We start from the raw sequence: 50135 nt of genomic DNA on the forward strand, positions 1-50135 counted from the left end.
CAGTCCGATCACAGCGAGCATGGCGGTCTCCTTGGTAGGTGGATGGGACCTCCATCGTGACCGAAAAAGACTCAGGAGGCGTCCATGCCATCCTCTGAAAATCTCGACCTCTTCATTGCTTCTCCTTGCGCCCCTTCGGGCTTGCCGGAAATCAACCTTACCTCTAGTTTTGAAAAATCCGGCATTCGGGGGAGACGTCAAGATATGGAGCACGAGAGATGAGCAAGCAAGAAGACAAGCGCCGCAGGGCAAAGTACACGCCGGAGTTCAAGCTGGAGGCCGTCAGACTGGTCAAGGACGGGCAATTGGGGCCAAGTTGCGCAAGTCGGCCACGTGCCTCTTTCGCTGATACGCCGCGCTGCGCGTCGTTGCGACTCGTGCGACAACGGTCGGAGCATCCAGGGCGTGCCAAATGGACGTCGTGGACACGTTCGCTTCAGTCATGTAGGGGCTCCGAACAAGAGAAGCAAAGTATTGAACCGGCAGCCTGTGACCGCAGCAGGCACATGACGCTGCTGCGGCCCACCATTTTCAGTGCGATCATCGGTGGACCGAACCGCTCAAGCACGCCGTGCTGACCCGCAGCGAATCATATTGTGCGGATCGGGCGAAGACGGTATCCAGCCGACGGCCCTGTACCCGAGCAGCTGCGCGGGTCTCTACTTCTCCCGCACCAGCAGCAGCGCGGTCTGACAACGCGACGCCACGCGGGTCGCGACCGAGCCCATGAGGGCTTGCCGGGCTGCTCCGAAGCCGAGCGACCCCATCGCCAGCAGGTCCAGCCTGCTCTTCGTGACATGCATAGCGATCGCATCGCCGGGCACCTGCCCGACCAAGCGAACTTCGGCGGCCGTGATGCCGGCTCTGGCAAGAAGCTCATGGGCCGGCTTAAACACGTTCTCGAACGCCGCATTCTGCATGGCCTCGACCTGCTCTGGCTTGATGCCGGTCGACACCTCGCGTTCAATCCAGCCCGGCACAACGATCTTCGTCAGGTCGGGAACGACGTGAATAAGGCTCACCGAAGGCGACGCGCCGAACAGGTCCCGGTTCCTGGCCACGAAGCGCGCGACGGCTAGGCCGTAGGGGCTGCCGTCCAGCGCAATGCCGACTTTCAGCGAATCCCGCTTGGGGATCTGAGCCCCGCGCAGGATGAGCAGTGGCTTGGTGCATGAGACGGCCACAGCGCTTGCCACCGAGCCGAGTAGCAGCTTCTTAAGCCCCGTGTCGCCGTGCGAACCCATAACGATCAGATCGGCCCGGTCGTTGGCAACGATCGACGCCAGTTCGTGCGCCACGGTACCAACAACGTACCGTCCAGCGGCGTTCGCACCAGCGCGCTTCAGCGCCGCCGCCGAAGTCTTTAGCGCCTTCGCCGCTTCTGATTCGTGGTATGAATGCACCATTTCGCGCCCCAATGCACGCGCGGCGCGTGATGGCACCGGATACTGGATGTTGAGCAGTTCAACTTCGGTGGGGTTCTTCAACAGGGTGGTGCGCGTCGCGACGAACGCGACGGCTGCCTTGCTGTACTCACTGCTATCGACGGGCATTAGGATACGCATCCGGACTCCTTTGGTTACTTTGATGAAATAGAGCGCTTAGAACTTCTCGGGCCGCAGCACCTCGACGTCGGCCACTAGCCGGATTATCGATTCGTTGTCTTAGTGCGCTCGCGCAGCGCAAATGGCGAGCGCCGTCTCGGCAGTGCCAAGCACCTCCACGCGGATGTTGGCGTGCGGGCCCCAGGTGGCGTCACGCCGGCCCCGACTGCCCTTGCCGCGCGCGTCGGTCACCGTGTAGCCACGCGCATCCAGCGACTCGAGGTCGCGCAGAAGCGTGGTCTCAAGCGCGGCCTCGCATACAACGGTCAGCAGTTTGATCATGCCTGCCTCTGGTAGTTGCATTACGTGCTCAATTTATTGCTTGCTGCGCGAGCCGGTGATAAAGCGGAATGCCGACCAGCAGGTTGAACGGAAACGTGACGCCCAGCGCCGCGCCGATGGACAGGGCCGGATTGAGGGCAGGCAGGGACTCATGTAAAAACCCGCAGAAACGAGCGTGTGGAAGGTCTTACATGGACGTTTCCAGAAGAGCAAGATTCGGCGGCGTGAAGGTCTGAAGGGTTTGCCGTCTTACATTCGGCCTGTCGGTGCAGGTCTGCACCGAACTTGAGTTCACCCCGGCTGGGCCGCGACTGCGTAGGCCAACAGCCCCAGGGCCGCAGGCATAGGCCGATGGACCGGGTCTCGGGACAAAACGTTGCATGGGGCTCCTCGGGTGGGCTTCGATCCGGATCCCGTGCGCATGGCCCATGCCACGTGTACCGTCCGCGGGTCGAGTTTGCGGGTGTTCTGCATTTCTTTCGTTGCTCTGGTGCAATCGAGCCCGCATTCCGATGCGAGGATCATCGAGCGGGGCCGTACGGATAGTGCGACAACGAAAGCGCGGGCTGCGCAGGTGGCGAGCCGCAGCCCGCCGACAGACGACCATGCCGCGGCTTCAGAACGACCCGAAGTTGGTGCCCAGCACGACGACCGCGGCCAGCGCGAGCAGCGGGATCAGCACCGCCACCACGAAGATGTCGAAATAGGACTGGCGGTGCGTCAGCTTGCAGATGGCCAGCAGCGTGATGACGGCGCCGTTGTGCGGCAGGGAGTCGAGGCCGCCGGTGGCGATCGACGTGACACGGTGCAGCAACTCGGGCGAGATGCCGGCGGCGCGCCCCATCTCGAGGTAGGTGCTGCCGAGCGTCTGCAACGCGATGCTCATGCCGCCGGAGGCCGAGCCGGTGATGCCGGCCAGCAGATTGACGGCGACCGACAGCGACACCAGCGGATTGCCGGGCGCGATGCCCAGCATCGCGTCGCGGATCAGCGCAAAACCGGCCAGCGAGGCGATCACCGCGCCGTAGCCGACCTGCGACGCCGTGTTGAAAATCGGCAGCACCGAGGCGCTGGCCCCGGCGTCCAGCGTGGCCTTGAGCGTGGGCAGGCTGCGCCGCGCCAGCACGATCAGCAGCAGGTTGGCCAGTGCGAGCGCCGCGATGATGGCCCAGGTGCCCAGCACCGCGTCCAGGCGCGTGGCGCCGTACAGGGCCGTGGCCAGGTAGCTGCTGTCCAGGCCCGGCAGGATGTGGGCGCTGAACACCCAGTTCAGCGCCACCACGGCCACGATGGGTGCGATGGCCACGCCGAAGCTCGGCGGCGGCGCCGGTGGCGTGGCCCCGCCCTGCGGCCCCAGTTCGGCCACGTCGTAACCCTCGCCCTGGGCGTGCGGGCGCACGCTGCGCGCCAGCAGGGCCCGGCCATCGGGGTCCGCGCCATAGCCCTCCCCGGCGGCCGCCGCCTGGCGCGCACGCCGCAGCAGCCACAGCGCCCCGAGCACCCCCATCACCGCGCCGCCAATGAGCCCGAGCCCGGGCGCAGCGAACGGCGTGGTGCCGAAGTACGGCATCGGAATCGCGTTCTGGATCGCCGGGGTGCCGGGCAGTGCCGTCATGGTGAAGGTGAACGCGCCCAACGCGATGGTGGCAGGGATCAGCCGTTTGGGTACGTCCACGGCGCGGAACAGTTCGACCGCGATCGGGTACACCGCGAAGGCCACCACGAACAGCGACACGCCGCCATAGGTGAGCACCGCGCAGGCGAGCACGATGGCCAGCACGGCGCGGCCTGCGCCCAGCCAGTCGACGATGCGCGAGGCGATCACGCGCGCCGCGCCCGAGTCTTCCATCAGTTTGCCGAACACCGCGCCCAGCAGGAACAGCGGAAAGAACAGCGCGATGAAGCTACCGAGCGCCTTCATGAAGACCTGCGTGTAACTGGCCAGCAGCGGCGCGTCGGGGCTGAACAGTACCGCCAGCAGGGCCATCAACGGGGCCAGGATGAGCACGCCGATGCCGCGATAGGCCAGCCACATCAACAGCGCCAGCGACAGCAGGATGCCCGCAATGCTCAGCATGGCGAGACTCCCGCGGGCACAGTGCAACAAGTGAGAAGTGTCATGTCAGGAAGGGTTCCAGCGCCAGGGTGGAGCGGCGCCCTAAGTGGGTGAAGTTGGTTTCGAGCCAGGCCTGCGCAGCGCGATGGCCGATGCGGTGCAGCCGCGTCAGGAACGGCCACCCCGCATTGAGCTTGCTCGCAGTACCGAGGCCGCCCAGTTCGGCCTCGGCCTCGATGCGGTGCATGCGAAGTGCAGCGACCTGCGTGAACAGCGACGCTCGGCCCGCACCGGGCGGCACGCCTTCCAGGCGCAACAGTTGCTGCAGCAACGCCACCGAGCGCAGTTCCTTGACCAGGCTGCTGTTGAAGGTGATCTCATTCAGACGGTCGAGAATGTCCGCGGCAGTGGTCGGCAGCGCCTCGCGCCGTGACGGGTTGATCTGCACCAGCACCAGGTCGTGGGCCGGGCTCTCTGAAATCAGCGGCAGCAGCGACGGGTTGCCGAGGTAGCCGCCGTCCCAATAGGCCTCGCCGTCGATCTCGACGGCGCGGAACAGCAGCGGCAGGCAGGCCGACGCCATCACGGCGTTGGCCGACAACTCGGACTGCCGGAATTCCTTCAGCGCGCCGGTACGCACGTTGGTGGCGGAAACGAACAGGCGCACCTTGCTGCAGCCGCGCACGCGCTCGAAATCGACCTCGGCCGCCAGGATGTCGCGCAATGGGTTGATGTCGAGCGGGTTCATCTGGTGCGGCGACAGCGAGCGGCCGACCCAGTCCAGGTACATGCCCAGCGGTGAGCCCTCGAGCGACCAGTTGCCGAAAAACGCACCCAGCGCCTGGGGCACCATCGGGCCGCGCCCGGACGCATTGCTGACCCGGCTCCAGAAGCGCCGCAGAGCCTCGCGCGCGCCCTCGCGTCCCCCGGTCATCAGCCCGTCGGCCAGCACCACCGCATTCATCGCCCCGGCGCTGGTGCCGCTGATGGCGTCGATCTCGATGCGCTCGTCCTCGAGCAGGCGATCCAGCACGCCCCACGTGAACGCGCCGTGGGCGCCGCCGCCCTGCAGCGCGAGGTCGATGTGCCTGATACGGCGCGATGTCATGTGGCAATGCTACTGCACGCGGCGACGCAGCCCGCTTGCGGATTCCGGGTCAGCCTGGATCTCCTGACTTGCGAACCTACGTCAGACCGTCAATCACCGACGAAATCAGGTCGATGGGCAAGAGGGAGACGAACGTCGAGGTTTTTCCCCGGCCATCGCGGTCAGCGTGTTGAGGTAGCGCAACAAAATCCCCTGCTTGGCGTGCACCAACCTCTGTACCGCTTCCAGCAGCTTGTCGGAAGTCCGCCCCCCCCTTTTTGGCGCAGGCCCATGAAGCCGAGGTCCCGGCCGCGAACGCAGGTTGCGCGCACCTCATCGCACCACCAGCACATCGCTAAGCGCAGCGTAGATCACTTTCGGAGTCATGCTGCCGAGGCCTTGGTCGGCAGCTGTGCACTGGCCATGGTGGCCCGCGACCACACGATCCGCGCTTATTTTCGCGGCAGCGACCAGGATCGCCCGCGCCGGCAGCGAGTGGACAGGCGCTGCGCGAACCGCTGCAACCCGCCTTCCGCCTGGGTATGTAGCGATTCCGGCGTCAGGCGCATAGGTTCGCCGCAGAGACCGCCCCATCCAGCGCTGCCCGATGCCGCGTCCAGCGAATACAGCAGGTGAAGGTGCGTGGCCGGCAGCAGATTGACGGCAAGGGAAGCGGTCCAAACGAAATTTTCGCACAGGTTGACGACCGACAGCATCTCGTCGCAAGGCCGGTCATCGGCCACACGCACGATCAGGATCGCGCATGGCGGCCTGCGTACAAACATCAAAGCGGTGGTGCTCCGGCCCGAAAGTGCGGGTTCGACACGCGAGCCGATCACGACGAGGGCGCCTGCATGCGAGTCGACATACGCGTTGATCACCTTTGGCGGTGGTCCGAAGCCGCAGAGGACGCCCTTCAGGATTTGCCAGGAACCGATGTCGAAGGCAAGCAGCAGGCGCAGCGAAACGCGATGCGTCGCCGCCAGTTGCGCCGCGCGGTGTACGACAGCGTCCGAGGCCGGCGAGAAGTCGGTCGCCGCCACAATGCTGCGAAGTGTCGTCATGGTGCAACGTCTCCCGGTGACAGTCCCGGTCATGCCGCAGCATGCGAACCAGCACCAGCGATGTTCAGGCATTCCATCTCGACACCGTTGGCAGGCATCAATCGATGCCCCAGCTGTGGACTGAACACAGGTCCCTCCGCGAGCGCGCGAGCGATAGTGAACGGCAGGTCGATTCCCAACGCCGCTCCGGTCAAGAACCGGCCGGCGCGATCGAGGCACTGGTCTCGGCCGTCCGGACTGGTCGCGGCAGCGCCTGGAGGAAATGTTCACCCAACTCACATGAATTGACGCAGCGCAACGGTACCCACCCGGATGCGCCTATATTCAGGCCTGCGGTAGCGGCGTCGCGATGCCTCTGCAGCGAACCTACTTTCAGCCAGGAGATCCGACTATGCCAGCACAACTCAGCGAAACCGCGTGCACCCGTGCCGGGCCCGAGCCGAGTTCTGCACAGCAAGAAGCCGTCGATGCGACGCAGGTTGCTCCAGACGATCCGCGTCAACAGGCGATTCGCCAGGCTGCCTACGCGCAACTCGAAGCGCGCGGCTGTGTCTACGGGCACGAACTCGAAGGCTGGTTGAAAGCCGAGGCGGAGGTCGACGCGCGGTTGCAGCAGGTACCTGCCGATTCACTTTCAGGCAAGGCGCTCACGCAGACCAGCGCTTGATCGAGCCACTGCATGGCGGTACCGACCGATCGGCCCGGTCACGCCTGCCATGCGCTGCACACCAGCACCACGGCGACGGGCAAGCGTACGGTTTAGCGCGCGCTCCGTGCCAGAACTTGCCCAGACTCAGGCTGGCGCGTATACGCGACCAGCCCTGGCGGTATAGCGCAAAGGCAGCGGGCGCCTCCTACAGCGACTCCGCCGACAGTCAGTGCGGCAATGACCAACAGCGTGAAGAGCGCGGTCCCGAGCCAGACACACCCGATATCGACGCGAACACTTCGGGCAGCACCATGAAGGCCTTGGGCAGGGCCCTCGGGTCGCATCAACGCAGACCAGTCGGGCGATGGTGAGAGCCCGTGTTCCAAGCAGGTGGCCAACGGCACCGGCCCGATGTGGCGAGGGTGCAGGCCGAGCTTGGGGCCGACTACAAACAGCAGTACCACGAATTCGATCTGCGACAGCACATCGATCTGGTCATGCACCTGCACCACGCCGACGCCGACCCCGGCCAGCCCGGCGACCAGAGGCAGCAACGCGATTTGGGTGCAAGGCCTTTTCTTCGATGGCACTCAGGTCGCACGAGCCGTGTGCAGGGCGACGGGAGAGTGGTTCTGAGGATTCAAGGTGACCAGCTACCATCCCACATAATAGAGACGGACGCTCCGAGCGGCGTCAGCCTATCGCTTCAACATGATGATCCAGATTCAGATTTTCTTCGGCGGGCTGGCGGCGCTGGTGGCCGGCGCCGACCTTCTGGTGCGCGGTTTGTCGCGACTGGTGCTCTCGTTCGGAATCTCGCAGCTGGTGGTGGTGGGCCTGACCATCGTCGCCCTGGACACCAGCGGGCCAAGACTCCCAGTGTCGTTCGGCACTGCGATGGAGGGGCGCACCGACATCGCCACCGGCAATGTGATCGGCAGCAACCCCCTCGACAGCTGGGTCATGCTGAGTTTCATGCTGCCGCTCGCCGCAGTGACCTTGGTCCTGGAGATGCTGCAGCCGGCCCCGCGTGCGGTCACTTGTAGCCCATGAGCAGCGGCGCGCTGCTGCCCTGGCTGGCGCTGACACCCTTTGCGGGCGCCGCGCTGATCGCCGGCGTCGACAACCGCCAGCGGCGAACGGCCGCGTGGCTGGCGGGCGCCGTGACCTTGCTCGTGTTCATTGCGATGCTCGCGGCCGCGCCGGCCGTGTTCGGCGGCGAGGTGCTGCGCTGGTCCGTCGACTGGCTGCCGACGCTGGGCCTTAAGTTCGGCTTTCGCATGGACGGGCTGGCGTGGCTGTTCACGCTGTTGATCACCGGCATCGGTGCGCTGGTGGTGCTGTACGCCGCCTACTACCTCGCCGCGGAAGATCCCCCGGCCCGATTCTTTCTGTTCCTGATGTTGTTCATGGGCTCCATGCTGGGCGTGGTGCTGGCCGACAACCTGATCCTGCTGGTGGTGTTCTGGGAACTGACGAGCCTGTCGTCGTTCCTGCTGATCGGCTACTGGCAGCATCGCGCCGACGCCCGCGAAGGCGCGCGCATGGCGCTGACCGTGACCGGTGCAGGTGGGCTGTGCCTGCTGGCCGGCGTGCTGCTGATCGGGCACATCGTCGGCTCGACCGATCTCGACGTGGTACTGAAGTCCGGCGACCTGCTGCGCGCGCACCCGATGTACCTGCCAGCGCTGGTGCTGGTGCTGCTGGGCTGCTTCACGAAGAGCGCGCAGTTCCCGTTCCATTTCTGGCTGCCGCATGCGATGGCCGCACCGACGCCGGTGTCGGCCTACCTGCATTCGGCCACGATGGTAAAGGCCGGCGTGTTCCTGCTGGCTCGCCTGTACCCGGCACTGGGCGACAGCGAGCCGTGGTTCTGGATCGTTTCGCTGACGGGCCTGGCCACGCTGCTGCTGGGCGCCTACCTGGCACTGTTCCAGCACGACCTGAAGGGGCTGCTAGCCTATTCCACGATAAGTCACCTCGGCCTGATCACGTTGCTGTTCGGACTGGACGAGCCGCTGGCCGTTGTGGCGGGTGTGTTCCACATCCTCAACCACGCCACCTTCAAGGCCTCGCTGTTCATGGCCGCTGGCATCATCGACCACGAGACCGGCACCCGCGACATGCGTCGGCTCAACGGCCTGTGGAAGAGCATGCCGTGGACCGGCGCGCTGGCCATGGTCGCTGCGGGGGCGATGGCCGGCGTGCCGCTGCTCAACGGCTTCCTGAGCAAGGAGATGTTCTTCGCCGAAGCGGCGGCCAAACAGAGCACACCGCTCATGCAATGGCTGCTGCCGGCTGGCGCGACGCTGGCGGCGATGTTCAGCGTGGCCTACAGCCTGCGTTTCATCCATGACGTGTTCTTCAACGGCGATCCGGTGGGCTTGCCGAAGACGCCGCACGAGCCGCCGCGTTTCATGCGCGTGCCCGTCGAGGTATTGGTCGTGCTGTGCCTGGTGGTCGGCCTGATGCCCGCGCTGTCGATCGGCCCGCTGCTGGCCGTCGGCGCCAAGGCCACCCTGTTCGGCGGCTTCGAGGGCACGCTGCCGGCCTACACGCTGGCGATCTGGCATGGCCTGAATCTCGCGCTGGGCATGAGCGCGCTGGCGCTGGTGGGCGGTGTGGCGCTGTACTTCGTGCTGCAGCGGCGCGTCAACCTGCACACGCTGGAGCGAGCGCCCGCGACTCCGAAGACCGGCGGGCGCGATCTGTTTGCGCTGGCGCTGGACCGCGGCCGGGCGCTGGCACGGCGCGTCACCGGCGAGCTGCAGAACGACGCATTGCAGCGCTACCTGCTGGTGCTGGTCGTTTTTGCACTCATCGCGGGCGCGCTTCCCTTCGCGCTGGGCGGCACGCAGACGGCCGTGGACATGCCCGACGGCCCACCGGTGAGCTTCGGCTTCATCGTCGCCTGGGTCATCGGCCTGGCGACAACGTTGGCCACGGTGCGGTTCCACCGCCAGCGGCTGCTGGCGCTGTTGCTGCTGGGCGCGGTGGGGCTGGTGGTGAGCCTGGCCTTCGTGTATTTCTCGGCGCCCGATCTGGCGCTGACGCAGTTGCTGGTGGAGGTGGCGACCATCATTCTGATGATGCTGGCGCTGCACTGGCTGCCGGCCGAGTCGCCTGCGGCGCCGCGCGGCCAAGGGCTGCGGCGCGCTCGCGATGCGCTGGTCGCGCTGGCGGCCGGCGGCGGCGTCGCGGCGCTAGTGTGGGCGGTGCTGGCGCGGCCGTTCGAGCCGATCTCGCCGTACTTCCTGGCGACCACCCAGTCGCTGGGCGGCGGCGCCAACACGGTGAACGTGATCCTGGTCGACTACCGCGGCTACGACACGCTGGGCGAGATCACCGTGCTGGGCGTGGCGGGGCTGATCATCCAGGCGCTGCTGTCCGGTTGGCGCCCGACCCACCTCGCCGCCGTGCCGCCGCGGGCCCTGCGCGCGGAAGACCGCCACCCGCTGATGCTGGCGCTGATCGTGCGCCTGTTGCTGCCGCTGGCGGCCATGGTCTCCGCGTACCTGTTCCTGCGTGGGCACAACCTGCCGGGCGGCGGTTTCATCGCTGGTCTGGTGCTGGCGATCGCCCTGGTGATGCAGTTCGTCGCCAATGGCCAGGGTTTCGTGTCCGGGCGCATGAACACCGACTACCAGCCCTGGATCGGCGCCGGGCTGCTGGTGGCCGGGGCCACCGGCCTGGGCAGCTGGTTCTTCGGCGCGCCGTTCCTGACCAGCAGCTACGACTACCCGCTGTGGCCGCTGGTCGGTGCGGTGCCGCTCGCCAGCGCGGCCTTGTTCGACCTGGGGGTCTTTCTCACCGTGGTCGGCGCGACGATGACAGCATTGGTGGCGCTGGGAAATCTGAGCGCGGCCGGTGCTGCGGGGGTGAAGCCATGATGGCCGCGATGCTGGCCATCCTGGTGGGTACGCTCACCGCCGGCGGCGTCTACCTGATGCTGCGCGCGCGCACCTTCGACCTGATCCTGGGCCTGACCTTGCTCGGCTATGCGGTCAACCTGTTCATCTTCCTGATGGGGCGCATCAGGATCAATGCCGCGCCCATCGTCGATGGCCAGCGCGCCGCCACGCTGGCCACCTACGCCGACCCCTTGCCGCAAGCCCTGGTGCTGACCGCCATCGTGATCGGCTTTGCGTTGACAGCGGTGATGCTGGTGATCGCGCTGCGCACGCGGGCCCTGACCGATTCGGACCACGTCGATGGTGCCGAGCCGCAAGCGGACGAGCCGGCAGCACAAGGAGGGCGGCCATGAACCACTGGATCATCGCGCCGGTCGTCTTGCCGCTGATGTGCGGCGCCACTCTGGTGCTGATCGGCGGCCGTGCCCCGGCGCTGGCTGCACGCATCGGCGTCGTCGCCACCGCCGCCCTGCTGGCCGTAGCGATCGCCCTGCTGGTGCAGGCCGATCGCGGCGGTGTCCAGGCCTACCTGGTGGGCAACTGGGCGGCGCCCTTCGGCATCTCGCTGGTGCTGGACCGGCTGTCGGCGCTGATGCTGACGCTGACCGCCGGCGTCGCACTGGCAGCCCTGCTCTACGCCCGCGGCGGTGATGACCGGCGCGGTCCGCACTTCCACGCCCTGTTCCAGTTCCAGCTGATGGGCCTGAACGGCGCTTTCCTGACCGCCGACCTGTTCAACCTGTTCGTGTTCTTCGAAGTCCTGCTGATCTCGTCCTATGGCCTGTTGCTGCACGGGGCGGGCTTGGCGCGGCTGAGGGCGTCGCTGCACTATGTCGGCTTCAACCTCGCCGGCGCGGCGCTGTTCCTGATCGCCGTGAGCCTGCTGTACGGACTGACCGGCACGCTGAACATGGCCGACATGGCACAGCGCATGGCCCATCTGCCGGCGGATCGGGGGCTGCTGCTGCAGAGCGCTGCCTTGCTGCTGCTGGTGGTGTTCTTCGTCAAGGCCGCGCTGCTGCCGCTGTACTTCTGGCTGCCGGCGACCTATGGCGCGGCGTGTGCCCCGGCAGCGGCGCTGTTCGCGGTGATGACCAAGGTGGGCGTGTACAGCGTGTTGCGCGTCAGCACGCTGATCTTCGGCGAGGACGGTGGCCCGACGGCCGGGGTGGCCGGGCCGTGGCTGCCTGCGCTGGCGCTGGCGACCATCGCGCTGGCAGCGATCGGCGCGCTGGCGGCGCAGCAACTGCGCACGCAGATCGGCTACCTGGTCATCGGCTCGGCCGGCACGCTGCTGCTGGCGGTGGGCCTGGCGCAGCCCGCCACCGTGGCGGCTGGGCTGTTCTACATGGTCAACAGCACGCTGGTGGCGGCGACCCTGTTTCTGCTGGTCGACCGCATCGCCTACGCACGCGGACAGTCGGCCGACACCTTGCGCGCCGGGCCGTTCGACGGCTCCCGCCATCGCCTGGGCGTGACGTTCCTCGTCTGCGCCGTGGCTGCTGCCGGCATGCCGCCTCTGGCCGGTTTCATGGGCAAGGCGCTGCTGCTGCAGGCCGCTGGCCCGACCGTCTGGGGGGCCTGGACCATCGCCGTCGTGCTGGCCGGCAGCTTGTTTGTGATGGTGGCCCTGGCGCGCAGCGGCTCGGTGCTGTTCTGGAGCCCGGCGCCGGCCACGCCGGCGCTGGCATCATCCCCCATCGAAACCGGCGCGCTGCCGCCGCGCGCCGGCCACGGCCTGGCCCTGGTGCTGCTGCTCGCGGCCGTGCTCGCCTGCAGTCTTGCCGCAGGGCCCTTGTCGCGCTACACGCAAGCCACAGCGGCACAGTTGTTCGAACGCCAGGCCTATCTGCGCGCCGTGCTCGGGGCGCAGCCGGTGCCCGCTGCGATCGACGTGCGGCGCGAGATGCGCGAGCGCGGGGGCAAGCCATGAAGCGACTGCTCCCCGCCCCGCTGCTCAGCGTCATGCTGTTCCTCGTCTGGCCGCTGCTGAACCAGTCGTGGTCGCTCGGCCAGCTGGCGCTCGGCGCCCTGCTGGCCCTGGTGATTCCCTGGTTCACCGAGGCCTTGCGTCCCAACAAGGGCTCACTGCGGCACCCGTTGAAGATCGTCCGGCTGGGCGGGGTCGTGTTGTGGGACATCGTCACCTCCAACATCGAAGTCGCCCGACGCATCCTGGGCCGCGAGGCGGCGATCCAGCCGGCCTTCGTCTGGCTGCCCTTGTCGATCACCGACCCGCACGGCATCGTGGCGCTGGCCGGCATCATCACAATGACCCCGGGCACGTTGTCGTCGGAGCTGACAGAAGACCAGCGTCACCTGTTGATCCATGTGCTCAACGTCGACGACGAAGCGGCGCTGATCGCCGGTATCAAGGCGCGTTACGAAGCGCCGCTGCAAGACATCTTCGAAGGGAGTGCCCGATGAACCTGCTCGCCACCGTCCTGCCCTGGGCCATGGCGGCCTTCGTCTTCGCAATGGCATTGAACGCCTGGCGGCTGCTGAAAGGGCCGTCGCTGGTCGACCGCATCCTGGCGCTCGACACGCTGTACATCAACACGATCGCGCTGCTTGTGCTGCTCGGCATTCAACGCGACACGCCGCTGTACTTTGAAGCCGCGCTGCTCATCGCGATGCTGGGCTTCGCCAGCACCGTCGTGCTGTCCAAGTACTTGTTGCGTGGCGATATCGTGGAGTGAAGCCGTGACCAACCTGCCTCTGTGGCTCGATGGGCTACTGGCCGCCCTGGTGGTGATCGGCGCAGCATTTGCGCTGATCGGCTCCTGGGGGCTGGCCAAGTTGTCCGACTTTCTGAAGCGCCTGCACGGCCCCACCAAGGCGACGACGCTGGGCGTGGGCTGCGTGCTGATCGCCTCGTCGATGTGGTTCAGCGTGGCGCAGGGCACGGCCAGCCTGCATGAGTTGCTGATCGCCCTTTTCCTCTTCATGACCGCCCCGGTGTCAGCCCACCTGTTGATCAAGGCGGCGCTGAAGCTGGACCCCTCACTGCGGCCACCGGCGCCGCCCTCGGGGCCAGTTGATCCAAGGGTATGAGGCCCGGAACATGATCCGCTGACTGCGCTTCATCGCCGCTCCCGGGGTTGTTCCATGAAGGATCGACAACCATTCTGACGCGGGGGGCCGGCCGCCCCACCGGGAAGCGGGCCCCTGCGCTGACGGACCCGGTTCGCTCCGGGGTGTCCACACGTCGTCACGACTGTTACTTTGCACGCGAGCCCGCTGCCGAACCGGTTGCTTGAGAGAAATGCGGGCTCACTGGTTTCGCCGCCGCCCACCTGCCGATTACTGCAGAGGTCACCACGGGGTTGCCACCCAAGCGGCCGGCCTGTCCCAACCCGCTTGTGCGGTGCAAAGCGGGCCCGTCCGGCGCTTCAACCATCCGACTTTTACGAATAAACATTCTATATCTATCTGCTTTTTCTTTCTTCGACAGGCCCCTACAGTCTCCATGTCGCCCCATCGGGTGACCGGAAAAGGAAACGCATGAACATCGATATCCACAGCCAGGGATTCCCACTGACCAGCGCACTGGCCGATCACGCCAAGCGTCGGTTGCGCTTCGTGCTGACCCGGCACAGCGACCGCATCCAGCGCGTCGTGGTACGTATCGGCGACGAGAACGGCCCACGAGGCGGCGTCGACAAGTTCTGTCGCATCCAGGTGCATCTGCTGGACGCACCGGTGGCGGTCATCGACGAACTCGGAGCCGACCTCTACACCGTCATTGATCGCGCGGCGGACCGCGTGGGTCGCGTGGTGGTCAAGCATCTCGACCGCTCACGCATCGATCGGCGGCCCGGTCGTGCCGACGCCCACCTCATCGCGCCAGAGGAACTTGCCCCGACACCCCACCCCGCACATCCGGAAGGAGAACGAGCATGACAACCGAGCGGACCTTGCCGGTGGTGGTTGCCCAGACCGGCGCACCAGGCATGCTGAGCACCAACCGCGTCCTGCGCAACACCTACGGCCTGTTGTCGGCGACGCTGTTCTTCAGTGCCGCCATCGCGGCCACCAGTGCCGCGCTGAAGTTGCCGCATCCCGGCATCGTGATCACCCTGCTCGGCTTCTTCGGCCTGTTGTACGCGACCACGAAGCTGCGCAACAGCGCCTGGGGACTGGCGGCCGTCTTCGGGCTCACCGGCTTCATGGGATACACGCTGGGCCCCATCGTCAGCCAGTACCTGGCCATGCCCAACGGACACCAGGTGGTGATGATGGCCATGGGCGGCACGGCCACCATCTTCGTCGGCCTTTCCGCCTACGCCCTGACCACGCGCAAGGACTTCAGCTTCATGAGCGGGTTCCTGCTGGCCGGCATCCTCGTCGCCTTCTTGGCCGGGCTGGGCGCCATCTTTTTCCAGGTGCCTGCACTGTCGCTCACCGTCTCGGCGGCGTTCGTGTTGCTCATGGGTGGCCTGATCCTGTTTGAAACCAGCCGTATCGTCAACGGCGGCGAGACGAACTACATCATGGCCACGGTCAGCCTGTACGTGTCGATCTACAACCTGTTCAGCAGCCTGCTGGCCTTGATCGGCTTCGGCAACAACAACGATTGAGGTGCACACCATGAAATGCCCGAACTGCCCCGAATCCACCCTCGTGATGACCGACCGCCAAGGCGTCGAGATCGACTACTGCCCGCAGTGCCGGGGCGTGTGGCTCGATCGCGGCGAGCTCGACAAGCTGATCGAACGCGCCACGACAGCGGCGCCCGCAGCGGATCCGATCGGCGCCGGGCGATCGCGGCCCGACTTTGCCGATTCCGACCAACACCGTGGTCGAGACCCACGAAGCAACCGCAGGAAATCGTGGTTGAGCGAGATCTTCGACTGACCGCAGCAACGCCAATCCAAGGAACATTGGGCCATGCAACCCTACCCGACCAACAGCCCGCAGGCGGCTGCCAGCATCGTCGCGCTGGCCATGCTGGCCGACGGTGAAATTTGCATGGCCGAAATCGGCGTGCTCGATCGACTCGACGCGCACGCGCAACTCGGGCTTGGAACCGAGCAGTTCCATGTCGTCGTGCATGACTGCTGGAAGGAATTGCTTTCGGCGGCGCAGCTGACCTGGGCGGACGCGTGTCAGGTCGACCCTCGTTCGCTGGCCGAGCGGGTGGCCGAGATCACCGATCCCGGGCTGCGCCGCACGGTGCTGTGCCTTTGCGTCGCAGTGATCGAGGCAGACGGCCGCGTTGCAAAGGGCGAGTCGGTGGTGCTCGGGGCGGCGCTCGCGCTGTGGGGCATGCAGCCCGCGTCGCTGAGTTCAAGGCGCGGCGGCCCAGGGGGTCTCAGCTGCCCGAGGACGAGCACCTGGGTTGATGAACATCAACCACCGGACTTGCTGATCGGCGCCCCACCGAGACAGATGGTCCGGCATTGTCCGAAAGGATGAACACCATGCCGGGAGTCCTTGTCCCATCCGACGGATCGCCCACTTCGCAATACAGCGTGCGTCACGTCGCCAGCGAGTTCAGCGACTCCGTCCCCCCGACTCCGGAGGCACAACGCGACACGAACTCAGGCGACTTGCCCGCGAGGTCGGGCCGGGGCCCACGCAGCCCCCCAAGAATCCTCGCCATCGGATATCTATCCTCGACAGCATCTTCAGTTTCTTCTCTGCAACCCCAAGGAAATTTCAATGAAAACCCAAACCTCGGTCCGCTCGCTCCGAAAGCCTGTCCTGTACACCGCCGGCTGGCTGCTCCTGGCCATCACCATCTGGCTGTTCGGCTCGATCGCGAGCGCCCAGGCACAGACCCAAGCCCTGGCCCAACAGGCGATGCCTGTGCTGTTCCTCGAAGATACCGGTCCCAAACCCCTGTTGCCCACGACCGAGACGTTCCGCGAGGCGGCCAAGGCCGCGGGCATCCAGGCCACACTGAAAAAACTCGGCTCGTGACTGAATCCGTGCCAGACACGCCCGGCCCGGCCATAGGGCAGGGAGCCAACTCTGATCAACCAGAAGGGTCAACCATGAACAAGCATTCTTCCTCGACGCGCCGTTATCCCCGCAACAGCCCACAGGCCGCGGCCAATATCGTTGCCTTGGCACTCATCTCGAACGGCGAGGTCAAGCCTTCCGAGGTGGCCGTGCTCGAAGCGATGCGGGTCCACGAACAACTGGGCCTGACGCGCCTGGAATGGCACGACGTCGTCCACGAGTTGTGCATCGACCTGCTGTGGTCGGCCGCTCATGGCACAGACTGCCGGATCGACGGCCGGATGATCGAACAGATGCTCGCCGCTATCGACGACGTGGCACTGCAACGCCTGGTGCTGCGCCTGTGTACGGCGGTCGTCAATGCGGACGGCAGGGTCGACGACAGTGAGTCCATCGTCGTGCTGGCCGCCATCGACCATTGGGGTCTGCACCCCGATGAGCATGAATTGCTGGAACCCTTGCTGTACGGCCTCGACTTCCAGGTGACGGCCCGCAGCACCCGCCGGGTCTGACGGCCCATACAAGGGCAGTTCGCAAGGCCGTCAATTGAAACTTCGGGAGATGAATGATGAACCTCTGTAAACAAGCGCGCGAGGAGCACCTGACGAGCGACGCGTTCGCCTTGCCTGGTTACGCGGGCATGGGCGGGCGAAGCACCGTGGCCGACCTGCTGAGACTGCTGGGTGATGAACCCGGCAACTCGAGAGCCGCGGAGTCAACTCCGGTCCTGATGCGTCAGCTGCACGCCGGCCACACGCTGTTTCACGAGGGTGCACGTGCGGAATCGATCTATGTCGTGTACACCGGCCACTTCAAGAGCCACCGCATCGCCGAAGACGGCGCCGAGCATGTGCTCGGGTTCGCTGGCCGTGCCGAACTGCTCGGCTTCGATGCCCTTTGCGTGGGTGCACATCCGACCTCTGCGGTCGCGCTCGAGGACGCGACCGTCTACGCGGTACTGGTTCGGGATCTGTCCGCGCTCGGCCAACGCATCAGAGGGTTCGATCGCGCCTTGCACTTCGCGCTCAGCCGCCAGTTGTCACGGCGCGACGAACAGATCGCGCTGATGGCTCCCATGGCTGCCGAGGTGCGCATGGCCCGCTTTCTCATGCAGCAGTCGCTGCACATGGCCGCCCGGGGGCAATCACCGCGCCTCTTCCACCTGCCCATGGGTCGGCGTGACATAGCCCGCTACCTGGGCATCGCACATGAGACGGTCAGTCGCTCCTTCGGTTCAAGCTCGCTGCGGGAGTGCGTGCGTGTCGAAAACCGCGCCATCGCAATCCTCGACATGGACCGCCTCGCGGCCCTGGCGTGCAGCACCTGCCAGTTGGAAGGCGCACCCCATCGAACTCAGCGCCCGAGGCCCCAGGCGGTGGCACCCGACCTCACGGTCCGGGCCTCTGCTGCGGAAGGTCGACGGCTGCGATGCGTCGCGTGATAACGCCGGAATGCCGCGGCAGTTCGATCGGCGACGACCCAGAGGACCAGTCGATGGGCAGGCCGTTCGTCAGGGCCGCTTCGGGAATCCGATCGCGCGCGGCTGCAGTGCACTTGCGCTGCGCCCGCTGACAGAGCGCGGCTGCAGTCATCACGGACGCCGGGCTTAGGTCAGTACCAAGATGGAGCGGCTCCACCGCAGGAGTGCGCCAGCATCTCCCGCAAAGGCAGGCCTGCGGGCAACCGCAGCCCATTGGTCCACAACCACCTGCCCAGCTGGAACAGGCCGATGTGCGCGCCGAACGTGTGGGCGATCAGCATGAATTGCCGGCTATCAAGGTGCGCATGGGCGGGTACAGTCCAATGTAGCGATGACGCTGCCGATGAATTCCGGATTGCCCACATGACCCCGCCTGCCCCGAAACCCGACGCTGCTTGGCATGCCCTGGACGCCATGCAGGTGCTGGAGCGCCTGCAAACCGATGCGACGGCCGGGCTGGCGGCAGCCGCCGTGGCGCGCCGCCGGGCCGAGCACGGGCCCAACCGCCTGGCCGAGGTGAAACCGACCCACCCCATGTGGCGCCTGGCACTGCAGTTCCACAACCTGCTGATCTACCTGCTGCTGGGCGCAGCCAGCATTACCGCCTTGCTGGGGCATTGGGTCGACACCGGGGTCATAGTCGCAGTGGTGGTGCTCAACGCCGTGATCGGCTTCGTGCAGGAAGGCAAGGCCGAACGCGCGCTGCAAGCCATCCGCCGCATGCTCTCGCCGCGCGCACTGGTGCTGCGCGACGGCGCGCAGCACGACATCGACGCCACCGACCTGGTGCCCGGGGACATCGTTCTGCTCGCCTCGGGCGACCGCGTCCCGGCCGACCTGCGGCTGCTGCAGGCGCGCAACCTGCGCATCGACGAGGCAGCGCTGACGGGCGAGTCGGTGCCCGTGGACAAGGACACCGCTGCGGTGGACGAGGCGGCGCCCATCGGCGATCGCCTGGGCATGGCCTACGCCGCGACCATGGTCACCCAGGGCCAGGCCCGCGCCGTGGTGGTGGCCACCGGTGCGCGCACCGAGATCGGCCGCATCGGGCGCCTGCTGGAGGAGGTGCAGGCCGTCACCACCCCGTTGCTGCGCAAGATGAGCGATTTCGGCCGCGTGCTGAGCTTGGTGATCATGGCGACGGCGGCGCTGCTGTTCGGCTTCGGCACGCTGGTGCGCGACTACGCCGCCATCGACATGTTCATGGCCGCGGTGGGTCTGGCGGTGGCCGCCATACCCGAGGGACTGCCCGCGATCATGACGATCACGCTGGCCATCGGCGTGCAGAGAATGGCCAGGCGCCATGCGGTGATCCGCCGCCTGCCGGCCGTCGAGACGCTGGGCTCGGTGACCGTGATCTGCTCGGACAAGACCGGCACCCTCACCCGCAATGAGATGACGGTGCAGCAGGTGGTGCTGGCCGAGGGCTGCTTCACCGTGCAGGGCGCAGGGTATGCCCCGCACGGCGGGCTGGAGACGGTCGACGGCCCGTGCGCCGGCTGGCCGCCTGCGGTGCACGGCCTGGCGCAAGCCGGCGCGCTGTGCAACGACGCCAGCCTGCGTGAGCAGACCGGGCCAGTTGGAGGTGCTGGTCAGTGGACCGTGACCGGCGACCCCACCGAAGGCGCGCTGCTGACGCTGGCACGCAAGGCCGGCTTCGACCTCGCCGCGCTGGCGGCGCAGCAGCCGCGGCTGGACGTGATCCCGTTCGAGTCGGAGCACCGCTACATGGCCACGCTGCATGCCCCAGGTACAACCCCGGGTGCAGGCAACGTGGTGTTCGTCAAGGGGGCCCCCGAACGGGTGTTCACCATGTGCGCGGCGCAGTTCGATGACCAGGGCCGCGAACAAGCCTTCGACGCCGCCGCCTGGCACACCCGGGTCGATGAGCAAGCCGCTGCGGGCCGGCGCGTGCTGGCGCTGGCGCGGCGCGTTGTGCCGTCGGACCACGCACGCCTGGTGCTTGGCGACGTGCAACAGGGGCTGACCCTGCTCGGCCTGGTGGGCATCATCGACCCGCCGCGCGACGAGGCGATCCGCGCCGTGGCGCAGTGCCGTGCCGCCGGCATCGAGGTGAAGATGATCACCGGGGACCACGCCGTGACGGCCAGCGCGATCGCGCGCCAGATCGGCCTGGGCGGCGGCGACGTGAAAGCCGCCACCGGCGCCGAGGTCGAGGCCTGCGACGACCTAGCGCTGCGCCGCCTGGCGATCGAGACGACCGTCTTCGCACGTGCCAGCCCCGAGCACAAGCTGCGCCTGGTGCGTGCCCTGCAGGCCGAGGGCCAGGTGGTGGCCATGACCGGCGATGGCGTCAACGACGCCCCGGCGCTGAAGCAAGCCGATGTCGGCGTGGCGATGGGCATGAAGGGCACCGAGGCCGCCAAGCAGGCAGGCTCCATCGTGCTGGCCGACGACAACTTCGCCTCCATCGCGCATGCGGTCGAAGAAGGCCGCACCGTCTACACCAACCTGCGCAAGACGGTGACCTTCCTGCTGCCCGTCAACGGCGGCGAGTCGCTGACACTGCTGCTGGCCGTGCTGCTGGGCATCGCCCTGCCAATCCTGCCGGCGCAGATCCTGTGGGTGAACATGGTCAGCTCGATCGGCCTGGCCATGGTGCTGGCCTTCGAACCGACCGAGGCCGATGTGATGACGCGGCCGCCGCGCCGGCCCGACGAGCCCATGCTTTCGGGCTTCGTGATCTGGCGCATCGTGTTCGTCTCGACGCTGTTCATGCTGGGCATCTTCGGCATGTTCGAGCTGGCGCTGGCGCGCGGCGCGGCCATCGAGGAAGCCCGCACCGTGGCCGTCAACACCCTGGTGGCGATGGAGGTGTTTTACCTGTTCAGCGTGCGCTACCTGAAGTCGCCGTCGTTCACCTGGACCGGCGTGCAGGGCACGCCACGAGTGCTGGCCGCCGTATCCGGCGTCTTCCTGCTGCAACTCGTGTTCACCTACGCACCGTTCATGCAGACCCTGTTCAACACCAGCGCGCTGTCGCTCCAGGTGGGCGCGCAGATCATCGCCGTCGGTGCCCTGGTGCTCCTGGTGCTCGAGGTGGAGAAACTGATCGTGCGCCGCCTCGGCCTGGACGAGTGAAGTTGAAGTCACCGACAAGCGCAGGTGCCTGGCCATGGAGGTATACACCTACCGCGCACGCAAGTACCTCGGGGCCTACCTCGCAGTTGTCGGGCATCGGGCCCCTCGTCGACAGCCTGCTTCAGGCGGCGCCCGCGCTGGCCAACGGTTTGACGGCGGGACCTGGGTGGTCTGGGGCATCGGGCGCGTCTTGCTCGTGGCGCTGGGTGCCGGCGCCCACCTTCTCATCGCGGTGTGGCACCGTCGCGGCGGCGGCTCGGGCACGCAGCCTGACCAGGTGCAATCGGCCGGCTCAGTGACGCTTCCCACATTGCGCAGCGCCCATACCGATCGCGGGCCTCGTCCATGGACACAAGCACCCTCCTCTTCGCCATGACCGAGACTCTCGCCGGGGTGGCTTTGCACGCCCGGCGCCTGAGCATCGAGAAGCGCGAAGGCGTGCTTCTCAGAGTCTTCACCGGTCTGTGCGGCGCACGCACTGCGGTCACGGCGATTCTCAAACGTAGCACGCTGATCCACTTGCTCGTTGCCGACTCACGTCCCCAGGACTCGTGCAGCCCGAAGCTGGCACAATGTTTGCGCGACGCTGGTCGTGAAGTCCGCTTGACTTGCGGCAGACTCGTCCCGTGCATGGTCAGGGGCTGAAGCACATGGATCGACAGGGCGCCGATTACGCCCTCCCTGGCCCGCCTACTCGACAACTGCCGACGCTACACGATGTCCAGCCCGACCCTCGAAAAACTGTTCGCTGCAATTCCCGGTCAATGGGAAAAGGTCATTGCCACCGCCATCCTGATCGGCCTCGGGCTGGCGCTGTCTCACCTCTGGGCCCGCTATCTGGCCCGCGGCGAAATCTCCGCCGAGAAGCGGCGCATGCACCTGGTGTGGGCACGCAACGTCATCTGGTTCCTGGTGCTGCTGATCATCGTCTCGGTCTGGGCGTCGACGATCGCCGGCTTCGCTTTGTCGGTGGCGGCCGTCGCCGGTGCGCTGCTGATCGTCAGCAAGGACCTGGTGATGTGCGTGCTGGGCTACTTGTACGTCACCCTGGTTCAACCCTTCAAGGTCGGCGATCTCATCGAGTTCAACCAGCTCCACGGACGGGTCGTCGACATCGACATGTTTGCCACCACCCTGGTCGAGCTGGACCACGCCGGGCAGGTCACGGGCAAGACGGCCGAGTTTCCGAACGGGCTGCTGCTGACCATTCCCCTCAAGAACAACTCACCCACCGGCGAGTACGCCCTGCACCTCATCCGCATGCCCATTCCCAGAGGCAGTGGGTCCGACCTGGACCGAATCGAAGAGGCTGCCCTGGCGGCGGCCGATCAGGCCACCAGCGCCTGGCGCGACGAAGCCTTGGCCCACTTCCGCAAGATCTCTGCCGAGAGCTTCATCGCCTACCCTTCGGGCCGGAACAGGGTCTCCTGGGACTTCTCCGATCCGAGGCAGTTGGTTCTCGTCGTGCGCGTCACCTGCCCGGGCGCGGAACGTGCCAAGGTCGAACAAGCGGTCTTCAAGGACATCTGGCGCGTGCTCAGGCCAGCGCCGGGCCGCTCCCAAGCGTAGGCCTGAGCCTCCCCACTGGGGAGTGCCCGCGCAGCGGGGAGGGGTGGTCGATTTCACGCCGGCCAGCCCAGAGTAACGAAGTGCACCGGCCATTCTGGCGTAGGGTCGATGCCGACCAGCGCGGCCGCCTCGTCGTCGTAGAAGGTGCCCACTGCACACACGCCCAGCCCGAGCGCGCCAGCCTTCAGGTACAGGCGCTCGCCGATCATCCCGAACTCCAGGACCGTGTGGCAGTAGCCGCGCGCGGCACCGGCGGGGTCTTGGGTGAAGCCAGCGCGTGCGATGGTCAGCACGAACACCGTCGCGCAGCGCGCTGCGGCGGACGCGGGCGTCACGCGGTAGGGGCTCGTCCGACCAACCTGGCAATGCAGCGCGCGCGATCTCCATTGCGTCCGACAAGGGTTCCATGCTGGAGGCATTCTGCGGCCAGGCTCACTTGGCCCCATTCGGTCGCTCCCGACCCTTGCGGCGCGGAGTCGACATGGTGCCGTGCTATTCTTAGTTGAACTTCCGGAACCGAAGGTACTTCGCCGTTGGTGTCAACGTGTCGGCCCGTCGTACCTGTGACGCGGGGAGCGGGCTGATTGATCCCGCCCGGGCGCGAACCCGAACCCAGCCACGGGACGCAAGAACAACACATGCACGCATCCTCTAACCTCAGCGCCGATCCGGCGACGGCCGCATCGGCGCGGCCTAGCCAATGGATCGGGCGCCTCGCTGCTCTGGCGCTGCTCTGGTGGGTCGTGGCGGGCGGCACGGCGTCGTCCTGGATCGTCGGTGTTCCGACGATCGTGGCAGCGGCACTGCTTACGCCCCTGGCCCCGCGAGGGCCATGGGGCCTGAGCCTGTCGGGTGCGCTGCGCTTCGCGGCCTTCTTCCTGCGCGAGTCACTGCGCGGTGGTGTGGACGTGGCGCGGCGCGTCAGCGCGTCGCACCCGCGCGTCGCACCGGGCCTGGTGCAGTACCTCTGGCGGCTGCCCGAGGACGGACCGGCACGCTCGCTATTCGCGCTCTGCGTGAGCCTGCTGCCGGGCACGCTGGTGGCAAACGTCGGTGGGCGGGATCTGCTGATTCACGCCCTCGACACCGGCGCGCCAGTGGCCGCCGAACTGGCAGCGCTCGAAGATGCCGTCGCCGGCCTGTTCTCGCTCGCACTGCCCGCTGTGGCGCCCGGAGCGCCCGGTCAGGGCTGAGCGGATGGCCGCCGCACTGTGGATCTTGGCCGCGCTGGTGCTGGCGACGATCGCGCTCGGCCTCCTGCGCGTGGAACGTGGCCCGTCCAACGGCGACCGCATGCTGGCCGCGCAGTTGCTGGGCACCGGCGTCGTGGCCGTGCTGCTGCTGCTGGCGCGCGCGACGGACGCCCCCGCCCTGCTCGACGTGGCTCTGGTGTTGGCGCTGCTGGCCAGCGTGGCCAGTGCGGTGTTCGTGCGGCGCATTGGCGTGTCGCCACCCGAGGCGATACCGGCGTCGCCACCAGACACCGGCCCGACCCCGGTCAACGGGCCGGTACAGGGGCCGCAAGCATGACCGGCATCCCCTGGCGTGAAGGACTGTCGCTGACGCTGATCGGCGCCGGCGCACTGTTTTTCATGGCCGGCAGCGTCGGCGTGCTGCGGCTGCCCGACCTGCTGTCGCGGCTGCATGCGCTGACCAAAGCCGATAACCTCGGCCTGGGTCTCGTCGTGGCCGGCCTGATGCTGCAGGCGGCCAACGTGCAGGAAGTGCTCAAGCTGCTGCTGGTCTGGCTGCTGGTGTTGTTCGCCAGTTCGGTGGCCTGCTACCTGGTCGCACGCTCGGCCACAGCCTCGGTGGTGCGCGCGGACGACGGCTCGCCAATGCAGCCGACACGTCCGGCGCCCCCAGGCGAGCCGGCCGCAGGAGGCGACGATGGCCGCTGAGGTGCAGGTCTTCGACGCCGTGCTCGTGCTCCTGCTGCTCTGGTTGGGCTGGCGTGCGCTGGCCAGCGCCGACCTGTTCAAGGCCGTCGTGCAGTTCATTGTCTTCGGGCTGCTGCTGTCGCTGGCCTGGGTGCGGCTGGGCGCGCCCGATGTCGCGCTGGCCGAGGCCGCGATCGGCGCCGGCTTGGCGGGCGCGCTGCTGCTCGACACGCTGGCGCGCCTGGGCCGCTCGGGCGCCGCTGACGAGCCGCGGCCGCTCGGCCTGACGCCGGCGCGCACCGGCGTCGCGCTGGCGGCACTCGGCTTGGCCGCGCTCCTGGTCGCCTCGGCGCTGGCCCTGCCCGAGCGCTGGCCGGGACTGGCCGAGCCGGCGCTGCAGCAGTTGCAGGCCAGCGGCGTCAGCAACCCGGTGACGGCCACCCTGCTCAACTACCGCGGCTACGACACGCTGCTCGAGATCGGCGTGCTGATGCTGGCGGTGCTGGGCGTATGGATCCTCGATGCCGAGCCGGCGCTGCCCCGCCCTGTGGCGGACCCGATGCTCGGGCTGCTGCTGCGCGTGCTGCTGCCGCTGGCGGTGATCGTGGCCGGCTACTTGTTGTGGGTCGGTGCGCACGCACCGGGTGGCGCCTTCCAGGGCGCGGCGCTGCTGGCCGCCGGCGGCGTGCTGTGGCACCTGGCGCGGCCGCTCTCGCTCGGTCCGAGCCTCGTGGTGCGGGCGATCGTCGTGCTCGGCTTCGCAGTTTTTCTGGCGGCCGGCGTGACAACGGCCCTGCTCGGCGGCGGCTTCCTGACCTTCCCGCCCGCGCACGCCGGCGCCATCATCCTGGCGATCGAGGCGGCCGCCATGCTGTCGATTGCGCTGATCATGGTGGCGCTGTTCGTCGGCCGCGAACGCACGGTGAGTGACTCGCTGGCCGCGAGCCCCACGACAGGCGCTCAGGACACGGGGGCGGTACCGTGAGCCTGGCGCTGCTGTACGGCCTGGCCGGCATCGCGCTGGTGGCCATGGGGCTGTATGCGGCGCTGGCGGCGCGGCATGTGCTGCGCCGCCTGCTAGGCCTGAACGTGCTGGGCTCGGGCGTGTTCATGATGCTGGTCGCGCTGGCCTCGCGCACGACCGACAGCGCCGCCCGCCCCGACCCGGTGCCTCACGCGATGGTGCTGACCGGCATCGTCGTCGCCGTCAGCGCCACCGCGCTGGCGCTGGCGCTGCTGCGGCGCATGCATGTGCACGAGGGCAGCCCGCGCCTGCCCGAAGACCGCGACGACGCTTCGCCATGACCGGCAGCGCAGCGCTCGTGACAGTGCTCGTGGTGCCGTTGGCCGGTGCGGTGGCGGCGCTGCTGGCCGGCCGGCGTGGCGCCGCGGCCGCCAGCCTGCTGACGAGCGCGCTCGGTGTCGCGGCAGCGTTCGCACTGGCGGCGGAGGTGATGACGGGTGGCATGCAGCGCGTCGCGGTCGGCGGCTGGGCAGTGCCGCTGGGGATCGAGTTGCGCGCCGACGGTCTGGCCGCAGCGATGCTGCTGATAACCGCGGTGATCGGCGCGGGCATCTCGGTCTACGCGTGGCGCTACTTCGGTGCCGCAGGCCACCACGCCCACCAAGACCCAAACGCCCTCACCGCCGGCCCGCCCGGGCCGGCCGGCGAAGTCGCGCCGCCAGCGCCGGCCTCGACCCAGTGGCTGTTCTGGCCGGTGTGGCTGCTGGCCTGGGGCGCACTCAACGCGCTGTACCTGTCGGGCGACCTGTTCAACATCTACGTCACGCTGGAACTGCTCGGGCTGGCCGCGGTGGCACTGGTGGCGCTGGCCGGCGCGGGTGCGGCCGCCGCCGCACTGCGCTACCTGCTGTTCGCGCTGCTGGGCTCCATGCTCTACATTCTGGGCGTCGAGCTGTTGTACGCGGCGCACCAGACGATGGACCTGCTGCAGCTGCGCCAGAGCCTGCAGCCCGGCCTGTCGGTGTGGCTGGCCGCGGCGCTGATGACCGCCGGGTTACTCGTCAAGACCGCGATCTTCCCGCTTCACTTCTGGCTGCCGCCGGCGCACGGATCGGCGCCGGCGCCGGTGTCGGCAGCGTTGTCGGCCCTGGTCGTCAAGGCCGGCTTCTACCTGCTCGCGCGGCTGTGGCTGGACCTGTTCGGTCCCCTGCCGGGCGCCGGCGTGGTGCCCGCGTTGCTGGGTGCGCTAGGCGCGCTCGCCGTGCTTTGGGGCGGCCTGCAGGCGCTGCGCCAGGCGCGCCTCAAGGCCATGATCGCCTACTCCACCGTGGCTCAACTGGGCTACTTGATGATCGCGCTGCCGTTGGCGGTGGCGGGGGGCTCGGCAGGTGGGGCGATGCATGCCGCCGTGCTGCTCGCGGCCAGCCATGCGGCGGCCAAGGCCTCGATGTTCATGTGCGCCGGCTCGCTGCTGGCCGCCTACGGGCATGACCGCATCGACGCGATGGCAGGCTTCGGCTCGCGGCTGCCGATCACCGCCACCGCCTTCGCGCTGGCCGCGCTCAGCTTGGTCGGTCTGCCGCCCACGGGCGGCTTCGTCGGCAAGTTCGCGCTGGTCGAAGCCGCGGTGCGCGCCGGTGCCTGGTGGGCCGTGGCGGTGGTGCTGGCCGGCAGCCTGCTGTCGGCCGCGTTCCTGTTCCACGCCCTGTCTCGGGCCTTCGCCGATGCCCCCGCCGACAAGGCCTCGGCAGAGGTGCCGGCGGCCCCGCAACTGGCGGCCCTGGCCCTGGCTCTGGTGGCCGTGGCCCTGGTTGCCGCAGGCGAACCACTGCGCCGCCTGCTCGCGGTCGGGGCCCTGCCGTGAGCGCGCAGGCCTGGGTGCCGCTGGCGGTGGTGGCGAGTTCGCTGCTGCCAGGGCTGGTCATCTTCCTGCTGCCCGAAGACCGGCGCGGGCTGCGCGCCACGCTGAACCTGGCGGGCGCCTTCGCCAAGCTGGGCCTGGTCGGCATGATGCTCTGGAACATCGGCCGCTTCCACGAGTACGAAGCGCGCATGACGGTGTTGCCCGGGCTGGACCTGGTGCTGCGCGCCGACGAACTGAGCCTGCTTTTCATGACCCTATCGGCCCTGCTGTGGCTGCTGACCACGGTCTATGCGATCGGCTACCTCGAAGATTCGCCGCACCGCAGCCGCTTCTTCGGCTTCTTCAGCCTGTGCGTCTCGGCCACCGCGGGCATCGCGTTAGCAGGCAACCTGTTCACGCTGTTCGTGTTCTACGAGATCCTCACGCTGGTGACCTATCCGCTGGTCATCCACCGCGGCACCCCGGCTGCGCTGGCGGCCGGGCGCACCTACCTCTTCTACACCGTGCCGGCCGGCGCGCTGCTGCTGCTGGCGGTGGCCGCCAGCCAGGTGCTTACCGGGCCGCAGGACTTCGTCGGCGGCGGCTACCTGAAACCTTTCGGCGCCGACCATGCCACGGCCCTGGTGCTGCTCTTTGCCGCCCTGGTGACCGGCTTCGGCGTCAAGGCCGCGCTGGTGCCGCTGCACGGCTGGTTGCCGCAGGCAATGGTCGCGCCGGCGCCGGTGTCGGCCCTGCTGCACGCGGTGGCGGTGGTCAAGGCGGGGGCCTTCGCCATCGTGCGCGTGGTCTACGAGATGTTCGGCATCGAATTCGCCGCGACACTCGGCGTGCTGACGCCGCTGGCCATGGTGGCCGCAGTGACGATCATCTACGGATCGCTGCGCGCGCTGATGCAGGACGAGTTGAAGAAGCGCCTGGCCTACTCCACCGTGAGCCAAGTCTCCTACATCGTGCTCGGCACGGCGCTGCTCGGGCCGGTGGCGACGACAGGCGCGCTGGTGCACCTGGTGCACCAGGGGCTGATGAAGATCACCCTGTTCTTCAGCGCAGGCAACTATGCCGAGACGCTCGGCGTGCACCACGTCAGCGAGATGGACGGCATCGGCCGGCGCATGCCGCTGACCACCGCCGCCTTCACAGTCGGCGCGCTCGGCATGATCGGTGTGCCGCCGGTGGCCGGCTTCGTCAGCAAGCTCTACCTTGGCGCCGGCGCGGCGCAGGCGGGCCAATGGTGGGCCATCGGCGTGCTCGCCGTCTCGAGCCTGCTCAATGCGATGTACTTCCTGCCGGTGTTGCACCGCGCCTGGTTCCGCCCCCAGAACGGCCCCTGGCCGCACGAGGACGGTCGCGGCCGCGACGCCAAGCCGATGCTGCTGGTGCCGGTGCTGCTGACGGCGCTGTTCTCGGTGGGCGTGGGCGTGCTGGCGGCGACGCCGTGGAGCCCGCTCGACTGGGCGTATCTGATCATTCGCCGGGAGTACGGCGGTGGCTGACGCGATGGCGTCTGACGCCTTCATCGCTGCGACCGGCGGTGCGCTGACCTGGCTGGCCCCGGCGCTCGTGCCGCTGGCCGCCATGCTGCTCCTGCTGCCGGCGCTGCGCCGGCTGAACCGCCTGCGCCTGCTGCTGCCGCTGGCGGCGCTGCCCGCCCTGGGCGTGGCGCTGTTCGCAGCGCCGGGTGCCGTCGACCTGCCGTGGCTGTTCCTCGGTGCGCGCTTCGGGCTGGACGGCACCGGGCGCATCTTCCTGCTCTTCACCTCGGCGCTGTGGCTGGCCGGCGGCGTGCATGCGCTGGGCTATCTGCACGACGACCCGCGGCGCAACAGCTTCTGGCTGTTCTGGTGCGCGGCAATGGCGGGCAACTTCGGCCTCGTGCTGGCGCAGGACGCGGCGAGCTTCTATGTCTTCTTCGCCCTGATGAGCTTCGCTTCCTACGGGCTGGTGGTGCACTCGCGCACGCCCGAGGCCCTGCATGCGGGCCGCGTCTACCTGGCGCTGGTGGTGCTGGGCGAACTGGCGCTGTTCGCCGCCATCGCGCTGGCCTGGCAAGCTGCGGGCAGCCTGAACTTCGCAGACATCGGCCCGGCGCTAGCGGTGTCGCCGTGGCGCGATGCGGTGATCGGCCTCACGCTTGTGGGCTTCGGGATCAAGGTCGGTGCGCTGCCGCTGCACGTGTGGCTGCCGCTGGCGCACCCGGTGGCGCCGACGCCGGCCAGCGCCGTGCTGTCGGGCGCGATGATCAAGGCCGGCCTGTTGGGCTGGCTGCGCCTGCTGCCGCTGGGCGTGCCGGGCAGCGCCTCGCTGGCGGCGCCGGCCTGGGGCGAGGCGCTGGTCGTGCTCGGACTGGTGGCCGCGTTCGCCGCAGCGCTGGTGGGCGCGATGCAGCAACATGCCAAGGCGGCGCTGGCCTATTCGAGCATCAGCCAGATGGGCTTCGTCACGGTGGCCGTCGGTTTGTCGCTGGCCGTGCCTGCTGCGGCCCCGGCGGCAGTGGCCGCGGCCACGCTGTATGCGTTCCACCACGCTTTTGCGAAGGCGGCGCTGTTCCTGGGCGTCAGCCTGGTTGGCGCAGCGACGGCGCGCGCACGTGCGCTGTGGATGCTGGGCTTGGCGCTGCCGGCGCTGGCCCTGGCCGGCGCGCCGCTGACCAGCGGCTACGCGGCCAAGGCGGCGCTCAAGGCTGCGCTGCCCGAGACCTGGGCCTGGCTCGGCATGGCCTTGAGCCTGGCCGCTGCCGGCACGACCCTGGTGATGCTGCGCACGATCTGGCTGCTGAAGCGCGACGCGGGAAACCACGCCGCGCACCCGCCGAACCTTGCCATGTGGGCCGGTTGGGCGCTGCTGGTGGCCGCCAGCGCGGCCGGATGGTTGGTGATCGGAGAAACGCGCGAACTGCTGCCCTCCACGGCCGGCGGCTGGGCGGCCGCGAGCTGGCCAATCGTACTGGGCGTCAGCCTGGCGCTGCTGCTCTCGGCATGGCGCCGCAGAAGCCCAAGCGCCGATTCGCTCGCGGTGCCGCCGGGGGACCTGGTGGTGCCGCTGCTGGCGCTGGCCAGAGCCCTCGCCGGGTCGAAGCAGGACGGGCATGGGGCGGCGGCGGGGCACGCCGAGCACGGCGCCGAGCCCGTGGCGCACGCCACCGTGCCGTCATGGCCCTGGTTGGGCCGCGCCGAATCTGCGCTGGCTGGCGGCAGCGGCCTCGCGCTGGCCCTTCTCGGCGCCGCCATGGTCGTGCTGTTGATCGCGTCGGCGTAGGGCACCGGCGCGGCGCAGCGGCACGAAGCCGGCCTTCCGACGCGCTCGCCGCTTCGGTCAGCGCGTGCCCGCCAGCGCCGGCTGCACGCGCCGGCGCCAGATGCCGACGGCCACGCTGAGCGCAACGCCGGCCAACACCAACAGTACCGCGCCGACCCCCCAAAAGACGAGCACCAGCGTCGGCAGCCAGGCCATCAGCGCAGGTGCGCTGGCAACCGCCCACTCGATCATTGGCGCGGACGCCGCGAGCATCGCCTTGACCGCTTCCAGCGACTGCGCGGGCAGCCAGGGTGCCAGCCAGGCCGGCAGTTCGAGGGCGCCGATCCAAACCTGCCAGCCAGCGGTACCTGCGCCACCCCCCGTGGCCCAGGCCGACCACCCGGACCAGTCGGCCAGGGCATGGGCCGCCCAGGCCAGCAGCGACCACAGCAGGAGCAGCAGCAACATGGACAGCCAGACGAAGACGTGCGGCCAGGGGCTGCGACGGGGGGCTACGGCGCGATCGGGGGATTCGGTGGGCATGATGGCTTGCTTTCGAGTTGTGGAGTCGATGGGAACGCTCAGTTGAGTATGCGCGCACCGACGGCGTCGCCGGCGCGCTGCAGCGGACCCAGCGGATTGACCTGCCGCTCGGTGCGGTCGATGCGCGCCTCGCCACCGAAGTTGCGGAAGACGACCAGTTCGCCGCGCACCACGACCAGTCCGTCGAAACGCCAGCCGGCCACGGCCGTGGTGCGCTTGAAGTTGAAGAAGTCGAGCCAGAACGAGCCCTCGCGGCGTTGCGTCTGCCCGCCCAGATGGAAGACGTAGGCCCGGCATTGCGCCTGCGCGGCCACGCAGGCGCGCACACCCTCGTCCAGCGTCTCCAGCGGCACGCCGGGATGCGGCGCGAGCCGCGTCACGACCTCAGGGTACGGCACCCGCGTGACGTTGCGCCCACCCTCCGGGTCGAAGCCCAGCCCCGCGAGTTCGGCGACGGTGGTGCGGAACGGCAGCACCTGCTCGAGCGCACGCTGCGCCGACTCGAAACTGTCGAAGCCCGAGGGCTGTTCACTCGAGCCCCGAGGCAGCAGCGACGCGCAGCCGGCCAGCGACGCGCTCAGCAGCGCGGCCAGGGCCATCGACAAGAGGCGCGCAGGGGCACGCGGCGGCCGCACCGCCTCGCAGGGGCGTCTCCTCATGGCGTGATGGCCACCTTGAGCACGCCGTCGCGCTGGTGCCCGAACAGGTCGTAGGCGCGCTCGATGTCGTCGAGCTTGAAGCGGTGCGTCACCATCGGCCCGAGATCGACCCGGCCGGCCTGGATCACCGCCATCAGCCGGCGCATGCGTTCCTTGCCGCCGGGGCACAGCGTCGTCACGATCTGGTGGTCGCCCAGCCCGGCGGCGAACGCGCCGAGCGGAATCGTCAGGTCGCCCGAATAGACGCCCAGGCTGGACAGCGTGCCGCCCGGGCGCAACACGCGCAGGCAAGCCTCGAAGGTGGCCTGGATGCCCAGCGCCTCGATCGCGACATCGACGCCGCGCCCGCCGGTCAGGCGCAGGATCTCTTCGACCGGGTCGACGCGGCTGCTGTCGATGACGTGGTCGGCGCCCATGCGGCGCGCGATTTCCAGCCGCGAGGCCAGGCGGTCGACGCCGATCACCGTCGTCGCGCCGCTGAGCTTGGCGCCGGCGGTGGCGCACAGCCCGATCGGCCCCTGGGCGAAGACCGCCACCGTGTCGCCGATGCGGATGCCGCCGCGCTCGGCGCCGCCGAAACCGGTGGACATGATGTCGGGGCACATCAGCACCTGCTCGTCGCTGAGTTCGTCGGGAACGGGCGCGAGGTTGACCATCGCATCGGGCACCAGCACGTATTCGGCCTGGCAGCCGTCGATGGTGTTGCCCAGGCGCCAGCCGCCCAGCGGCTTCCAGCCATGCGCGGTGCCGGCGCCGTCCTGCGCGCCGCAGCCGCACAGGCAGGCGTTGCTCCAGCCGCTGGGGGTGATGGCACCGGCGATCACGCGCTGGCCCTCGCAGTAGCCTTTGACCGCCGAGCCGAGCTTCTCGATCACGCCCACCGGCTCATGACCCACGGTCAGGCCGCGCGCCACCGGGTACTCGCCCTTGAGGATGTGCACGTCGGTACCGCAGATCGTGGTCGTGGTCACGCGCAGCAGCGCGTCCAACGGACCCACGTCGGGGATCGGCTTGTCGTCGAGCACGATGCGGCCGGGTTCGACGAACACCGCCGCTTTCATCTTCATTGCCATGGGAACCTCCTGCCCTGTTGCGAGGGCGTTAGCTTGTGGGGAGTTCCCATCCTAGACGGCCCATCGGATCGCAGATTGACACTCGTCAACAAGCGAGCTGAAGATGTCAGCGCCACTGCCGCGTCGACCCAGACTCGCCCATGTGATTTCGACTGACGCAGATGCGTACGCCTCCCGATACCGCCCAAGCGCCGGGTAGCGAATCGTGACGCGCATGCGTTCGGTGATCCCCGCGTTGGCAACGGCCAGCTTGCTTGGCGTTGCGCCCGGCGCCACAGCCATAGAAACGACAGCCGATACCGTCACCGTGCTGGTGGTCTCGCACGGCTGCCAGAGCGGCCTCGTGATACCGGCCACCGTGATCGATAACGCATGGCCGGCTCGGCGCGACTTCCCCGATGCCGAGCACTTCGAGGCCTGCTGGGACGGGCTTATTACTAGGCCAGTGATCCGTGGCTTTGTGCCGGCCTGCTCGCGTCGTTATGGCCCAGCCCCGGCGCGCCGCGCAGTGCAACGATGTGCAGCACGCCGGCGCAACAACTCACCAACGCCGATGTCGACCCTGCACATCAGCCGCGATGGCGCGCGGCGCATCACCGCTGCCTTAGCCGCCAGCCACGCGCGCGACGCCGAAGGGCTGCCGAAGCCCTCGCTGTACGGCCGGGGGCGCTTTTATGGCTCGGTTGAGCGCTTCCACCTCTTCGTGACCTGCAACGTATGGATCGCGGCACGGCTGCGCGATACCGGCGTCGCGGTGCGCCTGGCGCTGGCGCTCACCGCGGGCACGCCCGTCGGAAGTCGGCGGCGAGGACACCCACACCACGCAGGACGACACGGCGCAGCACCTGCTGCACAAGGTGGCCCGGGTGGCCGCCGAACTGCGGCAGGCGTCACGTCGCGCGGCCGCACCGGGCCTGGACAACTCGTTCGAGCGAGAATGGGGGCTAGGTGGCCTCGCGGCCTTCGGGCTGATCGGGCTCTTTGTCGGGCCGGTGATCCTGGCCATCCTGCATGCGGGCGCGATAGGGCAGCCGACGGCGAGGCCCAGCCGACTCGTGTGCAGGACTGACGCACATGATCGGTTAAAGTCCTTTCAAACCATAACGTCGCCGCTGTCCGCCCTGCCATAGCTTGGTATGGTCAGAAGCAACGAACGTGCGGTGAACAACGACAGGAGTGGAAATGCAGTTCTTGATGTTCGCGGGTGGCCTGCTCGCTCTGGTCGTCGGCGCCGGCCTTCTGGTGCGCGGCGCGTCGAAGCTGGCGCTTTCGTTCGGCATCTCGCCACTCGTTGTCGGATTGACGGTCGTGGCCTTCGGCACCAGCGCCCCGGAAATGGCCGTGTCGGTGGGTGCCGTGCTGGATGGGCGGGTCGACATCGCAATCGGCAATGTCGTCGGCAGCAACGTCTTCAACGTTCTGTTCATTCTCGGTGTCAGCGCGCTGATCGTGCCGCTGGTCGTGAACCTCCAGCTCATTCGCCAGGAGGTGCCGATCATGATCGGTGCCTCGCTACTGCTGCTGCTGCTGTCGCTCGACGGGCGCATCGGATTCCTGGATGCGGCGCTGCTGCTGGCGCTGCTCATCGGCTATACGGTCTTCCTGGTCGTGCAGTCGCGGCGCCAGACCCGCGCCGCGCAGGATGAATACACCGAAGCGCTCGGGCCTGCAGTGACAACCACCTGGGACCGTTCGCCGCTCGTGCAGATCGGGCTCGTGGTCGCGGGTCTCGCCGCTCTGGTGCTGGGCTCGCAATGGCTGGTCGAGGCCGCGGTGACGTTCGCCAAGGCGCTGGGCGTCAGCGACCTCGTGATCGGGCTGACCATCGTCGCCGCCGGCACCTCGCTACCGGAAGTAGCCGCTTCGATCACCGCCGCGATCAAGGGAGAGCGTGACATCGCGGTCGGCAACGTCATCGGCAGCAACCTCTTCAACATCCTGGGCTGCCTGGGCCTCGCAGGGCTGGTCGCGGGCGACGCCGGACTGATCGTGCCACCTTCGGTGCAGGCCTTCGACATGTGGGTCATGCTGGCCGTGGCGCTGGCCTGCGTGCCGGTGTTCCTGACCGGCCGCGAGATCGCGCGCTGGGAGGGCGCGGTCTTCGTGCTGTACTACGTCGGCTACGTGGCCTACCTGATCCTCGCCGCGCAGCAGCACGACGCACTGCGCACCTACACGCTGGCAATGACCGGCTTCGTGCTGCCGCTGACCGTGATCACGCTGGTGGCGGTGCTGCTGCGCCGCAGGACACCGGCCCACTGAAGCCGGGGCGGACCGTGGCGCCCCGGCCTGGAGAGCCCCATGAGAAACAAGTTCCTCGGCACGGGCGAGCCCGGCTATCACCCGCTGCGCAAGGCTGCCGTGGTCCTCGCCGGCCTGCGCTACGCCGCCCTGCACGACTTCAGCGTGCTCTACAAGGCCGTGTTGTCGGTGCTGGTGTTGGGGCTGGCACTGTGACTGCGCGCCTGGGTGGACGCCGCGGTCATCCTGCTGGCCACCGGCGTCGTGCTGGCGGCGGAACTCTTCAACACCGCAATCGAGGCGCTGTGCGACTTCGTCGAAACGCGCCACAACGATAAGATCGGCATCATCAAGGACGTCGCGGCTGCCGCCACCGGGGTCGCGATTCTGGCTTGGGCGATCGTGCTGACCGTGGAACTGATGGAGCTGTGGCCTCGCCTAGCGGCCCTTCGGGCGGGCTGAAGTGTGGCTGCGCACGGGGGACTGCGTTGATCGCGTAGCTCCGACGCACGGCGGGATGGCAAGATGATTCAGGTGCCGACGGCAGGATCAGCGTCGCTCCGCGCCGAAGGTTTTCATGCTGCTCCGCAGAAAAACCTCAGGGCGCGTCGACCTGCTCGGGCCGCTGCCAAACATAGGCGATGACGACCAGCATGACGATCGCTGCCGCGGCTTGAATTTGACGCGAATCGGTTTCGAAAAAGATCAACGAATAACTCGCAAGCATGCTGGCGATGATGATCCACTTTGCCCCGCGAGGCAGTACACCCGACGACTGCCAATTGACGATCAGTTTGCCGAAGCGCGGGTGCGTCTTCAACCACTGTTCCAACTCGGGCGAGGATCGCGAGAAGCAGGCGGTTGCCAACACCAGAAATACGACGCCCGGAATCAGCGGAATAACCAGCGCCACGACACCAAGCGCCAAGCACATGCATCCCACCGAAAGGTACAGCGGACGCTGCCAACGAGACGCCAACCGTGAATTCTTCAAAAGCTACTCCTGGTTCTGCCACGGCGATTGGCGAATCGTTTGTCGTACTGAAACAAACTACTGGCTGCAAAAGGCTGTGCGTGAAAAGGGTGTCACAGCCACTACCCAGCGATACGGGAGGGTACACGAAGCGAGTTGCGGACTTCGCCCGATGCCGCCTAGGCACTGCCGACGGCTGACCCAGCCCTTGAGGCTGCACCGTGGGCGCAAATGACGAAGCGCAAGCCACGCCTGCCATCAGCGCGCGTTCGCAGGAGATTGAGGACTGCGGTCGGACACGAGGCCGATCAGCCGGCGGGCGCCTCCAGGCGATAGCCGAGCCCGCGTTGCGTGTGGATAAGCGGCCTGCAGCCGCCGATGTCGATCTTGGCGCGCAGGCGTCCCACGTAGACGTCCACGACGTTCGTCAGCGGATCCTCGTTCACGCCCCAGGCGCCAGCCAGAATGCGCTCGCGGCTGAACAGCCGTCCTGGCGCCGACATCAACAGCTCCAGCAGCGCGAGCTCGCGCGCCGTCAGCTCGATGACGTTGCCGCCGCGGCTGACCTTCTTCGAGTCGCGGTCGAACACGAGATCGTCGACGACGAGTTGCGACGCCCGCTCGCTGGGCAGCGTGCGCGCGCGCCGCGCGAGTGCGTCGATGCGCGCCAGCAACTCGTCGAAGTCGAAGGGCTTGGGCAGGTAGTCGTCGGCGCCGGCTCGCAGGCCGGTCACACGCTCGTCGACCTCGCCCAGCGCCGTTAGCATCAGGATCGGCAAGGGATTGTTCTCAGCCCGCAGGGTGCGGCAGACCTCCACCCCATCCAGGCCCGGCAGCATCACATCCAAAAGCACGATGCATGAGGGGCCGCCCTGGCGCAGCTCGCGCGCGGCGTCACGGGCCAGGGCCAGGCCGCCCGGGCCGTCGTACGCCACCTGCACGGCGTGGCCCTCCGCACGCAGGCCGCGTTGCAGGAAGCTGACGATGCGCGCGTCGTCTTCGATCAACAGGATGTTCATGACGTGATCGGGCTCGCCAGCGACTCGCCCAGCCACTGCGGCAGCCGAAAGCGGGCCGTGGTTCCACCGCCTGGCGTGCTCTCGAGCGTGAGCTCACCGCCGTGCGCGCGCGCCAGGGCGGCGGCGATGGACAGGCCAAGGCCGCAGCCGCCCGCGAAATGGCGCCGCGCCTGCGCACCCCGGAAGTGGCGTTCGAACACTTGCGGCAGCTCGTCGGCAGCGATACCGATGCCGCGGTCCTCGACCCGCACGTCCCACTGCGGCAGCTCACCTTGCGGCTGCAGCGGATCGACGCACAGCCGCACCAGGCCGCCGGGCCTCGAGTAGCGCACCGCATTGTCCAGCAGCACGGCGAGCAGTTGCCGCAGGCGCGGCGTGTCGCCCAGCACGGGCATGGCATGCGCCGGCAGAGGCGCCGATTCCACTCGCACCTGCTGCGCGCCCGCCAGCCCACGCGCCTGCTCCAGCGCCGCAGCGATGGCATCGCGCAGGTCGATGGTCTCGCGCTGGACAGCGAGCGCGTCGATGTCCTCCCGCGCGACGACCAGCAGGTCGTCGATCACCTGGCCCAACTGTGCGGCGGTGTCGGCGACGCGACGCAACGAGTCCTTGTACTCCTCGACCGGCTTGTCGCGGCCACGCAAGGCCACCTGGGCCTCGCCGCGGATGGCCGTGGCCGGCGTGCGCAGCTCGTGGCTGACGTCGGCGAACAAGCGCCGCCGGCGCTCGTCCACCTGCTGCAACGACGCCAGCGCTGCACTCAGCTCGACGGTGCGCGACCGCACCAGCTGCTCGAGGTGCTGCCGGGCCTGCGTTTCGCGCTCGCGATGCTGCAACAACTCTGCGGCCATGGCGTTCATGCTGCGAGCCACATCACCGAACTCATCCCGGCTGTCGATGGCGATGCGGTGCGTCAGATCGCCCCGGTGCAGCGCGTCCACGCCGTCGCGCAAGGCTGCCAGCGGCTGTCGCAGGGCCCGCGCGAAGTAGCCGGCCAGCAAGAGCGCGGCCAGGCAGAGTACGGCCGCGGCACCGGACCACAGCAGACGCGCTTGTTCGAGCGAGGCATCCGCCGCCTTGCGTTCGCGTGCCACCGCGGCGGCCTCGCGCCGCATGCTGTCGTTCAGCAATGCGCGCAGGTCGTGCCCGTCTGGCCGGTCGAACCGATCGGACAGCGCCTGCCACGCCGGGCGTGCATCGGCGTCTGCGGCCAGCGGCTGGACGTTGCGGCTCGCCAGGTCGAGCAAGTTCACGCTGCGCGCGAGCGTGGTGAGCACGCCAGCCCGCTGCGCTGCTTCGGTGCCCGCGGCCGCGCCGGACGCCGACCCCGGCGCCTGCAGTGCGAGCTTTTCGAGCTCGACGAGCGCACGGCGCATGTCGGCCAGCAAGGCCTCGCGCTCGGCCGGTTCGGCACCCGCGTCGGCCTGCCGCTGCGCGGCCCAGGAACGCAGCCGCTGCTTGGCCACCGACAACTCGACGAACGTGACGTGGATATCGCTGGCCACGCGCCCGCGCAGCACCTGGCGGTCGGCTTCGCTTAGGCGCCAGAGCGCCGCCGCGCCCTGCAGGGCGGCCGCCAGTCCGAGCCCGGCCAGGGCCAGCGTGAGCTTGGTTCTGAACATGCGCCATTGTCGCTGTCGATTGCGGACATGCGACCCACAAAAGGCGCGACCGGGCCTGAATTCATGCACCGTTCATGCGCCGTTCAGCAGCCCGTCATCTGGGGTTCAGCCCGGGTTCACGGCAGCGCGGTGCAATGACTACTCTCACAACAACGCACTGGAGTGCAATATCATGAAGTTACGTTCCGCCGCCCTCGCCTCCGCCCTCATCGTGGCACTCGGCACCGCCGCCGCGCAGGCCCCCGTAGTCAACAAGGCGATCACCGAAACCGAAGTGCTGGCTGCGCAGCGCGCCTGGGGTGATGCCCTGGTGGCCATCAGCACCGCGCACGAGCGCCAGGGCGCTGTGGCCGCACGCCGGCTGGCCGGGGAGGTGATCGACGGCGCCTATGGCTACCAGTTCGGCCCGGTGCTGTTCAAGCCCACGCTGACCGAGGCGCCGCAGACCTTCCGCACCACGCGCGCCGGGGCGCTGGCCTACTTCGTCGGCGGCGACCCCAGCTTCCCCAAGGACACCGGCTTCGCCCTCAAGGGCTGGCGAAAGGTGGACGTGAACAACGCGGCGATCTTCATCGCCGGCGACGTCGCCACCTCGATGGGCAACGTGTCGATCACCGACAAGGACGGCAAGGTCACCACCGTGGACAAGACCTGGAAGTTCCTCAAAGACGACAGCGGCAAGCTGCGCATCGTCGTGCACCACTCGTCGCTGCCGTACCGCGCCAACTGAGTGCGCTCCGGGCCGGGCTTTGCACCCGGCCCTGCCGCGCTACTTCTCGCGCACCAGCAGTAGCGCCGTGCGGCAGCGCGAGGCGACTCGCGCGGCCACGGAGCCCATGGCCGTGTGCCGGCTGGCGCCGAACCCCAGCGAGCCCATGACCAGCAGGTCCAGCCGGCTCTTCGTGGCGTGCGCCGCGATCTCGTCGCCGGGCACACGGCCGATGAGCCGGACTTCCTTCGATGCCAGTCCGGCGCCGTCCAGTACTTCGCGCACCGGCGCGAACACGCTTTCGAAGGCGGCCTTGTGCATCGCCTCGATCTGTTCCGGCTTGATGCCGGTCTCGACCTCGCGCTCCAACCAGCCCGGCACAACGATCTTCGTCAGTTCAGGGGCCATGTGGATCAGCGAGATCGCGGGAGCCGGGCCGAACAGCTTGCGGTGTCTGGCCACGAAACGCGCTGCCGCCAGCCCATACGGGCTGCCATCGAGCGCGATGCCGAGCTTGAGCGAATCCTTGCGCGGTACGGCACCCTCCCGCACTATAAGCAGCGGCTTGGTACTTGAGACGGCCACAGTGCTGGCAACAGAGCCGAGCAGCAGCAGCTTCAGGCCGGTGGCGCCGTGAGAGCCCATCACGATCAGGTCAGCCGGATCGTTGGCGACGATCGCCGCCAGTTTATGGGCCACGTTGCCGACGACGTACCGTGCCGTCGTTGTCGCCCCTGCACGCTTGAGCGCGGCTGTAGCGGATTTTAAAGCCCGGGCCGCCTCCGTCTCATAGTAGTTCCGCACCACCTCCTTGCTCAAGGCACGGGAAACGCGCAATGGGACGTGGTACTGGATGTTGACCAGTTCCACGTCGGTCGGCTCCTCGAGGAGAGTGGAGCGCGAGGTGACGAAAGCGACGGCGGCCTTGCTGAAGCTGCTGGCGTCGACGGGCATGAGGATGCGCATGGGGATTCTCCGTTGTAGGTGGTTTGGGTGGTTTGGGATCGTTCAGGCGGCAGCATCATCCGCCCGTCCGCCACGTCGGTGGGTATCGAAGAAGCCGCACAACGAAACCGACGACAGGAAACGCACCGCCGACTGCTCGAATTCGTACCAGAAGACGCCATGCGCACGCCGCCGGGCTGCTTGCCTTGCTCCGCGCCATTGCGCGTTGGCTCGTCGCCCGCGTGCACCGCAGCGTCCACCTCCTGCACGGTGATCTGTTCCGGCGAGGCAATCGACGCCCCCGGGCCTCGTGTGCTGCGAACCAACCCGCCTCGCCGCAGCCGCGACAACAGGAATTCGAGACAGGACACGGACACACGCAAGCGTGCACTGATCATGGGCAATGGTTGATGGCCCGGCTCCTGCGCCAGCTCGAGCAGCGCGGCGACGGCCAGTCGGGCCTTCCCGGCGATGGGCATAGTGGGCTTTCGGAACATGTTGGGTCAGAATTTCTCCGGCCGCAGCACCTCGACATCGGCCACGAACAGGACCATCGAGTAGTTGTCGTAGTAGCGCTCGCGCAACGCCTTGCAGATGGCGCTGGCGGTCTGCGCGTTGCACAGCACCTCAATCCGGATGTTGGCGTGCGGGCCCCAGGTGGCGTCACGCCGACCTCGGCTGCCCTTGCCGCGCGCGTCGGTCACCGTGTAGCCACGCGCATCCAGCGACTCGAGGTCGCGCAGAAGCGTGGTCTCAAGCGCGGCCTCGCATACAACGGTCAGCAGTTTGATCATCCCTGTTTCCGGTAATTGCATTACATACTCACTGTACGACTTGCTGCGCGAGCCGGTGATACAGCGGGATGCCGACCAGCAGGTTGAACGGAAAAGTGATGCCCAGCGCCGCGCCGATCGACAGGGCCGGATTGGCTTGTGGAACTGCCAGCCGCATGGCCGCAGGCGCTGCGATGTAGGACGCACTGGCGTACAGCGTGGCCAAGAGCGTCACGCCACCGACGGACAGACCCAGCAACGCGCCCGTGGCCAGGCCCAGGCCGGCGGAGAAGAGCGGCATGACGGTAGCGAAGACGAGCAGGAATGGCCCGGCGCGGCGCAGTTCGCCGAAGCGGCTCGCCGCCACCAGGCCCATTTCGAGAAGGAAAAACGCGAGCACGCCCTTGAACAGGTCGAAGAACAGGCGATCCAGTGGCTCGATGCCGCCGGGGCCTGCGAACCAGCCGATGGCCAGTCCTCCCAACAGCAGCACGATGCTCTTGCCAGCGAGCACCTCATGAAGCACCTTTCCCCAAGGTGTGCCGGGCTCGCCGCGCCGTGCCAGCAGGACGCCGATCACCAGCGCCGGGAACTCAAGCAGCACGAGCATCACCGTCATGTAACCTTCGCCCTCATGGCCGAGGCGAGCCAGGTAGGTTGTTCCAACCGCGAAAGTGACCACGCTCACCGATCCGTAGTGGCCGGCGATCGACCCCGCATCGGCTCGCGGCAAACGGCCGAAGCGGCGCAGCACCGGGTAAGCCACCAGCGGGATCAGCGCCCCTACGGCAACCACCACCAGCGCGGGAAGCGCGACGGTGGCAAGCGGGTAGCGCGCCAGTTCCACCCCGCCCTTCAGGCCGATGGCCAGCAGCAGGAAGATGCTCAATGACTCGTAGAGGACACCTGGAATGCGCAGGTCCGAACGCAAAAAACCGGCCAGCGCGCCCAGCAGGAAGAACAGGATAACGGGCTCGAAGTGCGGCATCGTGCGGCGATCAGTCCGGGCCGGTTCAGCGCACGATCAGTACCGGCACCTTGGCGAGGTGCACGACCTTGTAGGCCACCGAGCCGAGCAAGAGCGACTCGGCGGCAGTCAAGCCGTGCGAGCCGATGGCAATACCCTGGCTGCCGAGTTCCTGCGCCAACGCGTCGATCTCCTCGGCCGCATCTCCCATGCGTGCGTGCAGCCGCCACGCAATGCCCATCTCATCCATGAGAGCGCGCGCGGCGGCGGAGACGTGCCAGCAGCGCCGCGCGAGCTCCGCCTCGGCAGCTTCCTTGACCAGCCAGGGATGGACGTGTACCAGGTCGACCTCGGCGCGCGCTTCAGCGGCAATCAGCCGCGCCCCCATCGATGCGGCGCGCAAGGATCCTTCCGAGCCGTCAACGGCGACGAGCCAGCGGCCGGCATGAGCCTGCGGGGCTGTGCCCCAACTGGCGTACACCAGGCGGCCGTGTTCGTCACGGGCCATTCGGTCCGGGGCGGGGATCGCAGTGGGCGTGGTGTTTGTCATGTCGCAGGGCGGTCGGATTTACGGGCAGAGAATTTGAGGCTGAGCAAAATGGAGACCAGAATCACCGAGCCGACGATGGCCAGCGACCACTGCACCGGCATGTGGAACCAGGGCGCCGCGAGCATCTTGCCACCGATGAAGACCAGGACCAGCGCCAGGCCGTACTTGAGCAGGTGGAAGCGCTCGGCTATGTCGGCGAGCAGGAAGTACAGCGCCCGCAACCCCATGATGGCGAAGATGTTGGACGTGAAGACGATGAACGGGTCGGTGGTGACCGCGAAGATGGCCGGGATGCTGTCGACGGCAAACACCAGATCGCTGACCTCGATCATCATCAGCACCAGAAACATCGGGGTGGCCCAGCGCACACCGTTGATGCGCACGAAGAACTTTTCGCCGTGGAACACCGGCGTGATGCGCATGTGAGCGCGCAGCCAGCGCAGCAGTGGGTTCTTTTCCAGGTCGGGCTGCTTATCGGCGAAAACCAGCATTTTGATACCGGTCACGATCAAGAACACACCGAACACGTAAAGGATCCAAGCGAACTCGCTCACCAGCCAGACGCCGGCCAGAATCATGCCGGCGCGCATGACGATCGCACCCAGCACCCCGTACAGCAGAACGCGCCGCTGCAACTCCGGCGGCACGGCGAAGTAGCTGAAGATCATCACGAAGACGAACATGTTGTCGACTGACAGCGTCTGTTCGATCAGGTAGCCGGTGATGAACTCGAGCGTCTTGCGGTCGGCCATCTCGCGGCCAACGTTGGCGTCCAGGTACCACCACATCAGCGCCGCAAACGTGAAGGCCAGCGTGACCCAGGCCGCTACCCAACTGCCGGCCTCCTTGACGGAGACCCGGTGCGCCTTGTTGCCGCCGAGGACGAACAGGTCCAGCGCCAGCATCGCGAGCACGAAGACAATGAAACCGGCCCACATCGGGCCAGTGGCGAAGGAGTCTATGTTCATGGCAAGGTGGGAACGCGGTGCAGCCTTGCAGCGTCGGCGCTCCGTTTCGCTGGGGATGGGGATGTTACGGGGAAACGCCACGCGCCCTGCAGCGCGGCGACGCCGATGATGTCCATGGGGCAACCGGTCACTGCCGGGCCTCCGCGCGCTGCCAACCCCGCGATGGGCCGTCTCACCGTCTCGCGCTCTACGCTTACCAGCGGTGAAATAGCGCGTCGGCGCATCGCGAGCTTGATCTGGACGCTCGAATGACCGTTGATCGACGTACAGTGCGACCATCGCCACAGGGAGCGAGTGCGCCTGAACTCGACTGCTACGCTCGCCGGCTCATGTGTTGCCGCCCCCGACGCGTACCTGCCCAGGCGGAGAGGACCGTAGCCGAGCACGCGTTCACCGCCGTCGGCGTAGGTTCGGTAGGATTTCAAAATGGCAGTGGGCATGACGTGGAGCGGCGCCAGCCCTGGCATGCCTTCATCAAAGAACATCGCCCCCGCCGGCGGGCGGCGAAACTGCAAGCTAACCGCGCTTGCGAGTGCCTTTTCACTGTCGGGCGAGCCCAATAGAACCGGTGCGCTGCTATGTCGGCGGTCTACCGGCGCAGATGGGATCCGCACGCGATACGGCGGCGCTTGGGGACAGGATGTCACGATGGGTTCTCGTCCGATATTCATTCTCGAGGAGCAGTGGTCTCAGGGTGAGCGCGCGAATGCACCTGGAAGTCCGAGCCGTACAACATGGGTTCGAGCAGATCGTGGTCGTCGGGATGCAGACTCCAACGATCGATCGCGGCCATCAGCACGAATCGCTCGCCATCGTCAATCTGGCAGTCGGCTTGAGCGACGGCTGTACACAGGCGCAGCACGAGGCGCCGCATTCCGTCGTCGACGACTTCGTCCAGCATGCGGTCCAGCAGTTCGCTTGGGAAGCGTACTTTGTTGCCGCAGCGGGTCGGACCCAGCAAGTCCGCGCACAGGTCGTGGATCACGCCATGCCACTGCTGCCGGGTCAGGCCGAGCCGTTCACGGGCCTTGAGCGCGTCAAGCGCCGCAGTCTCGACCGTCTCTATGCGGCCGTTGGCGATCAGCGCGAGCGCAACGATCCGTGCCGCGGCCTCGGCACTGTTGAGGGGATACGCGCGGAGCAGCGGGTTGGGGGCGTTCATGTTGGCGCTCCGTTCGGAGGGGCAGCCAGGGTGCCGCCAGAGGCAGCTATCCCAGCACCAGAAGCTGGACGTCGAAATCCGGACGTGTGCGGGCACGGGTTCTCATGGGAGGGTTCGCGCAGAGAGATTGCGGAAGAATCAATAAAAAAAGACCCGTGGCGCGGAATGTAGGGCGTCGCTGGCAACGTCGGCGTGTAGCACTGTCGCCCACCCCCGGCGCCGGCGGTCACTGTGGGTGGTGGAACAGTGCCAAGCAAGCGGCGCGGCAACAGGGCCGAAGCGACCGGGGCCGCTGGGATACGGCGCTGCGCGCTCATGGCCCGCTCACCCATAACAAAGCCATGCCAACCCCCAAGCTGGCCGGGATGCCGACCCGCGCGAGCACGCCGGCCGGGGCGCCGACGATCACCTCGATCGGCACTGAGCAGTGGTCGAGCAGCCGGTTGGTGAGTGAATTCTCGACGGCGCGCACGAGCACGCTTTTGCGCGCCGTGCCGATCACAATACGGTCGCAGCGCAGTAAGCGTGCCGCGTCAGCGATACAGCGCGCCTTGTCGCCAACCTCCACATGCACGCGGTAGGCAATACCAGTTGCGTCGAGCAGTTGCCGCGCCTCGGTGAGCGCTTTGGCGGCGTCTTCGCGGTGAAAATCGGCGCGCAGTTCCCGGCTGACGTAACGCGCCACATAAGCTGAAAAGGGCGGCTGCACATTCAGCAGGTGAACCAGTTGCACGTCGCCGCGGTGAAACCTGTCGATGGCGTGCCGCACAGCCAGCAGAGCGTTGGTCGAACCGTCGCAGGGCAGTAGGAGTGTGATCATGTTGATGACTCCAGAAAGGGTTGAAAAGTGCCCGGACTTGACCGATGTCGGCAGTCCATGCGGGCGGGATACTCACTGTGTAAAAATCGACTTCGCCAGCGGCATTCGGTCTCGGGACGGCCCGGCTCGCTCATGCGGTGTCTTAGCGGGAAGGGGTGGGTGCGATCGAGGTGCTTGACGGCCAGCCGGCCGACGCGGTCTGCGGCACGGTCGATGGCGACGTACATATCGGCGCCGACGCTCTCGACCACGGCGTCGGACGCTTCGAGCAGGTGGAACTGGATGCGGCAGTGCATGTCCACCCCGCCGCACGACCCCTTCTCGTCACCGATACGGACCGAGACCGGCCGGATGCGGTCGCCGTTGTGGCTGAGGACGAAGCCCAGCTGACTTCGGACGTGCCCGCCCAGCGCCTGCGTCACTGTGAACCCTTGACCGTGAATGTCGACAACCACTGTGCACCTTTTGTTTCGCCGTCAGTGGCGATACACAGAATCTAGGGCCGGACGTCGTCCGCGAAAAGCAGATTGTTCTACTTCAATCGTACCGAAAAACCATACAATTTGACCAACATCTCCCGCAGCCTCCGACTGTGGCACTCATGAACTACAAACACCTCCACTACTTCCATCAGGTGGCCAAGCTTGGAGGTGTGCTGCGCGCCAGCGAACAATTGCACCTGTCGCCACAGACCATCAGCGGGCAACTCCAGTTGCTGGAGGAGGCGCTAGGCACGCCTCTATTTGCCAAGAGCGGGCGCGGTTTGGTGCTGACCGAAGCCGGGCGCATGGTGCTGGGCTATGCCGAGAACATCTTCTCGATCGGCGCCGAGCTCAAAGAGGCCGTGCGCGACTACCCCCGCAAGGGCAAGCTGCTAGAGTTCCGCGTTGGCGTGGCTGATGCCGTGCCGAAGACGATCGCCTGTCGGCTGATCGAGCCGGCCACGCAGTTACCCGAGCCGATTCGCATCGTCTGCCGCGAGTGGAAGCTGGACACGCTGCTGGGCGAGTTGGCCCTGCACCGACTGGACCTCGTGATCTCCGATGCGCCGATCCCTTCCGCCGTAAGCGTGCGCGCCTTCAACCACAGGCTGGGCAATTGCGGCGTTAGCTTCTTCGCGGCACCGTCGCTGCTCGAATCTTGCAAGGGTCAGTTTCCGAACTGCCTCGACGGCGCGCCTCTTCTCATGCCTGCCGAGGATTCTGCAGTCGGCCAGCGATTGCGGTCTTGGCTGCAGGCGCGCTCACTGCACCCCCGAGTCGTCGGCGAGTTCGACGACAGCGCCCTTGCAAAGGAGTTCGGGCGCCGAGGTCTGGGCATATTCGTCGCACCCACCGTGCTCGAGCGGGACATCGAGAAGCAATACGGCGTGCGCGCGCTTGGCGCGACGCACGAGATTGTGGAGGAATTTTTCGCGATTTCAGTCGAGCGTCGAATCACGCACCCGTGCGTGACGGCGATCACCGAGGCAGCACGCAACGAGCTTTTCACACCTCTCGCGCGGCGGCCGCTCGCAAAGTAAGCTATCTCACGAGCGCTTTGCATGTGAGCGTGTAGGGTCGTGCAGTCCAGTGACCTTGCCCCTGACCACTCCAATCTTCGCCGAGCTGCATTGCCAGCTCGCTGGCGATGCAGCTCAATCCCCATCAACCCAGAAACCAATCGAGTAATCTTGAACTTGGCCTTCCACTTTTGATTGGTACGTCCACAGGGGGTAGGTCAGCCTACTGATCATCCTCGTGGGGCTGTACGTCGGCTATCACGGCTGGACTGCACGTTCTCAATAAAGTGGCAATGCGGTGCCGTCACTCATGGCTGTGGCCGTGACCACCGTTTCCAAGATTGCTGAGCTTTTCGCAGCCGGCCAGTGAGCCCAGAAAGGCAACGATCAGAAGTGCGCTGAAGAAGGTTTTGAGAGTTTTCATGGTGAGTGAGATTGATTTACAAGGAGATCAGAGAATATGCATGCTGGTGGCGCCGCAGCTGTCGTCGCGGCGCCTTTTTTGAGCTCACATGGGTTTGTTCACATCAGATGCGCGTAATTCGAAACACAGAGGCGGGTGGCAAGTTGAAGAGTGAGCTTCCGATGCGCTCTGCCCTCAAGCCCATCCGGGCAAGAATCTCTGGTGCAACGGGACATTTGGTCATGTAGGTGAACTGGTAGAGAGCTGCCCCTGCACGCAGGCTCTGCATGCAGGCCCCCACCACGTTCCACTGCGAGCGCGTGCCCATGGTCAGAAGTGGCAGGCCTGAGATCACGGCCTGAGCTTGCATCGTCTTCCACGGGTCCTCCCCCCGCCGCATGCGCGTAACATCCATTTCGAGCAGGCGCGCCTCGGGGAAGCGTTGACGCAGTAGCGCTGTGAAGTCTGGACTGTTCTCCACCAGCGTGATGTTGGACTCGGGCACGCCTTTGGAGAGGATGCATCGTGTGAAAGCCCCTGTTCCTGGGCCCAATTCGATGACAGGTCCCGCATCAGGCCGGATGTCGCGAGTGATGATGCGCGCGAGGGCACTGCTTGATGGGGCCACGGCTCCTATTCTCATAGGGCGCTTGAGCCAGCTTTTGAAGAAGATAGTTTGATCAGTTGTAGAGGGCACGAACGAATCCTTTTGGGGCGCACCAATCACCCCAGCGTGGCGCTTAGGGCGATCGATGCATTCTGGAGATCGTGGCGATCCAATGCGGTGCGCGAATCGCCTTGCGGTCGATTGCGCACGCGCTGCAAGTCGCCGTTTTCTTGGACACCTGTATCGGAGATACAGGTGTCCTTGCCTATCACTGAACCCGTTTGATGTCTGTGTAGTCGCCGCGAGTGCGCAGAATGACTTTCACATCAGCCTGACCGCGGTTGCGCCAGAACCAACCGTGGTTGCCGGTGAACGCGGCTTCGAGCACGCCTTCATCGGTCGCAACACCACGGCCTTTTTCGTAGCTGATCGACTTGCCCGGTGCGTCGCCGTGGGTGTCGAAGTTGACCGCACCACCTTCGACGATCCACTGGTACTGCGCCTTGCCGCCTTCGACCATCTTCAGCTTGATCTCCGTGCCTTCGCCCGGGGTCAGCGTGAAGGGCGTCTCGTCTTTCCACGTCACCTTGGGTGCAGCAGAAACGGGAGGAGCTGCGACGGCGGGTGCCAGTGCTTGCGCTTGTGCTGCATTGGCCGAGGCCATGCCAATTGTTGCCACAGCTGCCTGTGCTGGCGCTCCTGCGGAGGCGGCTGCGTCGGCAGCAGCCTCCGCTGCCAGCTGGTTCTTGATCTCGCCCATCTCGGTCATTCGCAAGACCCGGCCGATGCCGGTGGGATCGACGCCGTATTCGGCCGGCAGTACGACGGCCACGAGAAGGACAACCGCCGACACAGCGGCGAGGATGGTGGAGCGCAAGAGCTGTTTGGAAGAAGGCAGCTCGGCGCGGGTGGGGGAATCGCTGTTGTACATGTTGAAGGTTCCTTGGGTGTTCACGACACGAAGTAGCCGGTGAGCTGCATGCCCACCAGAATGAAGCCCGCGCTCATCATGGCGACGTTGGCTGTGTAGGCATGGCGAATGAAACTGGGCGTGCGGCGCCAGTAGCTCATGCCGATGAGTATGACGGCCAGCGCCAGCAACTGCCCGATTTCCACACCGACGTTGAAGGCCAGCAGGTTGGGCACCAGTCCGTCAGGCGAGATCTCGTACTCGATGATCTTGGTGGCCAGACCAAAGCCGTGGAACAAGCCGAACACCAGCGTGGCCACCTTGGTGTTGGGCTGGAACCCGAACCAGCGCTGATAGGCGCCGATGTTGTCCAGCGCCTTGTAGACGACGGACAAACCGATGATCGCGTCGATCAGGTAGCTGTTGATCCCGACGTTGAAGTACACGCCCAGGATCATGGTGGTGGAGTGACCCAGCGCAAACAAGCTCACATAGATGCCGATGTGCTTGATGCGGTAGAGAAAGAAGATCACACCGAACAAAAACAGGATGTGGTCGTAGCCCGTCATCATGTGTTTGGCGCCCAAGTACACAAAGGGCAGCAGATTGACGCCCGAGATTTCCTGGATGTAGCCCTTGTCACCCTCGGTGACGGCGTGGGCAAAGACCTCTGTCGTGCCCACGAGCAGGCACATGAAGAAGGCAAAGAGCAAGAAGAGACGGGGATGCCCGATCGCCCATGGCGAACGCGGCAGCCTGTCGTGGACATGGCTGTGCATGAAGACTCCAATTGTCTGAAAGAAAAGGGGAGCGCGGCACGAAGCCGCGCGGGAGCAGAAGTGCGGTCTCAGCCCATGGGCGGGCGTTCGAGCCGTGATGCCGCGGCCATGGCAATCCGCAGCCGTGCTTGCCCGATCCAGTCAGGAAGCAGCGGAACAGCCACGCTCCATGTGATGGGCAGGGCGTGGGCTTTGTCG

General features: G+C 67.1%; 58 protein-coding genes and 1 pseudogene. 32 read left to right on the top strand and 27 right to left on the bottom strand.

Going from position 1 to position 50135, the window contains the following annotated elements; translation table 11 throughout:
- Window positions 1-84: 84 nt before the first annotated feature.
- Entirely contained in the window at window positions 85-222 is a 138-nt protein-coding gene (locus J2X09_RS25140) for a hypothetical protein (RefSeq protein WP_204735646.1), read from the top strand.
- Between the two features lie 437 nt (window positions 223-659).
- Here J2X09_RS25140 and J2X09_RS25145 read toward each other — a convergent pair whose 3' ends face one another.
- From J2X09_RS25145 to J2X09_RS25170, 7 genes are all read right to left on the bottom strand, one after another.
- On the bottom strand, window positions 660-1553 hold the full coding sequence (locus J2X09_RS25145) for a universal stress protein (protein WP_204735645.1): 894 nt from the start codon (window positions 1551-1553) through the stop codon (window positions 660-662).
- Window positions 1554-1664: 111 nt separating this feature from the next.
- Window positions 1665-1886 carry a P-II family nitrogen regulator gene (locus J2X09_RS25150; protein WP_204735644.1) on the bottom strand — a complete coding sequence of 74 codons (222 nt, stop codon included), beginning with the start codon at window positions 1884-1886 and terminating at the stop codon, window positions 1665-1667.
- A gap of 28 nt (window positions 1887-1914) precedes the next feature.
- Window positions 1915-2031: a sodium-dependent bicarbonate transport family permease gene (locus tag J2X09_RS25155; protein WP_204735652.1), complete on the bottom strand. Its 117-nt coding sequence runs from the start codon at window positions 2029-2031 to the stop codon at window positions 1915-1917.
- A gap of 471 nt (window positions 2032-2502) precedes the next feature.
- A complete protein-coding gene (locus tag J2X09_RS25160; RefSeq protein WP_204735643.1) occupies window positions 2503-3963 on the bottom strand; it encodes a GntP family permease in 1461 nt (486 codons plus the stop codon).
- A 40-nt stretch (window positions 3964-4003) separates the two neighbouring features.
- Window positions 4004-5050 carry a patatin-like phospholipase family protein gene (locus J2X09_RS25165; protein ID WP_204735642.1) on the bottom strand — a complete coding sequence of 349 codons (1047 nt, stop codon included), beginning with the start codon at window positions 5048-5050 and terminating at the stop codon, window positions 4004-4006.
- A gap of 312 nt (window positions 5051-5362) precedes the next feature.
- The gene (locus J2X09_RS27115; protein ID WP_374726533.1) at window positions 5363-5581 is read right to left on the bottom strand and encodes a universal stress protein; all 219 of its coding nucleotides are present in this window, start codon (window positions 5579-5581) and stop codon (window positions 5363-5365) included.
- Window positions 5482-6093 carry a universal stress protein gene (locus tag J2X09_RS25170; RefSeq protein ID WP_310309702.1) on the bottom strand — a complete coding sequence of 204 codons (612 nt, stop codon included), beginning with the start codon at window positions 6091-6093 and terminating at the stop codon, window positions 5482-5484. Before J2X09_RS25170 ends, J2X09_RS27115 begins: the two co-directional genes overlap by 100 nt.
- Before the next feature lie 391 nt (window positions 6094-6484).
- Between J2X09_RS25170 and J2X09_RS25175 the strand changes: the two genes are divergently transcribed.
- The 15 genes from J2X09_RS25175 to J2X09_RS25245 all read left to right on the top strand — a co-directional run bounded on the left by J2X09_RS25175 (window position 6485) and on the right by J2X09_RS25245 (window position 18061).
- Window positions 6485-6760, top strand: coding sequence for a DUF2934 domain-containing protein (locus tag J2X09_RS25175; protein ID WP_204735640.1), 276 nt, complete (start codon window positions 6485-6487; stop codon window positions 6758-6760).
- Between the two features lie 693 nt (window positions 6761-7453).
- On the top strand, window positions 7454-7795 hold the full coding sequence (locus tag J2X09_RS25180; RefSeq protein ID WP_310309704.1) for a calcium:cation antiporter family protein: 342 nt from the start codon (window positions 7454-7456) through the stop codon (window positions 7793-7795).
- Entirely contained in the window at window positions 7792-10632 is a 2841-nt protein-coding gene (locus J2X09_RS25185) for a monovalent cation/H+ antiporter subunit A (RefSeq protein ID WP_204735639.1), read from the top strand. Before J2X09_RS25180 ends, J2X09_RS25185 begins: the two co-directional genes overlap by 4 nt.
- Complete coding sequence (locus J2X09_RS25190; RefSeq protein WP_204735650.1) at window positions 10632-11006, top strand: Na+/H+ antiporter subunit C; 375 nt, start codon at window positions 10632-10634, stop codon at window positions 11004-11006. The genes J2X09_RS25185 and J2X09_RS25190 overlap by 1 nt, the downstream gene beginning before the upstream one ends.
- Window positions 11003-12586 (top strand): monovalent cation/H+ antiporter subunit D, encoded by a 1584-nt coding sequence (locus J2X09_RS25195; protein ID WP_204735638.1) that lies wholly within the window; start codon window positions 11003-11005, stop codon window positions 12584-12586. The genes J2X09_RS25190 and J2X09_RS25195 overlap by 4 nt, the downstream gene beginning before the upstream one ends.
- Window positions 12583-13080, top strand: a complete 498-nt coding sequence (locus J2X09_RS25200) for a Na+/H+ antiporter subunit E (protein WP_137918494.1) — start codon at window positions 12583-12585, stop codon at window positions 13078-13080. Before J2X09_RS25195 ends, J2X09_RS25200 begins: the two co-directional genes overlap by 4 nt.
- Before the next feature lie 2 nt (window positions 13081-13082).
- Window positions 13083-13352 carry a K+/H+ antiporter subunit F gene (locus J2X09_RS25205; RefSeq protein ID WP_289509296.1) on the top strand — a complete coding sequence of 90 codons (270 nt, stop codon included), beginning with the start codon at window positions 13083-13085 and terminating at the stop codon, window positions 13350-13352.
- Between the two features lie 4 nt (window positions 13353-13356).
- On the top strand, window positions 13357-13707 hold the full coding sequence (locus J2X09_RS25210) for a Na+/H+ antiporter subunit G (protein WP_310309709.1): 351 nt from the start codon (window positions 13357-13359) through the stop codon (window positions 13705-13707).
- A 450-nt stretch (window positions 13708-14157) separates the two neighbouring features.
- Window positions 14158-14556: an HPF/RaiA family ribosome-associated protein gene (locus tag J2X09_RS25215; RefSeq protein ID WP_204735637.1), complete on the top strand. Its 399-nt coding sequence runs from the start codon at window positions 14158-14160 to the stop codon at window positions 14554-14556.
- Window positions 14553-15233: a Bax inhibitor-1/YccA family protein gene (locus J2X09_RS25220; protein ID WP_310309711.1), complete on the top strand. Its 681-nt coding sequence runs from the start codon at window positions 14553-14555 to the stop codon at window positions 15231-15233. The genes J2X09_RS25215 and J2X09_RS25220 overlap by 4 nt, the downstream gene beginning before the upstream one ends.
- A gap of 10 nt (window positions 15234-15243) precedes the next feature.
- Window positions 15244-15510: a TFIIB-type zinc ribbon-containing protein gene (locus J2X09_RS25225; protein ID WP_204735636.1), complete on the top strand. Its 267-nt coding sequence runs from the start codon at window positions 15244-15246 to the stop codon at window positions 15508-15510.
- A 33-nt stretch (window positions 15511-15543) separates the two neighbouring features.
- Window positions 15544-16071, top strand: a complete 528-nt coding sequence (locus tag J2X09_RS25230) for a tellurite resistance TerB family protein (protein WP_204735635.1) — start codon at window positions 15544-15546, stop codon at window positions 16069-16071.
- A gap of 246 nt (window positions 16072-16317) precedes the next feature.
- Window positions 16318-16578 (top strand): hypothetical protein, encoded by a 261-nt coding sequence (locus J2X09_RS25235; protein ID WP_204735634.1) that lies wholly within the window; start codon window positions 16318-16320, stop codon window positions 16576-16578.
- A 74-nt stretch (window positions 16579-16652) separates the two neighbouring features.
- Complete coding sequence (locus J2X09_RS25240; protein WP_204735633.1) at window positions 16653-17132, top strand: TerB family tellurite resistance protein; 480 nt, start codon at window positions 16653-16655, stop codon at window positions 17130-17132.
- A 53-nt stretch (window positions 17133-17185) separates the two neighbouring features.
- The gene (locus J2X09_RS25245) at window positions 17186-18061 is read left to right on the top strand and encodes a Crp/Fnr family transcriptional regulator (protein ID WP_204735632.1); all 876 of its coding nucleotides are present in this window, start codon (window positions 17186-17188) and stop codon (window positions 18059-18061) included.
- A 170-nt stretch (window positions 18062-18231) separates the two neighbouring features.
- On the opposite strand, the gene J2X09_RS25250 is transcribed toward J2X09_RS25245, so the two are convergent.
- Window positions 18232-18381, bottom strand: coding sequence for a hypothetical protein (locus tag J2X09_RS25250; protein WP_204735631.1), 150 nt, complete (start codon window positions 18379-18381; stop codon window positions 18232-18234).
- Between the two features lie 82 nt (window positions 18382-18463).
- On the opposite strand from J2X09_RS25250, the gene J2X09_RS25255 reads away from it, so the two are divergent.
- Window positions 18464-21202: a cation-transporting P-type ATPase gene (locus tag J2X09_RS25255; RefSeq protein WP_204735630.1), complete on the top strand. Its 2739-nt coding sequence runs from the start codon at window positions 18464-18466 to the stop codon at window positions 21200-21202.
- A 717-nt stretch (window positions 21203-21919) separates the two neighbouring features.
- Window positions 21920-22771, top strand: coding sequence for a mechanosensitive ion channel family protein (locus J2X09_RS25260; RefSeq protein WP_204735629.1), 852 nt, complete (start codon window positions 21920-21922; stop codon window positions 22769-22771).
- Window positions 22772-22824: 53 nt separating this feature from the next.
- Here J2X09_RS25260 and J2X09_RS25265 read toward each other — a convergent pair whose 3' ends face one another.
- Entirely contained in the window at window positions 22825-23106 is a 282-nt protein-coding gene (locus J2X09_RS25265; protein WP_204735628.1) for a nitroreductase family protein, read from the bottom strand.
- A gap of 303 nt (window positions 23107-23409) precedes the next feature.
- Between J2X09_RS25265 and J2X09_RS25270 the strand changes: the two genes are divergently transcribed.
- The 8 genes from J2X09_RS25270 to J2X09_RS25305 are packed head-to-tail and all read left to right on the top strand — an operon-like array spanning window position 23410 to window position 30734.
- On the top strand, window positions 23410-23964 hold the full coding sequence (locus J2X09_RS25270) for a Na+/H+ antiporter subunit E (protein WP_137918482.1): 555 nt from the start codon (window positions 23410-23412) through the stop codon (window positions 23962-23964).
- Window positions 23965-23968: 4 nt separating this feature from the next.
- Window positions 23969-24301, top strand: coding sequence for an MrpF/PhaF family protein (locus J2X09_RS25275; RefSeq protein WP_204735627.1), 333 nt, complete (start codon window positions 23969-23971; stop codon window positions 24299-24301).
- The gene (locus J2X09_RS25280; protein ID WP_204735626.1) at window positions 24298-24672 is read left to right on the top strand and encodes a cation:proton antiporter; all 375 of its coding nucleotides are present in this window, start codon (window positions 24298-24300) and stop codon (window positions 24670-24672) included. Before J2X09_RS25275 ends, J2X09_RS25280 begins: the two co-directional genes overlap by 4 nt.
- A complete protein-coding gene (locus tag J2X09_RS25285; protein ID WP_204735625.1) occupies window positions 24662-25636 on the top strand; it encodes a hydrogenase subunit MbhD domain-containing protein in 975 nt (324 codons plus the stop codon). The genes J2X09_RS25280 and J2X09_RS25285 overlap by 11 nt, the downstream gene beginning before the upstream one ends.
- On the top strand, window positions 25633-25956 hold the full coding sequence (locus tag J2X09_RS25290) for an NADH-quinone oxidoreductase subunit K (RefSeq protein WP_204735624.1): 324 nt from the start codon (window positions 25633-25635) through the stop codon (window positions 25954-25956). The genes J2X09_RS25285 and J2X09_RS25290 overlap by 4 nt, the downstream gene beginning before the upstream one ends.
- Window positions 25953-27479 (top strand): complex I subunit 5 family protein, encoded by a 1527-nt coding sequence (locus J2X09_RS25295; RefSeq protein WP_204735623.1) that lies wholly within the window; start codon window positions 25953-25955, stop codon window positions 27477-27479. Before J2X09_RS25290 ends, J2X09_RS25295 begins: the two co-directional genes overlap by 4 nt.
- Window positions 27476-28972: a proton-conducting transporter transmembrane domain-containing protein gene (locus J2X09_RS25300; RefSeq protein WP_137918477.1), complete on the top strand. Its 1497-nt coding sequence runs from the start codon at window positions 27476-27478 to the stop codon at window positions 28970-28972. Before J2X09_RS25295 ends, J2X09_RS25300 begins: the two co-directional genes overlap by 4 nt.
- A gap of 4 nt (window positions 28973-28976) precedes the next feature.
- A complete protein-coding gene (locus J2X09_RS25305; protein WP_137918476.1) occupies window positions 28977-30734 on the top strand; it encodes a complex I subunit 5 family protein in 1758 nt (585 codons plus the stop codon).
- A gap of 57 nt (window positions 30735-30791) precedes the next feature.
- On the opposite strand, the gene J2X09_RS25310 is transcribed toward J2X09_RS25305, so the two are convergent.
- Genes J2X09_RS25310 through J2X09_RS25320 form a run of 3 tightly spaced genes read right to left on the bottom strand, consistent with a single transcriptional unit; the run spans window position 30792 to window position 32988 of the window.
- Entirely contained in the window at window positions 30792-31256 is a 465-nt protein-coding gene (locus J2X09_RS25310; RefSeq protein ID WP_137918475.1) for a hypothetical protein, read from the bottom strand.
- Window positions 31257-31294: 38 nt separating this feature from the next.
- The gene (locus J2X09_RS25315) at window positions 31295-31915 is read right to left on the bottom strand and encodes a hypothetical protein (RefSeq protein ID WP_137918474.1); all 621 of its coding nucleotides are present in this window, start codon (window positions 31913-31915) and stop codon (window positions 31295-31297) included.
- Entirely contained in the window at window positions 31912-32988 is a 1077-nt protein-coding gene (locus J2X09_RS25320) for an NAD(P)-dependent alcohol dehydrogenase (protein ID WP_204735622.1), read from the bottom strand. The genes J2X09_RS25315 and J2X09_RS25320 overlap by 4 nt, the downstream gene beginning before the upstream one ends.
- Before the next feature lie 214 nt (window positions 32989-33202).
- Here J2X09_RS25320 and J2X09_RS27120 point away from each other — a divergent pair, with 214 nt between their 5' ends.
- The 4 genes from J2X09_RS27120 to J2X09_RS25335 all read left to right on the top strand — a co-directional run bounded on the left by J2X09_RS27120 (window position 33203) and on the right by J2X09_RS25335 (window position 35691).
- Window positions 33203-34057: a DUF2459 domain-containing protein gene (locus J2X09_RS27120; RefSeq protein WP_204735621.1), complete on the top strand. Its 855-nt coding sequence runs from the start codon at window positions 33203-33205 to the stop codon at window positions 34055-34057.
- 113 nt (window positions 34058-34170) lie between these two features.
- A complete protein-coding gene (locus J2X09_RS25325) occupies window positions 34171-35250 on the top strand; it encodes a calcium/sodium antiporter (protein WP_204735620.1) in 1080 nt (359 codons plus the stop codon).
- 39 nt (window positions 35251-35289) lie between these two features.
- On the top strand, window positions 35290-35445 hold the full coding sequence (locus J2X09_RS25330) for a hypothetical protein (RefSeq protein ID WP_204735619.1): 156 nt from the start codon (window positions 35290-35292) through the stop codon (window positions 35443-35445).
- Window positions 35446-35457: 12 nt separating this feature from the next.
- Window positions 35458-35691, top strand: a complete 234-nt coding sequence (locus tag J2X09_RS25335) for a diacylglycerol kinase (RefSeq protein ID WP_204735618.1) — start codon at window positions 35458-35460, stop codon at window positions 35689-35691.
- A 136-nt stretch (window positions 35692-35827) separates the two neighbouring features.
- On the opposite strand, the gene J2X09_RS25340 is transcribed toward J2X09_RS25335, so the two are convergent.
- The 3 genes from J2X09_RS25340 to J2X09_RS25350 form a co-directional block, all read right to left on the bottom strand.
- Window positions 35828-36223, bottom strand: coding sequence for a YbaN family protein (locus tag J2X09_RS25340; RefSeq protein ID WP_204735617.1), 396 nt, complete (start codon window positions 36221-36223; stop codon window positions 35828-35830).
- 287 nt (window positions 36224-36510) lie between these two features.
- Entirely contained in the window at window positions 36511-37221 is a 711-nt protein-coding gene (locus J2X09_RS25345; RefSeq protein ID WP_204735616.1) for a response regulator transcription factor, read from the bottom strand.
- Window positions 37218-38843, bottom strand: a complete 1626-nt coding sequence (locus tag J2X09_RS25350; protein WP_204735615.1) for a sensor histidine kinase — start codon at window positions 38841-38843, stop codon at window positions 37218-37220. Before J2X09_RS25350 ends, J2X09_RS25345 begins: the two co-directional genes overlap by 4 nt.
- Before the next feature lie 172 nt (window positions 38844-39015).
- Between J2X09_RS25350 and J2X09_RS25355 the strand changes: the two genes are divergently transcribed.
- Window positions 39016-39573 (top strand): metal-independent carbonic anhydrase family protein, encoded by a 558-nt coding sequence (locus tag J2X09_RS25355; protein WP_204735614.1) that lies wholly within the window; start codon window positions 39016-39018, stop codon window positions 39571-39573.
- Between the two features lie 39 nt (window positions 39574-39612).
- On the opposite strand, the gene J2X09_RS25360 is transcribed toward J2X09_RS25355, so the two are convergent.
- The 9 genes and pseudogenes from J2X09_RS25360 to J2X09_RS25395 form a co-directional block, all read right to left on the bottom strand.
- Window positions 39613-40518 carry a universal stress protein gene (locus tag J2X09_RS25360; protein WP_204735613.1) on the bottom strand — a complete coding sequence of 302 codons (906 nt, stop codon included), beginning with the start codon at window positions 40516-40518 and terminating at the stop codon, window positions 39613-39615.
- 203 nt (window positions 40519-40721) lie between these two features.
- Window positions 40722-40994: pseudogene (locus J2X09_RS27125) on the bottom strand (Rrf2 family transcriptional regulator); the annotation flags it as partial.
- A gap of 6 nt (window positions 40995-41000) precedes the next feature.
- A complete protein-coding gene (locus J2X09_RS25365) occupies window positions 41001-41291 on the bottom strand; it encodes a P-II family nitrogen regulator (RefSeq protein ID WP_137918455.1) in 291 nt (96 codons plus the stop codon).
- Between the two features lie 28 nt (window positions 41292-41319).
- On the bottom strand, window positions 41320-42258 hold the full coding sequence (locus tag J2X09_RS25370; protein WP_137918454.1) for a sodium-dependent bicarbonate transport family permease: 939 nt from the start codon (window positions 42256-42258) through the stop codon (window positions 41320-41322).
- A gap of 25 nt (window positions 42259-42283) precedes the next feature.
- Window positions 42284-42787: a universal stress protein gene (locus J2X09_RS25375; protein ID WP_204735612.1), complete on the bottom strand. Its 504-nt coding sequence runs from the start codon at window positions 42785-42787 to the stop codon at window positions 42284-42286.
- Window positions 42784-43755: a TerC family protein gene (locus tag J2X09_RS25380; protein WP_310309731.1), complete on the bottom strand. Its 972-nt coding sequence runs from the start codon at window positions 43753-43755 to the stop codon at window positions 42784-42786. The genes J2X09_RS25375 and J2X09_RS25380 overlap by 4 nt, the downstream gene beginning before the upstream one ends.
- A 667-nt stretch (window positions 43756-44422) precedes the next feature.
- The gene (locus tag J2X09_RS25385; RefSeq protein WP_204735611.1) at window positions 44423-44917 is read right to left on the bottom strand and encodes a TerB family tellurite resistance protein; all 495 of its coding nucleotides are present in this window, start codon (window positions 44915-44917) and stop codon (window positions 44423-44425) included.
- A 313-nt stretch (window positions 44918-45230) separates the two neighbouring features.
- Window positions 45231-45737 (bottom strand): universal stress protein, encoded by a 507-nt coding sequence (locus tag J2X09_RS25390; RefSeq protein ID WP_137918451.1) that lies wholly within the window; start codon window positions 45735-45737, stop codon window positions 45231-45233.
- Entirely contained in the window at window positions 45734-46192 is a 459-nt protein-coding gene (locus J2X09_RS25395; protein WP_310309726.1) for an HPF/RaiA family ribosome-associated protein, read from the bottom strand. Before J2X09_RS25395 ends, J2X09_RS25390 begins: the two co-directional genes overlap by 4 nt.
- Before the next feature lie 146 nt (window positions 46193-46338).
- Between J2X09_RS25395 and nhaR the strand changes: the two genes are divergently transcribed.
- On the top strand, window positions 46339-47259 hold the full coding sequence (nhaR, locus tag J2X09_RS25400) for a transcriptional activator NhaR (RefSeq protein ID WP_204735609.1): 921 nt from the start codon (window positions 46339-46341) through the stop codon (window positions 47257-47259).
- Window positions 47260-47765: 506 nt separating this feature from the next.
- Here nhaR and J2X09_RS25405 read toward each other — a convergent pair.
- From J2X09_RS25405 to J2X09_RS25415, 3 genes are all read right to left on the bottom strand, one after another.
- Complete coding sequence (locus J2X09_RS25405) at window positions 47766-48146, bottom strand: class I SAM-dependent methyltransferase (protein ID WP_310309727.1); 381 nt, start codon at window positions 48144-48146, stop codon at window positions 47766-47768.
- A 370-nt stretch (window positions 48147-48516) separates the two neighbouring features.
- Window positions 48517-49179, bottom strand: coding sequence for a transmembrane anchor protein (locus J2X09_RS25410; RefSeq protein ID WP_204735607.1), 663 nt, complete (start codon window positions 49177-49179; stop codon window positions 48517-48519).
- Window positions 49180-49199: 20 nt separating this feature from the next.
- Window positions 49200-49853, bottom strand: a complete 654-nt coding sequence (locus tag J2X09_RS25415) for a HupE/UreJ family protein (protein ID WP_310309733.1) — start codon at window positions 49851-49853, stop codon at window positions 49200-49202.
- Window positions 49854-50135: the final 282 nt, after the last annotated feature.

It is taken from the genome of Hydrogenophaga laconesensis (assembly GCF_031457235.1).
Classification (GTDB): Bacteria; Pseudomonadota; Gammaproteobacteria; order Burkholderiales; family Burkholderiaceae_C; genus Hydrogenophaga; species Hydrogenophaga laconesensis.

What these genes read in the sequence shown, in the direction of transcription:
- J2X09_RS25140 (WP_204735646.1), top strand. Translation starts at nt 85, where the DNA reads ATGCCATCCTCTGAAAATCTCGACCTCTTCATTGCTTCTCCTTGCGCC.
- J2X09_RS25145 (WP_204735645.1), bottom strand. Translation starts at nt 1,553, where the DNA reads ATGCCCGTCGATAGCAGTGAGTACAGCAAGGCAGCCGTCGCGTTCGTC.
- J2X09_RS25150 (WP_204735644.1), bottom strand. Translation starts at nt 1,886, where the DNA reads ATGATCAAACTGCTGACCGTTGTATGCGAGGCCGCGCTTGAGACCACG.
- J2X09_RS25160 (WP_204735643.1), bottom strand. Translation starts at nt 3,963, where the DNA reads ATGCTGAGCATTGCGGGCATCCTGCTGTCGCTGGCGCTGTTGATGTGG.
- J2X09_RS25165 (WP_204735642.1), bottom strand. Translation starts at nt 5,050, where the DNA reads ATGACATCGCGCCGTATCAGGCACATCGACCTCGCGCTGCAGGGCGGC.
- J2X09_RS25170 (WP_310309702.1), bottom strand. Translation starts at nt 6,093, where the DNA reads ATGACGACACTTCGCAGCATTGTGGCGGCGACCGACTTCTCGCCGGCC.
- J2X09_RS25175 (WP_204735640.1), top strand. Translation starts at nt 6,485, where the DNA reads ATGCCAGCACAACTCAGCGAAACCGCGTGCACCCGTGCCGGGCCCGAG.
- J2X09_RS25180 (WP_310309704.1), top strand. Translation starts at nt 7,454, where the DNA reads ATGATGATCCAGATTCAGATTTTCTTCGGCGGGCTGGCGGCGCTGGTG.
- J2X09_RS25185 (WP_204735639.1), top strand. Translation starts at nt 7,792, where the DNA reads ATGAGCAGCGGCGCGCTGCTGCCCTGGCTGGCGCTGACACCCTTTGCG.
- J2X09_RS25190 (WP_204735650.1), top strand. Translation starts at nt 10,632, where the DNA reads ATGGCCGCGATGCTGGCCATCCTGGTGGGTACGCTCACCGCCGGCGGC.
- J2X09_RS25195 (WP_204735638.1), top strand. Translation starts at nt 11,003, where the DNA reads ATGAACCACTGGATCATCGCGCCGGTCGTCTTGCCGCTGATGTGCGGC.
- J2X09_RS25200 (WP_137918494.1), top strand. Translation starts at nt 12,583, where the DNA reads ATGAAGCGACTGCTCCCCGCCCCGCTGCTCAGCGTCATGCTGTTCCTC.
- J2X09_RS25215 (WP_204735637.1), top strand. Translation starts at nt 14,158, where the DNA reads ATGAACATCGATATCCACAGCCAGGGATTCCCACTGACCAGCGCACTG.
- J2X09_RS25220 (WP_310309711.1), top strand. Translation starts at nt 14,553, where the DNA reads ATGACAACCGAGCGGACCTTGCCGGTGGTGGTTGCCCAGACCGGCGCA.
- J2X09_RS25225 (WP_204735636.1), top strand. Translation starts at nt 15,244, where the DNA reads ATGAAATGCCCGAACTGCCCCGAATCCACCCTCGTGATGACCGACCGC.
- J2X09_RS25230 (WP_204735635.1), top strand. Translation starts at nt 15,544, where the DNA reads ATGCAACCCTACCCGACCAACAGCCCGCAGGCGGCTGCCAGCATCGTC.
- J2X09_RS25235 (WP_204735634.1), top strand. Translation starts at nt 16,318, where the DNA reads ATGAAAACCCAAACCTCGGTCCGCTCGCTCCGAAAGCCTGTCCTGTAC.
- J2X09_RS25240 (WP_204735633.1), top strand. Translation starts at nt 16,653, where the DNA reads ATGAACAAGCATTCTTCCTCGACGCGCCGTTATCCCCGCAACAGCCCA.
- J2X09_RS25245 (WP_204735632.1), top strand. Translation starts at nt 17,186, where the DNA reads ATGATGAACCTCTGTAAACAAGCGCGCGAGGAGCACCTGACGAGCGAC.
- J2X09_RS25250 (WP_204735631.1), bottom strand. Translation starts at nt 18,381, where the DNA reads ATGCTGATCGCCCACACGTTCGGCGCGCACATCGGCCTGTTCCAGCTG.
- J2X09_RS25255 (WP_204735630.1), top strand. Translation starts at nt 18,464, where the DNA reads ATGACCCCGCCTGCCCCGAAACCCGACGCTGCTTGGCATGCCCTGGAC.
- J2X09_RS25260 (WP_204735629.1), top strand. Translation starts at nt 21,920, where the DNA reads ATGTCCAGCCCGACCCTCGAAAAACTGTTCGCTGCAATTCCCGGTCAA.
- J2X09_RS25270 (WP_137918482.1), top strand. Translation starts at nt 23,410, where the DNA reads ATGCACGCATCCTCTAACCTCAGCGCCGATCCGGCGACGGCCGCATCG.
- J2X09_RS25275 (WP_204735627.1), top strand. Translation starts at nt 23,969, where the DNA reads ATGGCCGCCGCACTGTGGATCTTGGCCGCGCTGGTGCTGGCGACGATC.
- J2X09_RS25280 (WP_204735626.1), top strand. Translation starts at nt 24,298, where the DNA reads ATGACCGGCATCCCCTGGCGTGAAGGACTGTCGCTGACGCTGATCGGC.
- J2X09_RS25285 (WP_204735625.1), top strand. Translation starts at nt 24,662, where the DNA reads ATGGCCGCTGAGGTGCAGGTCTTCGACGCCGTGCTCGTGCTCCTGCTG.
- J2X09_RS25295 (WP_204735623.1), top strand. Translation starts at nt 25,953, where the DNA reads ATGACCGGCAGCGCAGCGCTCGTGACAGTGCTCGTGGTGCCGTTGGCC.
- J2X09_RS25305 (WP_137918476.1), top strand. Translation starts at nt 28,977, where the DNA reads ATGGCGTCTGACGCCTTCATCGCTGCGACCGGCGGTGCGCTGACCTGG.
- J2X09_RS25310 (WP_137918475.1), bottom strand. Translation starts at nt 31,256, where the DNA reads ATGCCCACCGAATCCCCCGATCGCGCCGTAGCCCCCCGTCGCAGCCCC.
- J2X09_RS25315 (WP_137918474.1), bottom strand. Translation starts at nt 31,915, where the DNA reads ATGAGGAGACGCCCCTGCGAGGCGGTGCGGCCGCCGCGTGCCCCTGCG.
- J2X09_RS25320 (WP_204735622.1), bottom strand. Translation starts at nt 32,988, where the DNA reads ATGGCAATGAAGATGAAAGCGGCGGTGTTCGTCGAACCCGGCCGCATC.
- J2X09_RS27120 (WP_204735621.1), top strand. Translation starts at nt 33,203, where the DNA reads ATGCGTTCGGTGATCCCCGCGTTGGCAACGGCCAGCTTGCTTGGCGTT.
- J2X09_RS25325 (WP_204735620.1), top strand. Translation starts at nt 34,171, where the DNA reads ATGCAGTTCTTGATGTTCGCGGGTGGCCTGCTCGCTCTGGTCGTCGGC.
- J2X09_RS25330 (WP_204735619.1), top strand. Translation starts at nt 35,290, where the DNA reads ATGAGAAACAAGTTCCTCGGCACGGGCGAGCCCGGCTATCACCCGCTG.
- J2X09_RS25345 (WP_204735616.1), bottom strand. Translation starts at nt 37,221, where the DNA reads ATGAACATCCTGTTGATCGAAGACGACGCGCGCATCGTCAGCTTCCTG.
- J2X09_RS25350 (WP_204735615.1), bottom strand. Translation starts at nt 38,843, where the DNA reads ATGTTCAGAACCAAGCTCACGCTGGCCCTGGCCGGGCTCGGACTGGCG.
- J2X09_RS25355 (WP_204735614.1), top strand. Translation starts at nt 39,016, where the DNA reads ATGAAGTTACGTTCCGCCGCCCTCGCCTCCGCCCTCATCGTGGCACTC.
- J2X09_RS25360 (WP_204735613.1), bottom strand. Translation starts at nt 40,518, where the DNA reads ATGCGCATCCTCATGCCCGTCGACGCCAGCAGCTTCAGCAAGGCCGCC.
- J2X09_RS25365 (WP_137918455.1), bottom strand. Translation starts at nt 41,291, where the DNA reads ATGATCAAACTGCTGACCGTTGTATGCGAGGCCGCGCTTGAGACCACG.
- J2X09_RS25370 (WP_137918454.1), bottom strand. Translation starts at nt 42,258, where the DNA reads ATGCCGCACTTCGAGCCCGTTATCCTGTTCTTCCTGCTGGGCGCGCTG.
- J2X09_RS25375 (WP_204735612.1), bottom strand. Translation starts at nt 42,787, where the DNA reads ATGACAAACACCACGCCCACTGCGATCCCCGCCCCGGACCGAATGGCC.
- J2X09_RS25380 (WP_310309731.1), bottom strand. Translation starts at nt 43,755, where the DNA reads ATGAACATAGACTCCTTCGCCACTGGCCCGATGTGGGCCGGTTTCATT.
- J2X09_RS25385 (WP_204735611.1), bottom strand. Translation starts at nt 44,917, where the DNA reads ATGAACGCCCCCAACCCGCTGCTCCGCGCGTATCCCCTCAACAGTGCC.
- J2X09_RS25390 (WP_137918451.1), bottom strand. Translation starts at nt 45,737, where the DNA reads ATGATCACACTCCTACTGCCCTGCGACGGTTCGACCAACGCTCTGCTG.
- nhaR (WP_204735609.1), top strand. Translation starts at nt 46,339, where the DNA reads ATGAACTACAAACACCTCCACTACTTCCATCAGGTGGCCAAGCTTGGA.
- J2X09_RS25410 (WP_204735607.1), bottom strand. Translation starts at nt 49,179, where the DNA reads ATGTACAACAGCGATTCCCCCACCCGCGCCGAGCTGCCTTCTTCCAAA.
- J2X09_RS25415 (WP_310309733.1), bottom strand. Translation starts at nt 49,853, where the DNA reads ATGTGCCTGCTCGTGGGCACGACAGAGGTCTTTGCCCACGCCGTCACC.